The organism is Peribacillus sp. NPDC097895 (assembly GCF_050277555.1).
Lineage (GTDB): Bacteria > Bacillota > Bacilli > Bacillales > DSM-1321 > Peribacillus.
The window spans coordinates 1-57,671 of the sequence record NZ_JBNNSH010000010.1 but is presented as its reverse complement, the minus strand read 5'-3'; the positions used below and the strand labels follow the sequence as shown (position 1 = coordinate 57,671).

48 protein-coding genes and 2 pseudogenes (1 of these 50 running past the window's edge) are annotated in these 57,671 nt (G+C 40.9%); 33 read left to right on the top strand and 17 right to left on the bottom strand.

What is annotated here, in order from left to right; translation table 11 throughout:
• The 10 genes from ACQKMH_RS26295 to ACQKMH_RS26250 all read left to right on the top strand — a co-directional run.
• Window positions 1–129, top strand: the 3' portion of a protein-coding gene (locus tag ACQKMH_RS26295; protein WP_034304915.1) for a cold-shock protein. It extends 72 nt beyond the left edge of the window; only the last 129 of its 201 coding nucleotides appear in the window; its start codon lies off the left edge, out of view; it ends in the stop codon at window positions 127–129.
• A gap of 530 nt (window positions 130–659) precedes the next feature.
• The gene (locus tag ACQKMH_RS26290; RefSeq protein ID WP_427590290.1) at window positions 660–1,028 is read left to right on the top strand and encodes an ArsR/SmtB family transcription factor; all 369 of its coding nucleotides are present in this window, start codon (window positions 660–662) and stop codon (window positions 1,026–1,028) included.
• Window positions 1,021–3,144 carry a heavy metal translocating P-type ATPase gene (locus ACQKMH_RS26285; protein ID WP_427590269.1) on the top strand — a complete coding sequence of 708 codons (2,124 nt, stop codon included), beginning with the start codon at window positions 1,021–1,023 and terminating at the stop codon, window positions 3,142–3,144. The genes ACQKMH_RS26290 and ACQKMH_RS26285 overlap by 8 nt, the downstream gene beginning before the upstream one ends.
• Before the next feature lie 561 nt (window positions 3,145–3,705).
• Entirely contained in the window at window positions 3,706–4,968 is a 1,263-nt protein-coding gene (gene hflX, locus ACQKMH_RS26280) for a GTPase HflX (protein ID WP_427590267.1), read from the top strand.
• Window positions 4,969–5,670: 702 nt separating this feature from the next.
• Window positions 5,671–7,029 (top strand): NAD(P)-dependent oxidoreductase, encoded by a 1,359-nt coding sequence (locus tag ACQKMH_RS26275; RefSeq protein WP_427590289.1) that lies wholly within the window; start codon window positions 5,671–5,673, stop codon window positions 7,027–7,029.
• Window positions 7,030–7,055: 26 nt separating this feature from the next.
• The gene (gene preA, locus ACQKMH_RS26270) at window positions 7,056–8,342 is read left to right on the top strand and encodes an NAD-dependent dihydropyrimidine dehydrogenase subunit PreA (protein WP_427590266.1); all 1,287 of its coding nucleotides are present in this window, start codon (window positions 7,056–7,058) and stop codon (window positions 8,340–8,342) included.
• Between the two features lie 14 nt (window positions 8,343–8,356).
• Window positions 8,357–9,775: a dihydropyrimidinase gene (gene hydA / locus ACQKMH_RS26265; RefSeq protein ID WP_427590265.1), complete on the top strand. Its 1,419-nt coding sequence runs from the start codon at window positions 8,357–8,359 to the stop codon at window positions 9,773–9,775.
• A 44-nt stretch (window positions 9,776–9,819) separates the two neighbouring features.
• On the top strand, window positions 9,820–11,304 hold the full coding sequence (locus ACQKMH_RS26260; RefSeq protein ID WP_427590264.1) for an NCS1 family transporter: 1,485 nt from the start codon (window positions 9,820–9,822) through the stop codon (window positions 11,302–11,304).
• 18 nt (window positions 11,305–11,322) lie between these two features.
• Window positions 11,323–11,538 (top strand): hypothetical protein, encoded by a 216-nt coding sequence (locus ACQKMH_RS26255; RefSeq protein ID WP_427590263.1) that lies wholly within the window; start codon window positions 11,323–11,325, stop codon window positions 11,536–11,538.
• Window positions 11,539–11,801: 263 nt separating this feature from the next.
• Window positions 11,802–13,436 (top strand): PucR family transcriptional regulator, encoded by a 1,635-nt coding sequence (locus tag ACQKMH_RS26250; protein ID WP_427590262.1) that lies wholly within the window; start codon window positions 11,802–11,804, stop codon window positions 13,434–13,436.
• A 150-nt stretch (window positions 13,437–13,586) separates the two neighbouring features.
• Here the strand turns inward: ACQKMH_RS26250 and yhfH (ACQKMH_RS26245) are convergent, their stop codons facing one another.
• From yhfH (ACQKMH_RS26245) to yhfH (ACQKMH_RS26225), 5 genes are read right to left on the bottom strand one after another with little or no spacing between them, the layout of a single operon-like run.
• Window positions 13,587–13,727, bottom strand: coding sequence for a protein YhfH (gene yhfH, locus ACQKMH_RS26245; protein WP_241582016.1), 141 nt, complete (start codon window positions 13,725–13,727; stop codon window positions 13,587–13,589).
• Window positions 13,728–13,757: 30 nt separating this feature from the next.
• Complete coding sequence (gene yhfH / locus ACQKMH_RS26240; protein WP_427590261.1) at window positions 13,758–13,895, bottom strand: protein YhfH; 138 nt, start codon at window positions 13,893–13,895, stop codon at window positions 13,758–13,760.
• A 28-nt stretch (window positions 13,896–13,923) separates the two neighbouring features.
• Complete coding sequence (gene yhfH / locus ACQKMH_RS26235; RefSeq protein ID WP_427590260.1) at window positions 13,924–14,061, bottom strand: protein YhfH; 138 nt, start codon at window positions 14,059–14,061, stop codon at window positions 13,924–13,926.
• Window positions 14,062–14,089: 28 nt separating this feature from the next.
• Entirely contained in the window at window positions 14,090–14,227 is a 138-nt protein-coding gene (yhfH, locus tag ACQKMH_RS26230; protein WP_098372156.1) for a protein YhfH, read from the bottom strand.
• Window positions 14,228–14,272: 45 nt separating this feature from the next.
• Window positions 14,273–14,407: a protein YhfH gene (yhfH, locus tag ACQKMH_RS26225; protein ID WP_427590259.1), complete on the bottom strand. Its 135-nt coding sequence runs from the start codon at window positions 14,405–14,407 to the stop codon at window positions 14,273–14,275.
• A 478-nt stretch (window positions 14,408–14,885) separates the two neighbouring features.
• Here yhfH (ACQKMH_RS26225) and ACQKMH_RS26220 point away from each other — a divergent pair, with 478 nt between their 5' ends.
• From ACQKMH_RS26220 to ACQKMH_RS26180, 9 genes are all read left to right on the top strand, one after another.
• Entirely contained in the window at window positions 14,886–15,776 is an 891-nt protein-coding gene (locus ACQKMH_RS26220; protein WP_427590258.1) for a diacylglycerol/lipid kinase family protein, read from the top strand.
• 367 nt (window positions 15,777–16,143) lie between these two features.
• Window positions 16,144–18,177 (top strand): Na+/H+ antiporter, encoded by a 2,034-nt coding sequence (locus ACQKMH_RS26215; protein ID WP_427590256.1) that lies wholly within the window; start codon window positions 16,144–16,146, stop codon window positions 18,175–18,177.
• Window positions 18,178–18,502: 325 nt separating this feature from the next.
• Entirely contained in the window at window positions 18,503–19,888 is a 1,386-nt protein-coding gene (locus ACQKMH_RS26210) for a protoporphyrinogen oxidase (protein WP_427590255.1), read from the top strand.
• A 176-nt stretch (window positions 19,889–20,064) separates the two neighbouring features.
• On the top strand, window positions 20,065–20,607 hold the full coding sequence (locus ACQKMH_RS26205) for a helix-turn-helix domain-containing protein (RefSeq protein WP_427590254.1): 543 nt from the start codon (window positions 20,065–20,067) through the stop codon (window positions 20,605–20,607).
• A 71-nt stretch (window positions 20,608–20,678) separates the two neighbouring features.
• Complete coding sequence (locus tag ACQKMH_RS26200; RefSeq protein WP_427590253.1) at window positions 20,679–21,788, top strand: ABC transporter ATP-binding protein; 1,110 nt, start codon at window positions 20,679–20,681, stop codon at window positions 21,786–21,788.
• Window positions 21,778–22,581 (top strand): ABC transporter permease, encoded by an 804-nt coding sequence (locus tag ACQKMH_RS26195; RefSeq protein ID WP_427590252.1) that lies wholly within the window; start codon window positions 21,778–21,780, stop codon window positions 22,579–22,581. The genes ACQKMH_RS26200 and ACQKMH_RS26195 overlap by 11 nt, the downstream gene beginning before the upstream one ends.
• A 1-nt stretch (window position 22,582) precedes the next feature.
• Window positions 22,583–23,386 (top strand): ABC transporter permease, encoded by an 804-nt coding sequence (locus tag ACQKMH_RS26190; protein WP_230161203.1) that lies wholly within the window; start codon window positions 22,583–22,585, stop codon window positions 23,384–23,386.
• Window positions 23,383–24,456 carry an ABC transporter substrate-binding protein gene (locus tag ACQKMH_RS26185; RefSeq protein ID WP_427590251.1) on the top strand — a complete coding sequence of 358 codons (1,074 nt, stop codon included), beginning with the start codon at window positions 23,383–23,385 and terminating at the stop codon, window positions 24,454–24,456. The genes ACQKMH_RS26190 and ACQKMH_RS26185 overlap by 4 nt, the downstream gene beginning before the upstream one ends.
• Before the next feature lie 297 nt (window positions 24,457–24,753).
• On the top strand, window positions 24,754–25,644 hold the full coding sequence (locus ACQKMH_RS26180; RefSeq protein WP_427590250.1) for a foldase protein PrsA: 891 nt from the start codon (window positions 24,754–24,756) through the stop codon (window positions 25,642–25,644).
• Between the two features lie 367 nt (window positions 25,645–26,011).
• On the opposite strand, the gene ACQKMH_RS26175 is transcribed toward ACQKMH_RS26180, so the two are convergent.
• The gene (locus ACQKMH_RS26175; protein WP_427590249.1) at window positions 26,012–26,536 is read right to left on the bottom strand and encodes a YtxH domain-containing protein; all 525 of its coding nucleotides are present in this window, start codon (window positions 26,534–26,536) and stop codon (window positions 26,012–26,014) included.
• Between the two features lie 167 nt (window positions 26,537–26,703).
• Between ACQKMH_RS26175 and ACQKMH_RS26170 the strand changes: the two genes are divergently transcribed.
• Together ACQKMH_RS26170 and ACQKMH_RS26165 are read left to right on the top strand one after the other, a co-directional pair.
• The gene (locus ACQKMH_RS26170) at window positions 26,704–27,168 is read left to right on the top strand and encodes a MarR family winged helix-turn-helix transcriptional regulator (protein WP_427590247.1); all 465 of its coding nucleotides are present in this window, start codon (window positions 26,704–26,706) and stop codon (window positions 27,166–27,168) included.
• On the top strand, window positions 27,169–30,285 hold the full coding sequence (locus tag ACQKMH_RS26165; protein ID WP_427590246.1) for an MMPL family transporter: 3,117 nt from the start codon (window positions 27,169–27,171) through the stop codon (window positions 30,283–30,285).
• 117 nt (window positions 30,286–30,402) lie between these two features.
• On the opposite strand, the gene ACQKMH_RS26160 is transcribed toward ACQKMH_RS26165, so the two are convergent.
• The 4 genes from ACQKMH_RS26160 to nagA all read right to left on the bottom strand — a co-directional run bounded on the left by ACQKMH_RS26160 (window position 30,403) and on the right by nagA (window position 33,838).
• Window positions 30,403–31,125, bottom strand: coding sequence for an SIS domain-containing protein (locus ACQKMH_RS26160; protein WP_427590245.1), 723 nt, complete (start codon window positions 31,123–31,125; stop codon window positions 30,403–30,405).
• A gap of 62 nt (window positions 31,126–31,187) precedes the next feature.
• Entirely contained in the window at window positions 31,188–31,910 is a 723-nt protein-coding gene (locus ACQKMH_RS26155) for a GntR family transcriptional regulator (RefSeq protein ID WP_427590244.1), read from the bottom strand.
• 15 nt (window positions 31,911–31,925) lie between these two features.
• On the bottom strand, window positions 31,926–32,660 hold the full coding sequence (nagB, locus tag ACQKMH_RS26150; RefSeq protein WP_427590243.1) for a glucosamine-6-phosphate deaminase: 735 nt from the start codon (window positions 32,658–32,660) through the stop codon (window positions 31,926–31,928).
• Window positions 32,660–33,838, bottom strand: coding sequence for an N-acetylglucosamine-6-phosphate deacetylase (gene nagA, locus ACQKMH_RS26145; RefSeq protein WP_427590242.1), 1,179 nt, complete (start codon window positions 33,836–33,838; stop codon window positions 32,660–32,662). The genes nagB and nagA overlap by 1 nt, the downstream gene beginning before the upstream one ends.
• Window positions 33,839–34,153: 315 nt before the next feature.
• Here nagA and nagE point away from each other — a divergent pair, with 315 nt between their 5' ends.
• Complete coding sequence (gene nagE / locus ACQKMH_RS26140; protein WP_427590241.1) at window positions 34,154–36,064, top strand: N-acetylglucosamine-specific PTS transporter subunit IIBC; 1,911 nt, start codon at window positions 34,154–34,156, stop codon at window positions 36,062–36,064.
• Between the two features lie 216 nt (window positions 36,065–36,280).
• Here nagE and ACQKMH_RS26135 read toward each other — a convergent pair.
• A pseudogene (locus tag ACQKMH_RS26135) lies at window positions 36,281–36,704 on the bottom strand (ABC transporter ATP-binding protein); the annotation flags it as partial.
• Here ACQKMH_RS26135 and ACQKMH_RS26130 point away from each other — a divergent pair.
• Window positions 36,698–37,483 (top strand): annotated as a pseudogene (locus ACQKMH_RS26130) (alpha/beta hydrolase); the annotation flags it as partial. The pseudogenes ACQKMH_RS26135 and ACQKMH_RS26130 sit on opposite strands and share 7 nt — an antisense overlap.
• 249 nt (window positions 37,484–37,732) lie before the next feature.
• Here ACQKMH_RS26130 and ACQKMH_RS26125 read toward each other — a convergent pair.
• A complete protein-coding gene (locus tag ACQKMH_RS26125; protein WP_427590240.1) occupies window positions 37,733–39,466 on the bottom strand; it encodes an AAA family ATPase in 1,734 nt (577 codons plus the stop codon).
• Window positions 39,467–39,723: 257 nt separating this feature from the next.
• On the opposite strand from ACQKMH_RS26125, the gene def reads away from it, so the two are divergent.
• Window positions 39,724–40,302, top strand: a complete 579-nt coding sequence (def, locus tag ACQKMH_RS26120; protein WP_427590239.1) for a peptide deformylase — start codon at window positions 39,724–39,726, stop codon at window positions 40,300–40,302.
• A 35-nt stretch (window positions 40,303–40,337) separates the two neighbouring features.
• On the opposite strand, the gene ACQKMH_RS26115 is transcribed toward def, so the two are convergent.
• Together ACQKMH_RS26115 and ACQKMH_RS26110 are read right to left on the bottom strand one after the other, a co-directional pair.
• Entirely contained in the window at window positions 40,338–41,033 is a 696-nt protein-coding gene (locus tag ACQKMH_RS26115) for an SGNH/GDSL hydrolase family protein (protein ID WP_427590238.1), read from the bottom strand.
• A gap of 136 nt (window positions 41,034–41,169) precedes the next feature.
• Entirely contained in the window at window positions 41,170–42,684 is a 1,515-nt protein-coding gene (locus ACQKMH_RS26110) for an MDR family MFS transporter (RefSeq protein ID WP_427590237.1), read from the bottom strand.
• Window positions 42,685–42,813: 129 nt separating this feature from the next.
• On the opposite strand from ACQKMH_RS26110, the gene ACQKMH_RS26105 reads away from it, so the two are divergent.
• The 4 genes from ACQKMH_RS26105 (at window position 42,814) to ACQKMH_RS26090 (ending at window position 47,439) form a co-directional block, all read left to right on the top strand.
• Window positions 42,814–43,299 carry a MarR family winged helix-turn-helix transcriptional regulator gene (locus ACQKMH_RS26105; protein WP_427590236.1) on the top strand — a complete coding sequence of 162 codons (486 nt, stop codon included), beginning with the start codon at window positions 42,814–42,816 and terminating at the stop codon, window positions 43,297–43,299.
• A 170-nt stretch (window positions 43,300–43,469) separates the two neighbouring features.
• A complete protein-coding gene (efeO, locus tag ACQKMH_RS26100; protein ID WP_427590235.1) occupies window positions 43,470–44,315 on the top strand; it encodes an iron uptake system protein EfeO in 846 nt (281 codons plus the stop codon).
• Window positions 44,316–45,602 carry an iron uptake transporter deferrochelatase/peroxidase subunit gene (gene efeB, locus ACQKMH_RS26095; RefSeq protein WP_427590234.1) on the top strand — a complete coding sequence of 429 codons (1,287 nt, stop codon included), beginning with the start codon at window positions 44,316–44,318 and terminating at the stop codon, window positions 45,600–45,602. It begins immediately after the preceding gene.
• 85 nt (window positions 45,603–45,687) lie between these two features.
• Window positions 45,688–47,439 (top strand): FTR1 family protein, encoded by a 1,752-nt coding sequence (locus ACQKMH_RS26090; protein WP_427590233.1) that lies wholly within the window; start codon window positions 45,688–45,690, stop codon window positions 47,437–47,439.
• Between the two features lie 40 nt (window positions 47,440–47,479).
• Here the strand turns inward: ACQKMH_RS26090 and ACQKMH_RS26085 are convergent, their stop codons facing one another.
• Entirely contained in the window at window positions 47,480–47,905 is a 426-nt protein-coding gene (locus ACQKMH_RS26085) for a DUF4395 domain-containing protein (protein WP_427590232.1), read from the bottom strand.
• A 575-nt stretch (window positions 47,906–48,480) separates the two neighbouring features.
• Between ACQKMH_RS26085 and ACQKMH_RS26080 the strand changes: the two genes are divergently transcribed.
• From ACQKMH_RS26080 to ACQKMH_RS26060, 5 genes are all read left to right on the top strand, one after another.
• Complete coding sequence (locus tag ACQKMH_RS26080) at window positions 48,481–48,852, top strand: MerR family transcriptional regulator (RefSeq protein WP_427590231.1); 372 nt, start codon at window positions 48,481–48,483, stop codon at window positions 48,850–48,852.
• Between the two features lie 189 nt (window positions 48,853–49,041).
• On the top strand, window positions 49,042–50,340 hold the full coding sequence (locus ACQKMH_RS26075; RefSeq protein ID WP_427590288.1) for a hemolysin family protein: 1,299 nt from the start codon (window positions 49,042–49,044) through the stop codon (window positions 50,338–50,340).
• Window positions 50,341–50,663: 323 nt separating this feature from the next.
• Entirely contained in the window at window positions 50,664–53,465 is a 2,802-nt protein-coding gene (locus ACQKMH_RS26070; protein WP_427590230.1) for a response regulator, read from the top strand.
• A gap of 32 nt (window positions 53,466–53,497) precedes the next feature.
• Window positions 53,498–54,331: a CheR family methyltransferase gene (locus tag ACQKMH_RS26065; RefSeq protein ID WP_427590229.1), complete on the top strand. Its 834-nt coding sequence runs from the start codon at window positions 53,498–53,500 to the stop codon at window positions 54,329–54,331.
• A 275-nt stretch (window positions 54,332–54,606) separates the two neighbouring features.
• A complete protein-coding gene (locus tag ACQKMH_RS26060) occupies window positions 54,607–55,749 on the top strand; it encodes a PP2C family protein-serine/threonine phosphatase (RefSeq protein ID WP_230161153.1) in 1,143 nt (380 codons plus the stop codon).
• A 65-nt stretch (window positions 55,750–55,814) separates the two neighbouring features.
• Here the strand turns inward: ACQKMH_RS26060 and ACQKMH_RS26055 are convergent, their stop codons facing one another.
• Both ACQKMH_RS26055 and ACQKMH_RS26050 read right to left on the bottom strand, forming a co-directional pair.
• The gene (locus ACQKMH_RS26055) at window positions 55,815–55,985 is read right to left on the bottom strand and encodes a CsbD family protein (protein ID WP_230161152.1); all 171 of its coding nucleotides are present in this window, start codon (window positions 55,983–55,985) and stop codon (window positions 55,815–55,817) included.
• Window positions 55,986–56,064: 79 nt separating this feature from the next.
• Window positions 56,065–56,823 (bottom strand): alpha/beta hydrolase, encoded by a 759-nt coding sequence (locus tag ACQKMH_RS26050; protein ID WP_427590228.1) that lies wholly within the window; start codon window positions 56,821–56,823, stop codon window positions 56,065–56,067.
• Between the last annotated feature and the right edge of the window lie 848 nt (window positions 56,824–57,671).

The window sequence follows — 57,671 nt, the reverse complement described above, 5'->3', positions numbered from 1 at the left end:
GACGTATTCGTACATTTCTCAGCTATCCAAAGCGAAGGTTTCAAATCTTTAGACGAAGGCCAAGAAGTTACTTTTGAAGTAGAACAAGGTCAACGTGGACCTCAAGCTTCTAATGTTCAAAAAGCATAATTTCAAAAACAAATAAAGACAGATCCTTTTAGGGTCTGTCTTTTTTGTTTTGTCAAAATACATAACAAAAAACCCTGCTCAACGATGAGCAGGGTAAACGGTACAAGTAAAGTAAAACGCTTAAAAGGTTTGACTAAGTATATCATAGTTTTTCAAAAAAATACTAAATTAAATATATTATACTTATCAAGGTGAGTATAGGAAATTACTGAAATCACTGGAGTGGAGGGACATGAAGCAATTTATGTCCCTTCAACTTTTTTTACGATAGGCAAGAAGAATGGATGGTTTCCTTGAAAGAGGACAGGCAGAAAAGTTGCCTGCCCTTTTTTGGTTCAGGAAAATGAGACGCAAGATAGAGGTGAAACAAAAAAACGATGGCTCACATATAAAGACATATAGGGCGCTTTCACTAAGGCGATTTGGAGGAAGGAGAAAGATTCTTTACATTCAAATACAGGTTTGAATATTTTGGGAATTGTGTTATATTATAATCAAACGAACATTTGAATGAGGGGCGTGAAAAGATGATGGAACTGAAAGATATGTGTGATGTCCATCTGCATGATGAGGTAAAGGTTAATCGCATTCAAACGGAAATGAGCCAGGTGAATATATCCAGCATATCGAAGCTGTTCAAGGTGATAGGCGATGAAAATCGGGCGAAAATAGCTTATGCGCTTTGTACGGACGAGGAATTGTGTGTATGCGATTTGGCCAATATCATTGGTGCTTCCATGGCGACAACGTCACATCATCTTCGTACCCTCTATAAACATGCAATCGTAAAATTTCGAAAAGAAGGTAAGTTAGCTTTTTATTCATTGGATGATCACCATATTAAGCAATTAATTCTCATTGCATTAGAACATCAGCAGGAGGTAAGGGTCGATGGCTGAGTCCCCATTAAAAACGTATCGTATTCAGGGTCTTTCCTGCACGAACTGTGCAGCTAAGTTTGAGAACAATGTCCGTGATCTAGACGGTGTGAAGGAAGCCAAAATCAACTTTGGGGCTTCGAAGATTTCGGTACAGGGAAGTGCGACAATTGAAGAGATTGAAAAGGCAGGGGCATTTGATAACCTGAGAATCCGGGATGAACAGGAACAGGTGACACAAAAGGAACCATTTTGGAAGCAAAAAGAAAATATTAAAGTGGTTTGCTCGACTATACTTCTGTTAGTCAGTTGGTTATTGGATAAACAATATGGTGATGAAAGCATCATGTCGATATTCGGTTATGCGGCTGCCATCATAGTTGGAGGATATTCATTATTCCTCAATGGGTTGAAAAATCTTGTCACTCTTCGCTTTGATATGCACACACTGATGACGGTTGCCATCATCGGAGCAGCCGTGCTCGGTGAATGGGGCGAGGGGGCAACTGTCGTCATTTTATTCGCAATCAGTGAAGCGCTGGAAAAATACTCGATGGATAAAGCGCGGAATTCTATAGAATCATTAATGAATATCGCGCCTAAAGAAGCCTTGATCCGCAGAGGGCATCACGAAATCATGATTGGTGTCGATGAGATTGAAGTGGGCGACATCATGATTGTTAAACCCGGTCAGAAGCTTGCTATGGATGGAAAAATCCTAAAAGGGGCTTCGACACTTAATCAAGCAGCCATTACCGGCGAATCCGAGCCGATTTTTAAAACGGTTGATGGTGAAGTATTTGCCGGAACATTAAATGGTGAAGGGTTGCTGGAGGTAGAGGTCACGAAGCGAGTCGAGGATACGACGATAGCAAAAATCATTCACCTTGTTGAAGAAGCACAGGCTGAAAAAGCGCCTTCCCAAGCCTTCGTGGATAAATTTGCAAAATTCTATACGCCCGCGATCATGCTTATTGCCTTGGCCATTGCTATAATACCTCCGCTTGTAATGAACGGGGATTGGAGTGAATGGATTTATCGTGGATTGGCTGTACTCGTTGTCGGCTGCCCTTGTGCTTTGGTCATTTCTACGCCAATTGCTATTGTGACAGCCATCGGGAATGCCGCGAAAAATGGGGTTTTGATTAAAGGTGGGGTCCATCTGGAGGAAGCAGGAGCAATAAATGCGATTGCGTTTGATAAGACGGGTACCTTAACAAAGGGCGTACCTGAAGTGACTGATTTCACAGTGTTGGATGATGGGTTGAATGAACAGGACGTGATGGGAATCGCTGCAGCTTTAGAAAGCAGATCACAACATCCCCTTGCCACAGCCATTCTCAAAAAAGCGGAAAAACATGACGTGGACTATCCTTCCATAGTGGTAGATGATTTTACTGCCATCACTGGGAAAGGCATAAAAGGGAAAATCAATCACGAAATCTATTACATTGGTAAACCAAATTTCTTTGAAGAAGTGGCGGGTTTAGATTTTTCTGATGACATCCTCAAACAAATCAGCGGCTTTCAAAAAGAAGGAAAAACGGTGATGGTGCTTGGCGATCAAATAAAGCCCCTGGCACTTATCGCGGTGGCTGATGAAATAAGGGAGAGCAGTAAGGAAGCAATTCGGAAACTGCATGCATTGGGCATTGAAAAAACGATCATGTTGACCGGGGATAATATCGGCACGGCAAATGCGATTGGATCAGCCGCTGGTGTTCATGAGATTGAGGCGGAGCTATTGCCCCAAGATAAACTGACCATCATCAAACAATTGAAGCAAAAATACAATCGAGTGGCCATGGTAGGTGATGGTGTCAATGATGCCCCGGCCTTGGCAGCTTCCACGGTAGGAATTGCGATGGGTGGGGCGGGTACTGATACGGCCCTTGAAACAGCCGATATTGCCCTAATGGGTGATGACTTATCTAGGCTGCCTTATACAATTCGCTTAAGTCGCAAAACATTAACGATCATTAAGCAAAACATCACGTTTTCCTTGGTGATTAAGATCTTGGCCTTATTATTGATCGCACCAGGCTGGTTAACACTGTGGATGGCGATTTTTGCAGACATGGGTGCGACTTTATTAGTTACATTGAACAGTCTTCGATTACTGAGAATCAAAGAATAGAAGAATAGTAGCTCCTCCGTGCTTTTATGTGCTGGGGAGCTTTTTTACGCAACTTTCCAATTGTTTCATGTGAAACTTTGAAAAAATGCATCCATTTTTCTTTTGAGAGAAGGGAAAGCCATACAGGGCTGGAACATTCGTACTGAACAGCGATGGTTTGGGAGCCGTGTCTTATCCACTGGATGAAACGGAGGAGCATAAGTGGGATACTGTTGCAATTACGCTTGAGTCCACGGAAAAAAAGCAAAGCTCCAATAGGGGATATAATATTAAGCAGTGAATTATAGCGAAAAGGCAGGGAGAAAACTCTCTGCCTTTTTATTTTTTAAGAAAACTGATAAGAAAGGTCCAAGGCAATTTATGAGAATCCGAACCTTCAGTTTAATGAGTCCTGCCATTTTTTGTTGAATTATCTTTTTAATAAAAGGAATTCTAATAAGAACATTTCGCTCGGAAAAGCAATCGTTATGCATGCAGTGGGTAGTATGCTACAATGTGGCTGACTTTTAGTGCAGCATGCGGTTATAAGGAGTAAGGCATGTAAAGAAGGGATTTGAAAGGATGGAATTACAACAAAGGGCAATCTTGGTTGGAGTTAATCTCAATGGCCAAAAGGATTTTGAGTATTCGATGGAGGAATTGGCAAATTTAACGGAGGCATGTGAGGTAGAGGTTGTAGGGACCATCACACAAAATTTGCAACGGGTGATCTCATCACATTTTATCGGGACCGGAAAGATTGAGGAAGTAAAAAATCTCGTTGACTATAAAGAAGCAAACGTTGTCATTTTTAATGATCAGCTTTCCCCTTCGCAACTACGGAATCTGGAGAGGGACATGGATTGCAAGGTGATCGATCGGACAATCTTGATTCTGGATATCTTTGCGCATCGGGCGAAAACGAAGGAAGCGCAGCTTCAGGTGGAAGTGGCAAAGCTTCAGTATATGCTCCCGCGTCTCGTCGGTTTAAGGGAATCACTAGGCCGTCAGAGTGGCGGAGTCGGTACAAACAAAGGAGCCGGTGAAAAGCAGCTAGAGCTTGACCGCAGGCGAATCGAAGAAAATATAAGAGTATTGAATAAAGAACTGGAAGACCTTGTTGCACACAGGCAAACGCAGAGGAAACAGCGTAAGAAGAATGCCATCCCTGTCGTATCTTTAGTCGGTTATACGAATGCAGGGAAATCTTCAATTATGAATGCTTTAATTGAGATGTTTCATCCAACAGCCGAGAAGCAGGTTTTGGAAAAGGATATGCTGTTTGCTACTCTTGAGACATCCGTACGAAACATTCCGCTCCCGGATAAGAAGGAATTCTTATTGACGGATACGGTGGGCTTTGTCTCTAAATTGCCGCATCATCTTGTGAAAGCATTTCGATCTACACTAGAAGAAGTGGTAGAAGCTGACCTATTGATCCATGTTGTCGATTTTTCCAACCCCAACCATGAGCATCAAATAGAGATAACTGAACAGACCTTAGCTGATATAGGGATTAAAGGGATTCCAACGATTTTCGCTTATAATAAAGCGGATCTTACCAGTTTGGAACTTCCGCGGGTGAATCGTGGCTCTGTATATATGTCAGCAAAAAACAAAGTCGGCATCGAGGAATTGATCGATCAAATTCGCGGACATATTTTTGTGGACTATATTCGCTGTGAAATGCTGATTCCATTTGATCAAGGACAGTTGGTTTCTTACTTCAATGAAAATGGCCATATAACGGAAACGGAATATGAAGAAAATGGATACCGAATAAGGCTTGAGTGCAAGAAAACAGATTATGAGAAATATCATTCATACGTTATTCACCCAGAATGAAACGCCTGTTGATAAGTTGGTGGTGGATTGTTGATAAGTGGAAAAACAAGTTTGTTAATGTGGATAACTTTTAAGTGAGTGCTTCTGTTCTGCACAATCACAGAGATTTAATCCATATTTTTTGTGTATAAACTGTGGATAAAAATAAAAAGCCCAGAAAAACTCGAATAAAGTTTCTGGGCTTTTACTTATGTGGACAAAGTGTTGATAAGTTGGTTTTCAGGACAAATCAGGAATGAGCATCCTTTAAGTTTGAAGAATAGTAAGAGTGGTTGTAGAAAAATGACGACGCTTATCATTTATTGTTAGGAAATATAACATGAATATTACATATTGCATATGTAACAACTGGTAATACTTTACACTTTGTATAATGTATCTTACTTTTTATCAGTATAAAATAAAGAATACTCATTTATCAGGTTAAATGCCGGAATTTGAGTTTTTAAGAGTAATAGGGGGGCATTAATGACTGGAGGAAGCAAGGACCGAGGCATGGCCAGTGAGAGAATGATAGAAAACAAAAAAGGAATGAGAGGATTTTTAAATCTATCGCCAAGATTGTCTGATGAATAAATGTTGAAAAACCATGTAGGCACTGTTTGAATCCTTTGTATATAAGGATGGGAAATGTATTTATGCACAATTCCTCCTTTTTTATTTTTTACAAATGAATGTTTGGAAGGAGAATAGTAGATGAGTATGTCGAGCCCGATAAAAGGTAGCCTTGAAATGAACTTTCATGAAGCGGAGAGGGGTTTGTCCCCAAGGGAAGCTTTGGAAGAGTCGAATCGATGTTTATACTGCTATGATGCCCCATGTATCCAAGCCTGTCCAACTGGGATAGATATTCCAAGTTTTATTAAGAAAATAGCGTCAGGCAATATTAAAGGATCTGCCAAGACGATCATGACGGCCAATCCTGTCGGTGCCAGCTGTGCGCGGGTATGTCCGACTGAAGAGTTATGTGAGGGGGCATGTGTCCTAAACCATTCTACAAAGCCAATCATGATTGGCAATCTCCAGCGTTATTCCACAGATTGGGCCATCCAAAATAAACAAGCTCTATTCAAGGCCGGGAAAAAGAATGGCAAAAAGGTTGCCATTGTAGGAAGCGGTCCAGCGGGCTTATCTGCAGCAAGGGAATTAGCCTTGCTTGGCTACAGCGTAACCATTTTCGAAGCTGAAAAAAATCCAGGCGGTTTAAATACTTACGGAATTGTATCCTTCCGTTTGCCTCAGAGCATTTCTTATTGGGAAGTGGAACAAGTAAAGAGTCTTGATGTTGAAATTAAAACGAATACACGTGTCGGGGTTGATGTTTCTGCAAATCAGCTAACTGCCGACTATGATGCTGTCATTTTAGCAATCGGCATGTCCGATGTTCCGAAGCTTGGAATTGAAGGAGAAGACCTGGCTGAGGTTTATGATGCAATCGAATTCGTCAAGGCAACGAAAACAAAGGCCCTTACTGATAAATTCATCGGGAAGAAGATGGCGGTAATTGGGGCTGGGAATACAGCGATTGATGCCGCGACTTGTTCTGTACGCCTTGGTGCCGAACAAGTGGGGATTATCTATCGTCGTACCCAAAAGGAAATGACAGCTTATGATTTTGAATATGAGTTCGCCAAACAAGAAGGTGTCGGTTTTCATTGGCTGACTAATCCCTCGAGGATCTTATCGAATGATAGTGGTCAGGTAACGGGCATCGAGTGTGTGAAAATGGTACTTAGCGAGGCTGGGGAAGATGGGCGGCGCCGTCCAGTCCCGATTTCTGGATCGGAGTTCGTCATACCAGTAGATGGAGTCATCCGTGCCATAGGTCAATCCAGATATGTAGGATTAATTGAACAGTTTGGCATACAACATGATGATGGCGTCGTTATATTGGAAGGGGATTCCTATAAAACATCGAATGAAAAGGTTTTTGCCTGCGGGGATGTGATTTTTGGAAAAGGCCAAGGTGAGGCAATGGTTGTTTCAGCTGCCCAGCAAGGAAAGAAGACAGCCTATGAAATCGACCTGACTTTAATGGGCGAAGCGGTGGATATTGCTTAATAATAATGAAAATTAGGAGGCTAATCATGGCTGATTTATCAATTGATCTTGCAGGTATTAAATCTCCCAATCCTTTTTGGCTTGCTTCAGCACCACCTACGAATTCGGGGTATCAAGTACAACGGGCGTTTGAAGCTGGCTGGGGAGGCGCTGTTTGGAAGACATTGGGCGATCCCATCCTGAATGTCTCATCACGTTTTGCGGCTGTTAGTTTTAATGGGCAGAGAGTTGCCGGGTTCAACAATATAGAATTAATTACGGATCGGCCGCTTGAAGTGAATTTGAAAGAAATATATGAAACGAAAAAGAGGTTCCCCGATCATGCAATCATTGCATCCGTAATGGTAGAGCCACGACAGGAAAAGTGGCATGAGATCATCAAGCGGATAGAGGACGTGGGGGTTGATGGTTACGAGTTGAACTTTGGCTGCCCGCACGGAATGGCTGAGCGTGGGATGGGGGCCGCTTCGGGACAGGTTCCAGAACTAGTGGAAAAGCAAACATATTGGGCAAAGGAAGCTGCATCCAAACCTGTCATTGTCAAACTTACCCCCAATATAACAGACATTACGGTTACGGCGGAAGCGGCGGTACGCGGTGGCGCGGATGCTATTAGTATGATCAATACGATTAACAGCTTGGCCGGAGTGGATATCCATTCATGGAACACGATTCCCCATGTAGGCGGCAAGGGGGCTCATGGAGGGTACTGTGGTCCTGCGGTGAAGCCCATCGCTTTAAACATGGTGGCAGAGTGTGCAAGGAATCCAGCTATTAATGTTCCCATTTCCGGAATAGGAGGAATATCAAATTGGCAGGATACAGTTGAATTTTTGTTGATGGGTGCAACGGGAGTGCAAATTTGTACGGCTGCCATGCATCACGGCTTTAGGATAGTGGAAGATTTGGTTGATGGCCTGTCCAATTACCTGGATGAAAAAGGGATATCATCTGTGATGGATATTGTCGGTAAGTCTGTACCGCGCTATTCCGATTGGGGGAATTTAGATCTTAATTATAAGGTCGTGGCTCGCATTAATAATGAGGTGTGCATCAATTGCAACAAATGTCATATTGCATGTGAAGATACTTCGCATCAATGTATAGATATGTTAAAGGACACATCAGGCAGCTCCTTCTTGAGAGTACGTGAAGAAGATTGCGTAGGCTGTAATCTTTGCTCGATTGTATGCCCGGTCGATGGGGCGATCGATATGATTGAATTGACGAATGAATTACCACCTATGACGTGGAATGAACGCCAAGAATTCCTTGGAAGCATAGGTAATGAAAGTGTTGATTTCGTAAAATGATGGAGGGGTCTAATATGAAGAAAATCATTAAAAACGGAACGATCGCAACTGCTGCAGATACGTATCAAGCCGATATATTAATAGAAAATGAGAAGATTGCAATGATTGGCAAGGACCTGCAGGCAGAGGGGGCTGAAGTCATCGATGCAAAAGGTGCTTATATTTTTCCGGGTGGCATTGACCCACATACACATCTCGATATGCCGTTTGGCGGGACAACGACAAAGGATGATTATGAAACGGGTACGATTGCTGCTGCATATGGAGGTACGACAACGGTCATCGACTTTTGTTTGACCGAAAAAGGGGTGCCGTTAAAGAAAGCGATTGAAACATGGCATGAAAAGGCCAATGAAAAAGCCGCCATAGATTATGGTTTTCATTTAATGATCAGTGAGATTAATGATGATGTATTGGCTGAATTGCCAAGTATCATCGATAATGAAGGGATTTCTTCCTTTAAGGTGTTCATGGCTTACAAGAATGTTTTTCAAGCCGATGATGCCACGCTATACCGCACTTTGTTGCAAGCGAAGGAACTTGGCGCACTTGTCATGGTTCACGCTGAAAATGGTGATGTCATCGATTATCTTACAAAGCAGGCGCTTGCTGAAGGTAACACCGATCCAATTTACCATGCTTTAACAAGGCCACCAGAGCTTGAAGGAGAAGCAACTGGACGGGCAGCTAAACTGACGGAAATGGCAAAAGGTCAGCTGTATGTCGTACATGTCACATGTGAAGAGGCAGTTGAAAAGATAATTGAGGCAAGGAATAAAGGCGTTGATATTTGGGGGGAGACTTGTCCGCAATATTTGGTCCTTGATCAGTCCTACCTTGAAAAGCCTCACTTCGAGGGATCTAAATATGTATGGTCCCCGCCATTAAGGGAGAAGAAGAATCAGGAAGTACTATGGAATGCTTTAAAAATGGGACAGCTGCAAACGATAGGATCCGATCAATGTTCTTTTGATTTTAAAGGGCAAAAGGACCTGGGACGTGAAGATTTCACGAAAATACCGAACGGCGGTCCCACGATTGAAGACCGCATGAGTATCCTTTTTTCTGAAGGTGTTTTGAAAGAGCGTATTACCTTGAATCAGTTCGTCGATCTAACTTCTACACGTGCAGCCAAACTTTTTGGATTATTCCCTAAGAAAGGAACGATTGCAGTTGGGTCGGATGCTGATATTGTCATTTTTGACCCGAAGGTGGAAAGGATCATTTCTGCAGATACTCATCATATGGCAGTGGATTATAATGCCTTTGAAGGGATGGAGATTACAGGAGAACCGGTTTCTGTCTTATCTAGAGGGCAATTCGTCATTAAAGATAAACAATTTGTAGGTGAAGCTGGAAAAGGGCAATTCTTGAAAAGGGCAAAATACAATACAGCTCAAAAGCTAGCTGCTGGGAAAAAGCTACCAGTCTGAAACTTTGGTAAGGAATCATGCAAATGAATATAGGGGGATTTGATATGAGTGGGAAGAATGATTATTTAAAGTCTCCCGATTTGCTGCCTATACCTCATAATGAGAAAAACATAAGTGCAGCCGGATTTGGTTTTATTTGGGTGGGCATGGCCGTAGTGTTGGCCGCCTTCGCAATTGGTGGGAACGGTGTTCAAAGTTTATCCTTAGGCTGGGTTGTTCTCGCAACGGTCATTGCCTGTGTGGCTCTTGGCTTTTTGATGACAATGACAGGCGATATTGGAGTTGAGCATGGCATATCTTTCCCTGTCTATATGAGGGCGCCGTTCGGTACGATTGGCACCCATATCCCTTCCGTTGTACGGGGGTTTGTAGCTTCATGCTGGTTTGGTCTTAACACCTACTTTGGAGCAACGGCAATGAATGCAATCTTTGCAACCCTCTTTGATTTTGATAATTGGTTTATCTGCTTCCTCATTTTTGCCGTTTTACAATTAGTGAACACGGCAATGGGAATCAAGTCGATAGAACGTTTTGCCGACTTGGCAGCACCCGTTATCATTTTGATTTCTGGCTGGATGTATTTTACCCTTTCCGATCAAGCTGTGGCCCAAGGAAGAGATGTATGGTCCTGGATTGAAAGTCCGGTCACTGGCGGGGCTGCTGCTACGGCTTTCATGGTCGTCATTATGGCAAACATGGGATTCTGGGGCACATTGACGGCAGATATGCCGACACTCTCCCGCTATATAAAGGCACCAAAAAATGAAAAAAATTGGTTTAAGCGCAATAAGGGCCAGATAATTGGGAATATTATCACCTATCCCATCACTCAGACGTTCATGGTCATTATCGGAGCGGTTTCTTATATGGCCGTTTCCAATTACGACCCAGTAGTTGCTATACAGGGTTCTGCAAGTGGAATTGCTCTCGGCGTCCTATTAATCATGATTGTATTTGCTCAATGGTCGACGAATACTACGGCCAATGTCATTCCCGCAGCTACCATTTTCTCCAATATCATGGGTCCTAAAATGCCGTTTTGGGCGGGGGTCGTTGTAGCGGGGGTCATAGGGATAGTCGTTCAGCCATGGAGTTTGTTCGGTATTATAATACAGGTTTTATTAATAATAGGTGGAATCCTGGCATCCATTGTCGGCATCCTGGTAGCAGATTATTACTTCCTCCGCAAACGACGAGTCAATGTACTAGCACTCTATGAAAGTGAAGGTCAGTATAAATATTTGAATGGAGTGAATTGGGCAGGAATCATTTCTTGGGCGATTGGAGGAATCGGTGCAACGATTTTTTCAAATTATTCGTTTCTTGTTGGTTTTGTTCTTGGCAGTGCAAGTTATTATATATTGGCTAAGTTTTGGTGGTTCAGGAAATATGAGCAAGCTGAAATCATGGATCCCAGTGATGAGAAATATTTGGGTATTTCAGTCGGAAGGGATTGGAAAATCCAAAAAGATTTAGAACGCGAAGAAGAGATGGTCATCACGGCTGCAACAGGCCGGGAGAACGTGTGAAAAAAGGGGGGAATGGATATGTCCGAATATCAAGATTATCGCTTAGAAAGGGAACAAATCGATTTTTTACTTGAAAGAGGATATCGAATCACCCGGGTTTCAGAAAATTTAAGTGGAGCTTTTCTCGATTTTGAACTGATTGAAGGGACGAAGCAGGAGTGGAAACAGTTGAACATCAAAACCCCGGAAGGAAGAAAATACTTCTCTACGCTGCTTTTCAGGAAGTTGAATTAAAATGAAAAAGGTATGAAGTGGGCCTATTCCTCAATGAATGGGTCCTTTTTTTGTACGTGTTTAGAAGTTCACTTTAATGGGGAAATGATAGGGACAAAACTTGAATGAACAGAGGGATTTGGTTTGCCTGGCAGCGATGTGAATGGAAAAACGCCGAATTTTATGTAGAATTTTGACGTTAGATTTTCTAACAAGTGTCTGGAGGTTTAAGGATTGTCCGTTTATAATAGATTTTAAAGCAGTTTATAAAAGGATGTGGATGGATGAATACGTCGATTACAATCGAGGAAATTCTAACGCGCAAGCATTTCAATCTGACGGATATAATCGCAGGTAGCAGTGGGATAAAGCGGCGAGTGAAGTGGGTCCACTGCATGGAAGTCACCCAAATCAGCCATTTGTTAAATGGAAATGAACTTATTCTGTCCACCGGTTTAGGTTGGAAAGATTGTGATGAAACGCTTCTCTCCTATTTAAAACAGTTAATTGAATGCAATGCGGCTGGACTCTGTATTGAGATGGGCGCCAACACGATGGCAGTGCCGCAGTGTGCCATTGATCTTGCAAATGAACAACAATTCCCTATCATCCTTTTTCATGAAGAAGTCCCTTTCGTGGAAATCACTCAGGATATTCATTCCCTAATCATTAATAAACAATATCAAATGATCTCCAACTTAGAAAACTACTCCCAGCAGTTAAATAAATATCTCCTCGAAATTGACCATTATGAACCAATTCTAAAATTTCTCCATAGCTATTTAAATGTACAGGTTATTCTTATTTTTAATGAAAATGATATAGCCAGCATTCCAAAAATAAATAAAAAGGTAACCTATCAAATGGTAGCGGACGTATATGAAGAAAAGCGTAATGTGGATAAAACCGTTCTTAGACAGCCGATTCAAGTGCTTGGTGAGAATTATGCGGAACTGCTCATTTGCAGCAACGACAGAGCGTTGACGGACTTTGATTCACTTATTTTGGATCGGACGGCTACCGCTTTGGCACAACATCTATTAAGGGATTTATATATAGAAGAAAAGAAAATGTCGGAAGAGAGTAAATGGCTGACAAATTGGATTGAAGGTGAGTATAGTGATGAAGCAATCCGAGAGAGGCTTTCTTATGTTGATCCGAAAATGCAGTTAGATGGCGGAATCGTCTGCATTTGCAAGCAGCATTCAAGGTTTAATAAAAGTTCTGCAAAATTGGATGGAACTTATTTCAAGATAATGTTTAGGACAGTCTTTGAACAATACGGCTTTCAGATATTTTCTATGGAAGTACACCAGCATCTTGTTTTTATTTTAGGTGATAATCGTTCATCTGAGGATTGGAAATCGAGGGTGACAAGCGCAGTTGATCGTATTATGAAAATGGATGTAAGCGGGCGTAATCGCATGAGTCAGCTTTCCATTGGTTTTGGAAAGCATGTTCAAAGGTTAAGTGAGATTTATAAAAGTTATGAAACGGCAAGAGAGACTTTATTGCTTCAGGATACCTTACCAGAGGAGAGCAGAAGCTTTTTTTATCAGGACTTACATATGCATCGCATGATTTCCCTCATAAATAAACATGGTAATCTGGAAGAAACGGTGCACGAATATTTAGGTCCTGTCATTGAATATGACAGGCAAAACAATGGGGAATTAATGCCTACCTTAAAGACCTATCTAGCTTGTAACGGATCTAAACAGGAAACTTCAAAACAACTATTCATTGTCCGGCAAACACTTTATCATAGGCTCGAAAAGTTAGAGAAACTGTTAGGTTCGGATTTTATGCGTTCGGATAAGCGTTTGGGCCTCGAATTCATGATTTTTGCATTGGACTTCTTACAGTATAGCAGCAGGAAGGTCAGTGGAAAGTATGTGGATAAATATATTGGTAAGTAAAAAATAAGTGTCAACCAAGGGTGTCCCAGGACATCCTTTTTTGAATGGAAGAAAAGGGAATGAGAGAGGGAATTTAATACACTGGTGAATGCAGGGATAATGCTGACATCAAAATGGCTTTTATAGCTTTTTTGATGTCAGCACCTTTTTTTAATATTCATCTTTTTTCGAAAGGCAGTGATCACATTCCAAAAGGTAGGATTCAGCTTGTTCAGTGATAGGAGTGCCGCACTCCGTACATTGTTTAGGTGGCAGGTTCCTGAAGAATTCCAATGGGTTTTTCGTTTGCATAGTGTTTCCTCCTTAAGATTAGGTTTAATTTTAGTCTTGGCGTTTGGAAAGGCAGTGATCACATTCCAAAAGGTAGGATTCAGCTTGTTCAGAGATATGAGTACCGCACTCCGTACACTGTTTAGGTGGCAGGTTCCTGAAGAATTCCAACGGATTTTTCGTTTGCATAGTGTTTCCTCCTTAAGATTAGGTTTAATTAGTCTTGGCGTTTGGAAAGGCAGTGATCACATTCCAAAAGGTAGGATTCAGCTTGTTCAGTGATATGTGTGCCGCACTCCGTACATTGTTTAGGTGGCAGGTTCCTGAAGAATTCCAATGGGTTTTTCGTTTGCATGGTAGGTTCCTCCTTAAGATTTAATTAATTAGTCTTCGCGTTTGGAAAGGCAGCGGTCACATTCCATTAAGTAAGATTCAGCGTGTTCAATAATATGGTCACCGCACTCGGGGCAATGTTTAGCAGGGATATTGTTGAAAAATTCAATGGATTTTTTCATTTGCATGGTCATTTCCTCCTTTTAAATGGTTTATTAATTTTTGCTTTCTATTTATTCTTCACGTTTGGAAAGGCAGCGATCGCATTCCAGCAGATAGGAATCTGAAGGGTCCACATGTGTTTCACCACATTCTGGGCAATGTTTAAATAAATCGATTATTAATGAATCTGATTGATTTGTTTGCATGTCTCGCTCCTCCTCTTTATAGTACAGTTAGTGTCGTTTGGTTGTTGTTATAATACAGTATATACCCGAATTTGGAAATTGTATAGGTATTTTACAGAAAATTTAAAATTTATTTCATGACAAGTCTGAAAACCCTATAGGTATGGGGATCGTCAACCTTTTTTTCTTCTCAATTATTAGATGATTAAAGAAAAATACATGTTGTAAAGGAAAAAACAAAGAGTGAATGAGATGGATCGGCAATTTTTAATCGATTTAAAAAGAAATTAATGTAACAGATGTGGAACAGGTGATTTTGAAGTTCATGATTACCTGTTCACATTCCGTGTTGCTCAGAAATCTGGGGAAATCGACAATTGGCAGCTATTATATGAGAGCTCTTGGCCGATACGAACAACCAAAAAAAGTGTCCGTATGGTTTTAGTACTTCAGGAAAGAGGTAACTTGCTAGTAGAAGTACATTAATGGGAGGTAGAGTATGACCAAAGTGATGATTATCATTAATCCATCTTCAGGTAAGGAAAAGGCAGCGAAGATTTTGCCGAATGCAAAAAAAGCGCTTGGTGGTATGTATGATCAAGTGATCGTTCGTGAAACTGAAGGAGAGGGAGATGCTACGGAATTTGCTAAAGAAGCTTGTACAGAAAGGTTCGATGCTGTCATTTCCATGGGTGGGGATGGAACGGTGAATGAGGTGGTGAATGGGTTGGGAGAACAGGAACATCGGCCAATTTTCGGAATCATTCCACTAGGGACCGTTAATGATTTTGCTAGATCTTTGGGTATACCCCTGAAACCTATTGAAGCTATAGAGATAATAAAGGATAGGCAGACTAAGGAATCCGACATAGGGAAGATCAATGATCATTACTTCATGAATGTGTTGGCAGTCGGTTCAATTGCCGAGGCTACCTATAATGTTTCCGTTGATCAAAAGACCCGTCTTGGCTCTATGGCATATATCATCGAAGGGGCAAAAGCAATCATTAAAAAGAATCCGTTTCCTTTAACGGTTGAACATGATCAGGGAAGGTGGTTGGGCGAGGCTCATTTACTGATTGCCACAATGACGAACTCTGTCGGCGGTTTCGAACAACTTGCACCAGAGGCAAAAGTGAATGATGGAAAGCTGCATACATTCATTATTAAAGATTTATCCCTTCCACTTATCGTCAAGATCATTCCGAGTTTAATGAGGGGGGAGATTAAGGGACATGATGAAGTTGAATATATTCAAACTTCCAAGCTCCATTTATCCACATCAGAGGAACTTGCAGTCAATATCGATGGTGATGAAGGGTTCCTTCTTCCTCTTCAGGCAAATGTACTGCACAAACACCTTCGTCTATTTGTCCCGGGGTCAAAATGAGTGTTGCAGAAAGGAAACAAGTAATGCGTGCGCAATGAACATAAGCAAACTTGTTATGTGGTTAGTCTAAAAGATCATCCTCATTGAAACAGGTAGGAAAAGCTGATTATGGCAATGTCGCCTCATCAGTTTTTTTTGTGGAGGTTAATACCATGGAAGATAGCGGGAATCCGCTCATGACTGGCGTGATCAAATCCTCCATCTTTATGACATTCCTTCACACACAGGCATAAAGTCATAAGCGTTTATAAAAGATAACATTATCGGGAGGATTCCAGGCAAGAATAGTTAATGCATGAATGAATGGGTATAAATATGTTACGCTTATAGTTATGTAAATAGATGAGAAAGGATGTTAGATGTTAGTATGGAGTTTTTTCTTGTTATATTAGCCCTTCTAATATTAATTGGAATGTCTAATGTAATTAACCATTTTATACCCTTTATACCTGTACCATTAATACAAATAGCACTGGGTGTTACGTTGGCGCTTTTACCTTTTGGTATCCATGTAGAGATGGAAACAGAATTGTTTTTGCTGTTGTTCATCGCACCCCTTTTATTCAATGATGGGAAAAATGTACCCCGCACAGCACTATGGAAGTTGAGGGCACCTATTCTCATGCTTGCATTAGGCCTGGTATTCATTACGGTTTGGGCAGGTGGGTATTTAATCAATTGGATGATTCCTTCGATTCCATTGCCGGCTGCATTCGCTTTAGCGGCCATTTTGTCACCTACGGATGTGGTGGCAGTTAGCGCTTTGGCGAGTCGAGTTAAGTTACCTAAGAGCATCATGCACCTTCTTGAAGGCGAAGGGCTGATGAATGATGCCTCAGGTCTAGTTGCCTTTAAGTTTGCGGTTGCAGCTACAGTCACTGGTGTTTTCTCCTTAGTGGATGCTACGTTCAGTTTCATATGGATTGCAATTGGCGGGTTTGTAGGTGGAGCAATACTAGCTTTCATCATTATCAGACTTCGTGTATTTCTTCGCCGCTTAGGGATGGAAGACGTCACGATGCATATGCTGATCCAAATCCTAACCCCTTTTATTATTTTCCTCGCTGTGGAACATTTCCACCTTTCTGGGATTTTAGCGGTTGTGGCTGGGGGAATTGTCCATGCCATTGAACGAGATCGGGAAATATCACCAACAATAGAACTTCAGGTCGTCTCAAAGAGTACATGGTCCGTCATTTTATATGTTTTGAATGGACTAGTCTTCGTTTTGCTTGGCTTGCAAATCCCAAGCGTTGCGAAAACGATCTTTCAAGATCCGGCCTTCAATAATGGACAAGTGATCCTTTATATCGTGATCATTACACTTTTCCTCTTCGCTTTACGATTCATTTGGCTTACGGCCGCCTGGTCGATTGGATGGATCACGAAAAAAGCAGGCGCCCAAAAGCCAGACTTCAAAGCAGCCGGAATCATTACCATTTCAGGGGTTCGCGGAGCTGTAACGTTAGCGGGTTCTTTCTCGATTCCATATGTGTTGGCAGATGGAAGTCCTTTTCCCGAGCGTTCGTTAATCATCTTCATTGCCGCAGGAGTCATATTGCTGACCTTGATTGTTGCGAGTGTATTTCTGCCAATCATAGCACGGTCAGAAGAAGAGGAAGTGGTCGATAAGCAGGCTGACAAGACAAAAGCTGCGACCATTCACACACATCAAGCGGCTATTCGGGTTGTTGAGTCCCAAATGACAGATGAAAACCGGGAAGCGGCCTTATCGATCATTTCGAGGTACTGTACCAAGATCAATGAATTGTCCTATGTAGAACAGGAGAAAGAGTCAGCTGCATTAAGGGAAGAAGAGAAGGTCCTTCGCTTTAAGGCCCTTGAAGCAGAGCAAAGATTCCTGGATAAACTTATAAAGGATGAAAGAGTGGACCGGGAGACGGCATATATATGCAAGGAATACATCCAGCGTATGGAAGGTGCCGTAACAAATCGATTGAAGTTCCGTTTTTTCAGGTCTGTCACGCTTTTCAGAAGAAGCATGCTGAGGGTTTTTAAATTATTTTTCCCTAATAAAAGTGAAATAAGAAAAATCAATCTTGAGAGATTGGAAAAAGTCAGAGAACTTAAAATCCGGATGTATAAAGCTGCTATCCAAGAGATACAAGCAGGCATTATATCTGAAAATCATGCAACTTCTTCGATGATCATTGAAGAGTATAAAGTGCTGATTTTAAAATGCAAACGAGAAAATAGAGGCCGTATCCCTAGTAAAATGGCCGAATATGAAAGAGAGCTGTTCTATAAGGCGATACAGGCAGAACGGGACGAAGTACAGGAAATGTTTGAAAAACGACAAATCCCCCGTGAGGTTGCCAACATACTTCGCCAGCAAATCAATTTGCGGGAAGCACTAACGATCAATGAAAACACCTATTGAACATAATGAAGGAGCGCTGTCGATATATTCGGCGGCGCTTATAATGGTTAGTGGAGGCATCGAATGAATAAGGAGTGTGCTCATGTGGAACAGGACCAGGAGATAGAGACCATCACCTTTAAAGCTTAACCTTGGAATAATGAAGAACGGAGTATCATATATGAGGGCATTTAGACTTTTTGATATGGGGAAGGTCTTTTTCTTTGTCCAATTTGTTACATGCCGCTTTAGGAAACTGGATGATTTAGAGGGAAGCTTTTAATAATACTGCTGCCTTATGGTACACTTTACTTATGAAAATTACGTTAATCGAGGTGTAGTCCTAATGAAAACGGTCGTAGTCGTTGGCGGAGGCATTACCGGCTTATCAACCATGTATTATTTACAAAAAGCGGCTAAAGCGCGGAATCTTTCCGTGCGATTAATATTAATAGAAGGTAATGAGAAATTAGGCGGTAAAATCAGGACAGTTCATGACGGTCCATTTAAAATAGAAGCGGGTGCCGATTCGATCGTCGCCAGAAAACAAAATATAAAACCATTTCTTGAAGAATTGAATCTAGAGGATCAAGTGGTCTATAATGCAACGGGAAAATCATTTATCCATACGGATGGCATGCTGAAGAAAATCCCTGAAGATGCCTTGTTCGGAATTCCAATGAGCATTGAGTCTTTGGCGAACAGTGATCTGGTATCTGCGCAAGGAAAGGTAGACGCCTTAAAGGATTTCTATACGAAAAACGAGACGTTTACGAAGAATGACTCAATCGGCTTATTTCTTGAAAGTTTCTTAGGGAAGGAATTGGTGCAAAAACAGATTTCACCTGTCCTTTCGGGTGTTTATTCAGGGAAATTAAATGAATTGACCATTGCTAAAACACTGCCGGAAATGCTGGATTATAAAAATGAATATGGCAGCATCATACGCGGTCTATCGGAAAATAAGCAGAAATACCAAAGCAAGGGAAATAAGAAGTTCCTTTCGTTTAAAAATGGCTTATCGGCATTGATTGATCGTATTGCGGAAAGCCTTGATATGGTGGAAGTTTTAAAGGGTGTACAGGCGGAAAAAATTACAAAGAATGATAGGGGGTATATCCTTTCATTGGCAAACGGTGAAAAGCTGGAAACGGACTACATCGTACTAAGTACGCCGCATACCAGCGCCCAGAAACTATTGGGTGATCGGGAGTTGGATGAGGACTTTGACGGCTTGATCGATAGTTCCATGATTAGCGTTTACATTGGATTCGATATACCGGACAGCATGCTTCCTGATGACGGGACAGGTTTCATTGCAGGTGATAATAGTGATTTGATCTGCAATGCCTGTACCTGGACGAGCCGGAAATGGGAGCATACTTCTGAAAACAGTCAGCTTTTAGTAAGGCTTTTTTATAAAAGCTCAAGCCCGGAATATGAACGGTTACGGTCCCTTACAAAACAGGAATTAATCAATGTCGCTTTAGGCGACATTAAAAATAGTTTGCACATTACTGGAACTCCGATGACGAGTGAAGTGACGAGGTGGCATGAAAATATGCCGAACTACCATATAAAGCATCCCAAAATCGTTCAATCTCTGGAGGCGAAAATCTCCGAGAACTATCCGAATGTTCTACTTGCGGGCTGTTCATACAATGGCGTCGGAATACCGGACTGTATTGCAGATGGAGAAAAGAAAGCGCAAGAGATTTGTGCGAAGTTGTAAAAGGGGGACTGCCAGTTGGCAGCCCTTTTTCTTTGTGGTGGATATCCTGGGGATTCGTTTGAAGTTTCCTGTATTTCCTGTATAATAATATTCGATAAATTAAACTAAAAGTTTACTTATACAAAACTTTTTTCACTGAGTGTTTACTATAAGTAAACTACATTGAGGGTAATACGATGCAAATAGGAAAGAAAATAAAGAATCTTCGCTTGAAAAAAGGACTGACTCAGGAAGAGTTGGGAGAAAGAACGGATTTAAGCAAAGGATATATTTCACAAATGGAAAGAGACTTAAGCTCCCCTTCAATTGAAACGCTTTTCAATATTTTAGAAGTACTCGGCTGCAAGCCGAAGCAGTTTTTCGATGAAGAGGATCAGGTCCAAAAAGTGGTCTATGAAGAAGAAGAACAAACCTTTTTCATCGATGAGGAACGAGGCTATCAAATTCAATGGCTTGTACCTGAATCGAATGAGAAGGAAATGGAACCAATTCGCCTGACTCTTCAGGAAAAAGGGGAATTTAAACAATTCGAACCATCCTTGTCGGAAACATTCGGTTATGTATTAAAAGGTAGGGTCATTGTAAAACTTGGTATACATACTTATTTTGTCAATGTAGGGGAATCCATTTATTTTCATGCTTCCGATGAACATCAAATCATCAATGATTTTGAAGGTCCATCCGAGTTATTGCTCGTTGTGACCGAATCATACCTATAGAATTCAAAACAACGGCAACCGTTTGTTTAAGGTAAAGATAGATGAAGTAAGGAAAGAGGGAAGTAGCTATTATGGCAAACGAGAATATAATTCGCTTCGAACAAGTTACGAAGCACTTTGATGATGATACGGTCGTTCTCGATAACGTTAGTTTTGAAATCGAGAGAGGGAAGTTCTATACGCTCTTGGGTCCTTCCGGCTGCGGGAAGACAACGATCCTTCGTTTGATTGCCGGATTTACGGAAGCATCCAAAGGTGATATTTACTTCGAAGGAAAAAAGATCAATGATGTACCAGCCAATAAAAGGCAAGTTAATACGGTTTTTCAAGATTATGCACTTTTTCCGCATTTAAATGTGTTTGAAAATGTAGCATTCGGTCTTCGGATCAAGAAAATGAAAAATCCGGAAGTGGAAAAAAAGGTGAAGGAAGCTCTAAGCTTTGTTAATTTGGATGGCTATGAAAAACGGGAGATCAGGGAAATGTCCGGCGGGCAACGGCAAAGGGTAGCAATTGCCAGGGCAATCGTTAATGAACCGGAGGTCATCCTTCTAGATGAACCGCTATCTGCCCTTGATTTGAAATTGCGTACGGAAATGCAATATGAATTACGGGAACTGCAACAAAGGCTGGGTATTACCTTTATCTTCGTCACTCATGACCAAGAGGAAGCATTAGCGATGTCTGATGAGATTTTTGTTCTTAACAAAGGGAAAATTCAGCAGAGCGGAACTCCAACGGATATATATGATGAACCGCTGAATCGGTTCGTTGCCGATTTCATTGGTGAGTCGAATATTGTTAAAGGAAAAATGATTGAGGATTACCTAGTGGAATTCGTCGGAAGGCAGTTCGAATGTGTCGACCAAGGTTTGAACAGTAATGAAGCTGTTGATATCGTCATCCGTCCGGAAGATTTACAGATTACTTCCACGAATCGCGGTAAACTGCAAGTTCGGGTGGACTCTCAGCTATTTCGCGGTGTTCATTATGAAATAAGCTGCTATGACCATGATGGAAATGAATGGCTTGTCCAATCAACTAGGAGGGTGACAGTTGGCGATGAAATAGGACTTTATTTCGATCCTGAATCGATTCATGTCATGCGATTGGGTGAAACGGAAGAAGAATTCGATAAGCGTCTTGAAGCGTATCATGATGGGGAAAGTCATGAAGAATAAATTATCCCGGAATATTTACTTCATCCCCTATGTCTTATGGATTGCTTTATTCGTGATTGCACCCATTTTGCTAATCCTTTACTATTCGTTCTTCGATATTGAAGGAAATCCATCCTTGGTTAACTATCAAAAGTTCTTTACACCTGTATATTTAAAAATGACGATAAGCTCATTTTGGTATGCCTTCCTGATTACGGGTATATCCCTTTTAGTGGCTTACCCTACTGCTTTTTTGTTAACGAAAACAAAGCATAAGCAGTTGTGGCTTTTACTGATCATCGTACCTTCCTGGATTAATTTACTCTTAAAAGCTTATGCCTTCATTGGCATTTTTGGCACATATGGTGTGGCGAATGGTTTTCTGGAAGCGCTGGGAATCGGCAAGCAGCAAATTCTTTTCACGGATTTCAGCTTCATATTCGTTTCGGTTTATATATTCATCCCGTTTATGATCTTACCGATATTCAATGCGCTGGATGAAATGAATCCAACCCTTTTGGATGCGGCCAATGACTTGGGAGCGTCCCGTTGGATGACATTCCGCCGCGTCATTTTTCCATTGACGATAGATGGTGTAAAAACGGGATGCCAGGTCGTCTTCATCCCGGCACTTTCATTGTTCATGCTCACTAGGTTGATTGCCGGTAACCGTGTCATTACCCTTGGTACGGCCATCGAGCAACATTTTCTCGTGACACAGGATTGGGGAATGGGTTCCACTATTGCTGTATTTTTGATCATTATAATGTTCCTGATTATGTTTGTAACGGGTAACCGAAAGCAGGGTGTGTAAATTGAGCAATAAATTATCACCACTATCAAAAGCGTTTCTCGTTTTGATATTTCTCATCCTCTATGCACCGATTTTCTTTTTAGTCTTTTACTCGTTTAACAGCGGCGGAACGATGTATGACTTTAAAGGGTTTACCATGGAGTGGTACAAGGAGTTGTTCCAAGATACAAGATTGTTGATTATTGTATTGAATACGCTTGTGATTGCTTTATTATCTGCATTGATCGCCACGATCATCGGGGTGATTGGAGCCATTGGAATTAGGTCCTTTACGAGCAGTAAAGCCAAGAATACAGTATTGTCATTGAATAACGTATTGATTGTCAGCCCAGATGTGATCATAGGTGCTTCTTTCCTGATTCTATTCACAATGGCTGGAATCAAGCTTGGTTTCTACTCGGTATTGTTGTCTCATATTGCCTTCAGCATTCCGATTGTTGTGCTGCTGGTCCTTCCAAAGCTTCAGGAAATGAGCCCTACCTTAATTGATGCGGCTCGAGATTTAGGGGCAAGCCGATGGGATGTATTGACGAAGGTCATCCTTCCTTATATCTTACCAGGTATCTTTGCAGGTTTTTTCATGGCATTGACTTATTCTCTTGATGATTTTGCGGTGACGTTTTTTGTGACCGGTAATGGATTTTCCACTCTTTCCGTGGAAATCTATTCATTGGCCCGGCGTGGGATTTCCTTGAATATTAATGCCTTATCGACACTGCTGTTCGTTGTGACATTACTGTTGGTTGTCGTTTATTACTTTATCACTCAACGTGTTAGGCAGACGGGAATGGGGGGGAAACGATGAAGAAGCTTGTCCAAATGTTTTTAGTCATTTCCCTTGTATCCGCGTTGCTTTTATATGCGATTTCAAGATTGAATTCATCACAGGGCTTTACGAGCAGCAATACGCTTACCATCTATAATTGGGGCGATTACATCGATTCGGAATTAATCGACCGCTTTGAGGAAGAAACGGGCATAAAGGTCATATATGAGACGTTCGATTCCAATGAGGCCATGATGACTAAAATCGAACAGGGAGGTACGACTTATGATATTGCCATCCCATCTGAATATATGATCGATAAAATGCGACAAGAAGACTTGCTGGTCCCCTTGGATCATTCCAAGCTTCCCAACCTGAAAAATATCGACGAGCGATTCATCGATCTGCCATTCGATCCGGAGAATAAATATTCCGTGCCATATTTCTGGGGGACGGTCGGGATTGTTTACAATTCCAAGATGCTCGGAGGCAAAGTGATAACAGCCTGGGCGGATTTATGGGATGAAGATTTAAAAAATGAAATCCTTTTGACGGATGGGGCCCGAGAAGTGATGGGGATGGGGCTGAACTCTTTGAATTATTCCTTGAATGATACGGATGATGAACATCTCCAAGAGGCGAAGTCAAAGCTTGATGCACTCACTCCGAACATTAAAGCGATCGTTGGAGATGAAAGCCGTATGCTATTGGAAGCCCAGGAGGCGGCGATTGGTCTTGTGTGGTCGGGAGTCGCTTCAGAAATCATGGCTGAAAATGAGGATCTTGAATACGTGGTTCCAAAAGAGGGATCCAATTTATGGTTTGATAATATGGTCATCCCGAAAACGACCAAAAATGTCGAGGCGGCTCATCAGTTCATCAACTTCATGCTGGACCCGGAAGTGGCGGCACAGAATGCTGAATATGTAAGCTACTCGACACCCAATAAGGAAGCACTGAAATATATGCCGGAAGAAGTGGTGAAGGACGAACGTTTCTATCCATCACCAGAGCTGACCGAGAAGCTGGAAGTGTACGAAAACCTAGGGAAGAAAAACTTGGCACGTTACAACGAACTCTTCCTTGAATTTAAGATGCATCGTAAATAACACAAAAAAAAGCATGGTGTAGGAATTACCTCCTTACACCATGCTTTTTCGTTGTTAGTTCATCACACCCTGTTGTCTCCGCTTCAGATGTATCATTTAGATCCTTGAAGTAATAATCTGTATGGCAATATTATTGGTAGAAGGGCAGTAATTGTTAGAAATAATCTAAATATCAGCGGAGGGTAAAGTATGTTAGTATAATGACTGAATTGGTGCATACGGCAGGTGGATCTATAATCTTAAGGATTAATTAATATTTGCAAGCTATCATAATAGAAAAATTAAGGGAGAGCATTCATGAAACTATTAAGAAGCACGAAGGCATATATTTGGGCAGGGAGCATTTTAATCATTGCCGGTATCATGGTATTTGCTATGGTTTCGTCCAAGGATAAGACAATGGCGAGTATCGATGGCGAGAAAATCAATAAGGATGAACTATACGACGCGCTTGTTGCGGGGTATGGAACTGATACTTTAGAACTTTTAATTACGAATAAATTGGTTGAATTGGAAGCGGAAAAAGAAGGAATTAAAATAAAGGATGAAGAAATCCAGAAAGAAATCGATACGATGGTTGAATCCTATGGTGATGAAAAAACGTTCAAAGAGCAATTGGAGGCAAGCGGTTCTTCCATGGATGCCTTGAAAAAAGACATCGTTGTTTATCTGCAAACGAAAAAGCTGATCGAGCCGAGAATTACCGTGACAGATGATGAAATCAGTACGTATTTTGAAGATAATAAGGATACATTTGATCAAGCGGAACAAGTGGAGGCTAGTCATATTTTAGTCAAAGACGAAAAGACAGCTGAAAAAGTTGCGAAAGAAATTGCAGGCGGCGGCGACTTCGCAAAATTGGCAGCGGAATATTCCACAGATACAGAAACGGCCGATAACGGTGGAAGCTTAGGGTACTTTGGAAAAGGTGAAATGGTGGACGAGTTTGAAGATGTTGCCTTTGATCTTGGTATAGATAAAGTGAGTGATCCAGTCAAATCCGATTACGGGTACCATATCATAAAAGTAACAGGTAAGAAGGAAGCAAAAAAAGCTAATTTAGAAGACAGTAAAGAAGTCATTAAAGAAACGCTTCTTTCTGAAAGATTACAAGAGGAATATCCCGTTTGGTTAGCGGAAGTAAAAAAAGACCATGAGATAACGAATAAATTAGAGGGTTCTAACTAGGATCATCAAGTGAAATGATAGATGGAAAAACAAAAGCTGGGGCATAATCCCTCAGCTTTTGTTTTTTATGGCTTATACAATGGAATTTGATTTCCGCTCCAGGCACTCGCTTTCCGCGGGCGGTCGGGGAGCCTCCTCGGCATGCGCCTGCGGGGTCTCTCCTAGACGCGCTTTTCCCGCAGGAGTCTCGCACCATCCGCTCCAATCAACTTTGTTATAACATTTAGACAGAAACCATACCTATGGAGTTGAAGGTGTTACTTTGGGTCAATTGGTTCGGGAACTTCATTTGATGAAGGGTGCATTTTCAGGCCCCCTTTTGTTTACAAACTAAAGCTGGGGCATAATGCCTCAGCTTTTTTATATATTAGAAGTTGGATGAAATGGATTTTTCATTGGATAATCCTGATTTTGTAACGATTTCATCGCTCTCTTTTTCACTTTTTTGATGATCGGAATTCATTGATTGTGCTGGCGTTTCTTTCAGTTGTTTACCGGCAACGACCACTTTTGAACTGATGTCCTTTAATTCATTTGTTGCTTCCTTAGCTGTACCAAGAGCGTTAGTGGAGATATCTTTTACTTCGGATACTTTTCCCACCACGTCTTCATTGACGGTTTCATATAAGGTTTCCGCGTCATTGATTGCCTCTTTAATCGTCTCTGTTGCCCCTTTGACTCCAGACACCATCTGTTCCTTCATTTCTCCGGGGTTTTCCTTAACTTGTTCAATCATATTCATGGAGTTGTCTTTTAATAGGACGGCTGACCGCTTTACTTTATTCCTTGTGTTGGAGTCAAGTAATGTCAAAGCCCCGCCAACGAGTCCTCCGATTAGAATTCCTTTTAATAGTTTGCTATTCGTTTGAGTTTCGATAGTCGATTGTGTCATTAATATTTCCTCCTTAAGAATAGTAGATTGTTTGCTTAATATGTTTTTCCCTTATTTACCATAATTTAAACTGGAAATAATAAACTGTAATGGGATTGACACAATAAATAAAACAGTAGTAAGCTACATATAGTTAAATGACTGAACTAATTTTAAGAGGTGTAACAATGACTAATGAAAAAGTTTCTGGATTGATTGATCGATATATGAAAGTTTCCTTCTATGTTAATAAAATGGGGGAACTTTTAATAAAAGATCAAATTTGTGATGTGCTGACGAACGAACAATACTACACTTTACGGTTCATCGAACAACAACGTTTATGCACTTCGACGGAAATCAGTGATGCCTTTTATATAAATAAGAGTGCCGTCACTTCCAACATCAATAGGCTTGAAGGCAAAGGATTGATCGAACGGGAACAGGACCTGGATGACCGGAGGGTCTTTCACTTGAAGCTTTCCAAAGAGGGTGAAGGATTGTTACAGGAAACGGAAAATAAGATTCATTGTTTGGTGGAAAGAATCATGACGAAATTTGAATATGAAGAGATTGTTAAATTCCTTGATACATATGAGAAGCTTTCACAAATTTTCATTCAAATGAAGAATGGGGAACAGGAGGAAATATAAATGAGGGGGATTATAAAGGGAAGATGGTTAGTCATTATCCTTTGGGTGGCCATTACAACGGGTTTATTGTTTGTGGCCCCGAATATGGCGGAGCTAGTCCGGGATAAGGGGCAGTTGGATGTACCGGCAGAATATTCCTCTGGAATGGCCAATGAGCTTATGAAAGAGATACAGGATGAGGACGAGTCACAGGTAGCTCTCGTATTTCATGGTAGTAAGAAATTATCTTCCTCGGAATTGAAGGAAATAGACCTTGCCATCCAAAAGCTTGAGAAGAATAAAACAGAGCTTGGCATAACTGAGGTCATGACCCATTTTAAAGATCCCTCACTTAAGGATCAGTTGGTCTCGGAAGATGAATCCACGGTCTTGGCATCCATCAGGATGGCAAAGGGTGACCGAGAAGTTAAGGAAGTGATCGATGCCCTTTATAAAGAATTGGAACAAGTGGATGTCGAGCATTATTACACAAGCAGCTGGATGATCGATGAAGATCTTAATACCAATTCCCAAGAAGGTTTGAAAAAAACGGAAGGCATTACGGTTGTCTTCATTTTGGCAGTATTGCTGATAGTTTTCCGTTCAGTGGTGACACCGATCATTCCGTTAATCACGGTCGGTTTCACTTATTTATGTTCACAATCCATCGTCTCATTCCTGGTGGATAGATGGGACTTTCCGATTTCGTCTTATACCCAAATATTCCTGGTTGGTATTTTATTTGGAATCGGTACCGATTATTGCATTCTACTGCTTAGTCGATTCAAAGAGGAACTATCGTCACAGGAATCTTTACTTGAAGCGATCGTGGAGACATACCGAACTGCTGGTAAAACGGTCTTTTTTAGTGGGCTCACGGTAATGATTGGTTTTGCGGCAATTGGTTTTTCTACTTTTAAACTCTATCAATCTGCTGCAGCCGTTGCCATAGGGGTTTTCATTTTAATGATTGCCCTATATACGATCGTACCATTTTTCATGATGGTTCTTGGCAAAAGACTATTTTGGCCGGCAAAAGGGAAGCTTGCGCATAGTGAAAGTAAATTATGGGGGAATCTTGGTAATTTCTCCTTGAAGCGTCCATTGTTGGCACTAATAATCGTTGCCATCATCTGTGTTCCTTTTTTGTTTATGTATGATGGGGAAATTTCTTATAACTCCCTTGAGGAAGCGGGGGATGATGTTCCTTCCATCATGGCATTCAATATCATTTCCGATGAATTCGGCCCGGGACAATCGATGCCAACACAGATTGTCATAAAAAATGACGAACGTATGGATTCGGAAGAATATGTCGCACTTGCAGAAAAAATCAGCCAGGAAGTCATCAAGGTGGATGAAGTCGATGTAGTCAGGTCCATGACCCGCCCGACAGGTGAGCCCATCAAGGACTTATTTGTCTCCAAACAAGCCGAAAAGTTGGAAAAGGGAATCGGGGAAGGAAATGAAGGAATTAAACAAATCAGTGACGGTTTAAAAACCGCAGGCAGTGAGCTTTCCGACTCTGGACCTCGCTTGAAGCAGGCGACGGACGGGATAGGGGGACTCATTTCCGGTACCGATGAATTAAAGAGCGGAGTAGGTCAGGTGGAGAAGGCGTTAACGAGCATAGAAGCAGGAATTCGTGACGGCTCTTCAGGGACAGGTGATATAAAATCGGGGCTGAATGAAGTTAAGGCCAACCTGGAGAAGCTTGCAGATGGAAGCGGACAGCTCCTCGAAGGCTATCGACAATCGGCTAATGGGCTAAATGAGCTTACGGGTGGATACAAAGAGATACAAACTAACCTGACGGCCGTATCGCAAAGCCTTGCTGGTTTAAATCCATCCTTTGAGCAAATGGAAAGCAATTATCCAGAATTGCAGGCAGACGCGTCCTATCAAACGATCAAGCAAACGGTACAAGGGGCACAGAGTGGTTTGGTGCCCATGTCAGCAGGCCTTTCCGAGCTCAACAGAAATCTTGGGTTAGTATCCGGAGGTTTGAATACAGCGAACAAAAATATGGCTGACATCGTAAATGGTCAAATCTCTTTAGCGGGAGGGCTGAACCAGTTGATTTCAGGTGTAGATAATTTACAAAAAGGTTTAAGCACGATGGCGAATGGTCAGAGTGAAGTCATTAATAATCTATCAGAATTCAAAGGAGGACTTACGAGCTTAAATAATGGGCAGCAAGAACTCCTAAATGGCTTTTCAAGCCTTGGCGGGCAACTGACTGATTTGACGGATGGCTTGAATCAAAGTGCGGATGGACTGAATGAAGTCCATGATGGCCTCTCGGATGCACAGGGCTATTTATCAGGACTTGCAAAAACGGATAAGACAGTAACTGGTATGTACATTCCCAAAGAAGTAGTGGAAAGTAAAGAATTTGGGGAAGCGCTGAACGCGTATTTATCCGAAGACGGTAAAGTCATGACAATGGATGTTGTCTTTAAAGCTAATCCATATTCTAATGAAGCAATCGAGCAAATCGATTCGATTGAGGAAACGGTAGAAAGAGTAACGAAAGATACAAAGCTTGAAAATGCGCAGGTGGCGATAGGTGGAATCACAAGTACACATCATGATTTGAGCATGATGTCTGAGGAGGATTTCTCACGTACTGTCGTATTGATGTTGTCGGGTATCGCAATCATTCTCTTTTTCATGCTGCGATCCCTGGTCATGCCGATTTACCTGATTGTGTCGCTTGTTTTGACATATTATACAGCGGCAGCCATTACAGAGTTGATTTTTGTAAATATTCTCGGTTATGCAGGCATCGGCTGGGCCGTTCCTTTCTTTGCTTTCGTTATCTTGATTGCGCTGGGCATCGACTATAGCATTTTCTTGATGGATCGCTTTAACGAGATGAAAGATAAACCTGTCAAGGAAGCGATGTTACTATCCATGAGAAAAATGGGAACGGTGATCATCTCGGCTGCAGTCATTCTGGGCGGTACCTTTGCTGCCATGATGCCAGCAGGAGTTCTTTCGCTCTTGGAGATTGCCACTTTAATATTGGTTGGGCTTGCTTTATATGCGTTTGTCATATTGCCATTGTTCATTCCAGTGATGGTTACAACGTTTGGAAACGCGAATTGGTGGCCTTTTTTGAAAAACAAGGAATAAAAGGGAGTACCTCTAAAAGTAAAGAAGGCATCCGGGTGGATGCCTTCTTTACTTTTGCATAATGATTTCCTTATGCGGAATAAAAAACTTTATGTATTCCTTAATGGCAAAAATGATTCACAATTGGGGAATTCTTGTTTTATATTTCGCGATAAGCTGTTGATTATGCTCATCTGCCCCTTCGATATTACTGCTTAGGAATACGGGAGGGGTCACCCCTGTTTCAATAATCGCTTCAATGACTTGTGTGAAAATCATATTCAGGAGGACGGCTCCAGTTACAGTCGATCCAGATCCAAATGATATATTGTTTGATTTCAGCAATGTATCACCTTTTGAAATATGATTGTCTATGACCAAATCAACGACATCGTGGAGATAAAGCTTCTTTTTATGCCGTGAAGGACAACTGTTTGCATACTCCGGTGATGTTAGTCCTATGACAAAGGCGCCCTTTTCTTTTGCGATTATAGCGACATCGATGGGAACGGGATTCACACCAGACGATGAAATGACAATACAGACATCGCCAGGACGGATATCCTCATCAAGCATGAATTTCTCAGATAGGTCATTTTGCCTTTCAAGTTGAGATGACCTTGATGCTCCCTTAAAAAGCATCAAGTCTTCTACGAAAATAGGATGAATGGCCGCTAACCCACCTGACCGGTAGAATACCTCTTCCGTCAAAATATGAGAGTGCCCGCTCCCAAATAAATGGATGACTCCATCCGACAATATTGCTTTTGAGATGTGTTTCACAGCTTCCTTAATAGAATGCTTTTCCTGTTCAACCACAGTTGAAAGTAAAGCCTGCACTTCTTCAAAATATGAGTTCATATATGACACCCTCCGATTACCTTTAGCAAGAAAAGATTATAGTGATGGCAAAAAAATTCAAGTTATCTGGTTATGGTGATAGTAAATTTATACCTGTCCGCACGATAAGCTGATTTAACATATTCAAGGGGGGTTCCATCTATTAGGAACGTATTCCGTTGAATGAATAATATGGGCGAGTGCTTTGGAATCGCTAAATGGGTGACTTCCAATTCAGAAGCAATCGATGATTCCAAAGTTTGTGTGGCATAGTCCATTTTAAGTTTAACGTAATTCTCTATATATTGATAAAGGGAAAGGTTAATGATTTCTTCCGTTAATCCTTTAATTAAATTCGCAGACATATACACAGTCTCGAGCGCCATTGGAACATCATCGGCCAACCGAATACGTTTTATTTCATAAACGGGAGCATAAAGGGAAATGTGCAATTCACTGGCAATTTTCTTATTAGCCGGAATGATTTCAAAGCTCAGTAGCTTACTGCTCGGATTTAGGCCCCTGGCTTTCATATCCTCTGTAAAGCTTGTCAGACCATTGAGCTGCTGCTCCAGCTTTTTATCGGCAACAAAGGTTCCCCTCCCTTTTTGACGGTATAAGTATCCGTCATTAACCAAATTATTTATGGCTTGCCGGACGGTCATTCGGCTAATTTCGAATTGCTCTGCATATTCACGTTCAGATGGAAGGGCATTGTGCGCCTGGAACTCACCATTTTCTATTTGTCTTTTTATTTGTTCTTCGATTTGAGCATAAATCGGAAGAGGTGAGCTTTTATCAATCATCGACTTTCGCTCCTTTTAGGGTATTATCACTCCGGATAACGCTTTTTGGTCTGCGATAATTGTAACATTATTATGTTTTTTTAGGATAGATGCAGGGAAATCCTCTGTAATATCACCGTCCATCAATTTCTTCAAGGTTTCGGCTTTTTCCTCTCCGGATATTAATAGAAGTATCTCTTTGCTTTTCATAATGGTGGAAATGCCCATTGTAACAGCATGTGTCGGAACTTCGTCTATGGAGTCGAAATAACGTGCATTGGCTTGGCGTGTTGAATCTTCAAGTGTCACGACATGTGTACCCGAGGTGAAAGAAGTTCCAGGTTCATTAAAACCAATATGACCATTCTGCCCAATACCAAGTATCTGAAGATCGATCCCTCCCGTGGAATCAATCATTTCGTCATACCGTTTACATTCTCCATTAGTGTCATCAGCTGTGCCATTTGGTAGGTGAGTGCGCTCTTTATTTATATTGATGTGAGTGAATAAGGAGTCATCCATATAATAATGGTAACTGTTTGGATCATTGGGTTTTAAACCGATATACTCATCAAGATTAAAAGATGTTACATGTTCATAAGAAGTATGATTACGCACGTGGTCTTCAATCAACGTATCGTACATACCTTTAGGCGTGCCGCCAGTTGCCAAGCCCAGCTTGATATCCGGATTTCCTTTTACTTTTCCGATCACTATTTCTGCGGCTGTCCGACTCATTTCCGCGTAGTCTTGTACTTTAATGATATTCATTATGCATTCTCCTTTTTAAAAGCTAAATTTCCTCTGCAGAACGTCATTTCAACGTCCAATCGTTCATTTAAGATAACAAGGTCGGCGTCTTTACCAACTTGGATGCTGCCTTTTCTATCAAAAATCCGAAGTTGTTTGGCTGGATTTTCAGCCGTCATTTTTATTATGTCAATCATGGAACAATCGGTATATTGCATGGTGTTCTTAATGGCATCGTTCATTTTCAAAATACTGCCGGCTAGTGTTCCATTTGAAAGCGTAGCTGTCGTTTCGTTAACATACACAGGTTGACCGCCTAAATCATAGGTTCCCTTTTCAAGCCATTTGGCTCGAAGCGAGTCCGTAATCAAAATCATGCGGTCACTTGTAATTTGGTTATAAGCTAATTTCACCATTTCAGGTCGGCAGTGAATGCCATCAGCAATAAGTTCAACAAACAATTCGTCTCGGAGATAAGCTGCGCCCAATACACCAGGCTCGCGGTGATGGAGTCCCCGCATCCCATTATAAAGATGTGTGACGTGTGTAGTCCCAGCCTGGATTGCTTCATCTATTTGGTCATATGTTGCATCCGAATGTCCAATGGAGGCGACTACGCCAGTTCCCCTTAAGTGAGCGGCAAGGTCTAATCCGTTTGGTTGTTCAGGAGCAAGCGTTACAAGCTTGATTTGATTTTGGGCCATTTCCTGCCACCTTTTAAATAGAGTGACATCCGGATCAACGATATGATCTTCAGGCTGTGCTCCTTTACGGACTGGTGAAATGAAAGGACCTTCTAAATGAATCCCAACTATTTCAGCATGTTCTTGAGTTTGATTTTCGATATATTTACCTGCATTAAGAAGAGCTGAATCAATGGCTTCGGTAGATTGAGTCATTGTAGTGGCCAGAAAACTGGTTGTTCCTTCTTTGGGAAGAGTTATTGCCATAGTAGATAATGCTTCGTATGTGGCATCCATTGCATCAGCATTCGATACCCCGTGAATATGAACATCGATGGCACCAGGAATGACCTGATGATCAGGCGAAAGATTGATTACTTCAACACCATCTTCATGCTTATATTGGTTAACGGGGCCTACTTCGGCAATTTTTCCATCCACAACTTTAATGTACCCATTTTTGTATGTTTCCGTTTCGCTATAAACTATTAGATCGTTAATAATGAATGTTTTCATACATAATCTCCTTTATGAAGTAAACCTTAATGAATGAGTCATGAATTGGTCTCATATATTTTTGTCCTCATTTTAACGTTTTTATTAGTGGTTGTCTAGACCAGTTGCTGTTAATAAGGTTCGTAAATGTCTTATTTCCGCTATATTTAAGGAATATAGTAAATTTTTCTACTAAATTGGTATAGACATCTATATGTTTTCTATGCTAGTATAATCCAAAGAAAAGTTATTATATTAATAAAATGAAAACGCTTTATACTTCTTGTCATTCAACAAAATCAATAGAAGAAGTTAGGAACAAGGGAGATGAGTTCGATGTTGAATTTTTTACAAAAGATTGGTAAAGCTCTTATGCTGCCAATTGCTGTTTTGCCAGCAGCGGCTATATTGCTTCGCTTAGGTCAGCCGGATTTACTTGATATAGCATTTATGGCGGCCGCGGGAAAAGCGATTTTTGATAATCTTGCCTTACTATTCGCTTTAGGTATTGCAATAGGATTATCTAAAGACGGTAGCGGTGCAGCGGCATTAGCTGGACTTGTTGGTTACTTTGTTTTAACGAATGGTACGCAAGCAATTAATAAAGATATCGACATGGCTGTTTTAGGCGGTATTATATCAGGTATAGTCGCAGCTCTTCTATATAATAGATACTCCGATATAAGGCTCCCTGAATGGCTTGGATTCTTTTCAGGGAAAAGATTCGTCCCGATCATCACTTCGCTTGCGATGATAATACTTGCGGGAATATTCGGCTTTGTCTGGCCGCCGATCCAGGATGTTATCAATAGTGTCGGAGATTGGATTACAGGTGCAGGGGCATTGGGTGCCGGCGTATTCGGCGTATTGAATCGCTTATTGCTTCCAGTAGGATTGCATCATGTCCTGAATAGTATGGTTTGGTTCGTTTTTGGTGAATTTAATGGTGCGACAGGTGATATAAATCGTTTCTTCGCAGGAGACCCGACAGCTGGTCCCTTCATGACTGGCTTTTTCCCAATCATGATGTTTGGCCTTCCAGCTGCAGCATTAGCGATGATTGCAGCTGCTAAGAAGGAGAAACGTAAATTGGTAACGGGGATGCTTGTTGGGCTAGCTTTCACTTCTTTCTTAACAGGAATCACAGAACCGATTGAATTTCTGTTCATGTTCATTGCCCCAGTGTTATATGTAATACATGCTCTTTTAACCGGGGTCTCTATGGCACTCGCTGTTCTATTGGATATCCATCATGGTTTTGGATTCTCCGCAGGGGCCATTGATTATTTCTTGAACTTCGGCATTGCGCAAAAACCGCTTTGGTTAATACCGATTGGATTGGTATACGCGGTCGTTTACTTCGTGATTTTCTATTTTGTCATCAAAATCATGGATTTAAAAACACCAGGCCGTGAAGACGATGAGGAAGTTGTGGAAGAAGAAACGATTGTGAAAACAGGGGATAAATATACTGATATGGGATCGCTTTTCATTCAAGATCTTGGCGGTAAAGAGAATATAAAGATAATTGATAACTGTGCAACACGCTTACGTTTAGAAGTGGCCGATTCAGGAAATGTGAATGAGGCAGCCTTAAAAAGGCATGGTGCGCGGGGTGTCATGAAATTAAATAAATCGAGTGTGCAAGTCATTGTTGGAACGAATGTTGAATTCGTTGCAAATGCAATGAAACAACTTGTTAAAAATGGGGTCGATCCAATCCAAGTGAAAGTGGATCCAAATGCACAAGTAGTTGAAGATGGAGTGGAAGAAAACCAAGCTATCGACGCCAATGATTTTGTCCTTCCAATTGAAGGAGCCGTTTTACCGATCGAACAAGTTCCTGATCAAGTGTTTGCGATGAAAATGATGGGCGACGGCTTTGCTATCGAGCCGGTCAATGGGAAACTAGTTTCACCGATCGATGGAGAGGTACTTAGTATCTTCCCGACAAACCATGCATTGGGTTTGAAAATGAATAATGGTCTGGAAATTCTGATCCATGTTGGCTTAGATACAGTTAAATTAAATGGAGAAGGCTTTACATCACTTGTGCATGAAGGCCAAAAGATAACAAAAGGAACGCCACTTTTGGATATTGATTTAGATTTCATAAAACGGAATGCTCCGTCAACGGTCACTCCTATTATATTCACTAACTTACCTGAAGGAACGGCAGTGAAATTGCAGAAGACAGGGTTACAGAAACAAAATACAGCAGGTATCATCCAGTTGGAAAAACTATAAAACGTGTAAAAAAGGGATGTCGATTTATCGACATCCCTTTAGACTGTAGACAAACTCAAAGAAAAGCGAGTTTGCCTGCAGTTTTTTTTATTTCCGCTCCAGGCACTCGCTTTCCGCGGGCGGTCGTGGAGTCTCCTCGGCTAGCGCCTGCGGGGTCTCACGCGTTTTTCCCGCAGGTGTCTCGCACACCAGCTCCAATCAACTATGTTATAAAATTTAGATGGAAACCATAAAACAAACGGGAGCCCCATTGGCAGGATCTATCATGACCCTTGCATGAATACGAAAAGACTTCTTCTAAAACGGCAGGTGTAATGATTTCGCCAGGTGTACCGATTTTAACGATTTCTCCTTCTTTCATCGTTATGATTTCATGTGAAAACCGAGAGGCATGGTTGATATCATGCAGTACCATCGCGATGGTTTTTTTTTGTTCCCTGTTAAGTCTTTCAACAATTTGCAAGACCTCTAGTTGATGAGCCATATCAAGGTCGGTGGTCGGTTCATCTAGTAATAAAATCCCCGTTTGCTGTGCTAAAGCCATTGCTAGCCAAACCTTCTGTCGTTGGCCACCGGATAAATTTGCGATCTGCCGGTTTCGAAATGAAAGGGTTTTTGTGATATCCATGGCCCATTCAATCTTCGTGTACAGGGAAACATGAATACCAAACCTTTGTATCAAAGCCATTGGAAGAGCCGCCACCCTCGGGGTATCCAGTCATTTATTTGCTAGATGTCAATTCTGTTTTTGGAACGGTGGTTGAGGCGGTACGATTGCAATCACGACGGCCGGAAAAGTCAGGGGTGGTTCCCGCCATCATTGTGGGTATTGGATATGCCACCCATGCACCATTTTCTTCTGAACGTTATTATGATTTCACTCTGCCCGTTGCGGTTAACGAGTTACCTGTAAGACCAGATGGAAGTCCATGGCCTTCACATGGAGGAGCGGAAAACTTTCTGAGATTCATAGAAGAGGATTTAAAACCGGAGATCGATAAAAGATTTAAGGTCGATCATAATAGCCAAACGCTCTTCGGGCATTCCCTTGTCGGCCTTTTCGCTTTATATGTTCTTTTTGAAAATCCGTATGCTTTCCAAACTTAAATTGCTGGAAGCCCATCTCTCCATTGGAATAAAAAGTGGTTCCATGAGGAGGAGGATAGGTTTCTTTCTCGATTAGATCAAGAAAAAGGTGACATTTCCTTATTGCTAGGCGTGGGGAAGCTGGAGGGTACCCATAAAAGCGGCATGAACGAAAATGCTTTAGAATTATCAAAACGATTATCCTTGAAGGATAGGGGAATGAATGTTCAATTCAAGGAGTTTGAAGGGGAAGGGCATCTTTCAGTTTTGCCACCTTTGATTAACAGGGCCTTACATTTTGCTTTGAAGAGAAATGTGCCTGGTAAGAAATAGGTCTTTCTCAGTAAATCCATGGAAGCACTTGACCAAATATTGTTCTTTGGATTGCAGTAACAGGGAAAGGAAAAACCTTAAAGGAACAAACCGTATAGACTGAGGACGAGGAATTTCCATCTGGTTAATTTCCCTGCATTCATTCTGCTTTGCGGCTTGCTTCCATATATGATCAAAAAAAAGAGCCTGTTCGATTGGAAACAGGCTCTACATATTACATTAGGACTTAAGGCCTAATGTAAAAGAGTATTACGCATTCGAGCATACACTGGTTATTTCTGAAGCATCAACGATACGCTGAACTTCTGATCCTTCGAGTGTCTCTTTTTTCAATAGCTCCTCAACGAGCTCTTCATACTGTGGACGATTCGAATCAATCAACATTTCTGTTTCAGAAATCGCCTTCGTGAATAATTCCTGCATCTTTTGCTCCTTCTCACCTTTATTAAAGGTGAGGGTAAATCCATCTTGAAGCATTCCGGTATCGACCATTTGTTCAAGCAGGTGCTTAGCCTGTTGTACATCTCCGCCTACACCGATGCTATGTTCTCCTAAATACATTCTTTCCGCCACGCCACCTGCTAAAATCATTTTGACTTGATCAAGTAATTCACTGGCTGTTGCCAGATGGAGTTCTTTTGGTATCGGTGCTACATATCCAAGGGCTTCCCCACGCGGTATGATGGTAGCCTTTCGAACGGAACCGGGCTTTGTCAAAGCTGCAATCAAGGCATGTCCACTTTCATGAATGGCCACGCGCCGCTTCGTATCCACATCATTCAGGGTACGTGATGTCGCTCCAAGTATCGTACGGTCAATGGCGTAATCAAGATCCTGTTTACGAATCGTATCCTGTTCATTCCTAAGGGCATGACGTGAGGCAGTATCGAACAGGGAGCTTAAGTCAGCACCAGAGAAACCTGATGTACTTTCCGCCAACTCATCCAGGGAAGCAAGGACATCTGTCGCTAGACGCTTTCCTTTCGTATGGATATCGATGATTTCCTTTCTTCCTTGTGTATCTGGAAGTGGAACTTGGAAAGAGAAATCGATCCTGCCCGGACGTAGAAATGCCTCATCGAGCATATCTTTCCGGTTGGTCGCTGCAATGAATAAAATGCCTTCATTTGGATGGCCTCCATCCAATTGCACAAGCAGTTCAGTTAACGTTTTTTCGCCTTCTTCCCCGCCATGAGCTTTCCTTTTACCAGCCAACGCGTCCACTTCATCGATGAAAATGACAGCTGGCGATTGCTTACGTGCATTTTGGAAAAGGCTGCGGACTCGGGCTGCACCGACTCCAACAAACATTTCGTTGAAGGCTGAACCGCTCGTTGAGAAGAAGTTTGCACCAAGCTCTTTTGCGATTGCTTGTGCAAGCAGGGTTTTCCCCGTTCCAGGGGGGCCGTATAATAAAATGCCTTGAGGCGGTTTAATTCCAATCTTTTCTGAACGCTCAGGTTCCTTTAATGTAGTAAGGGTCTGTAGGAGTTCTTGTTTGATTTCGGTTTGCAAACCGCCTACATCATCCAAAGTTATCTCTGGCAGGGGCTTTGGGGTGGAAAGGCTTTGTTTTTTACTGCCGACCCGCAATCCGCCCTTTGATTTTTTCTGTATAATGACAGCGGTTGTAACCAGAGCCGCCAATAATCCGCCGAAAATCCATAACGCAGATTTATTAGTTGATGAAAAAGAATATTGAACGTTATAAGTTTCGACAAGCTTATTGATCATTTGACTGTTGGGAGGAATATTAGAAACATATTCTCCATCTGGTGTGGTGATGTGAAGAGTGCCATTTCTTTTTTCTTCAATAGAGACAAGGGCTCCATTTTGGGCTTTAATCGTCTTTTCTACCGAAGAAAATGGGATGACCGTATCCTTTGACTGAGTTACAACATACCAACTGATTCCGCCAATTATCACAATGAAAGCCGTTATGAACGGCAGCAACTTCGAAACTAATTTAGAGTTCGAGTTCAATTTTTCATCTCCTTTAAGGAATATATATTCAGTATAAAATTTTTAAACATGTAATCTATAGGTCTTTATGCTCTAAAATGAAGGTAAATAATGTTAAAGTCAAGAAAATATCCTTTCTATTATGAAAAAGTTAAGAATGGAGTCAGAAATTTTTAAATATTTAATCCACCCTGCGTATTAGACTTTTTAAATACGAAATGCTAAAGTGAAAAGGTCTAAGTCATGAAAAATAAAATGGTAGAAGAGTGTGAATTTTTATGAGTAAATTTATAAAAGACTATATAATTACGATGAAGGATATTGTTAGAGAAGGAGATCCAATTCTGCGTCAGGTAACGGATGAAGTCAGCCTGCCGATTTCGGATGAAGATCGTGAAACGTTGGAATGCATGATGCAATATCTGAAAAACAGCCAGGACCCAAAACTCCAAAAGAAATACAACTTACGTGAAGGTGTCGGGTTGTCTGCAAATCAGATAGGCTTGAATAAACGCATGTTCGTCTTATACTTTCCAGATGAAAAAGGGAAGCTATATGAATATGCTCTTGTGAATCCGAAAATTATCAGTCATTCCGCTACGATGATTTATTTACCGCAAAGTGAAGGCTGCCTCTCAGTCGACCGTGATATTAAAGGCTATGTACCGCGTTATGAACGGGTTAAAATTAAAGCGTTGGATAGTAATGGTAAGGAAATAGAGATGCGCCTGAAGGGCTTTGCTTCAATCGTGTTCCAACATGAGTTAGATCATTTAAATGGGATGATGTTTTATGACCGGATCAATACCGAGAACCCTTTCAAGCTTCCGGAAAACGTGGAAGCGAAAAGTCTGTAAAACGAAAAAAGGCAAAGCGCCATGCTTTGTCTTTTTTATTTGCTTTTTCTCTCAGCCATATACTTCTGCAAATCACTGTATATGGCCATGCTCATTTGCTGGTATCCTTCGGAAGTGAGGTGGATGCCATCATCGCTAATCAAGCGATTCAAGTCGCCAGAGGATTTAATGTAGGACCGGACATCGATCAAAGGCACCTTTAGTTCTTCAGCGAGGCTTTTTAATTGACGGTTATACATCCCATGCCAATGTTCGATACCCCCGACATGGGAAACGAAATGTCCGATCGAATGCCCGAACTTATCAGCGATGGATCTGTAATACCTGGCAGGATCCAGTGGTGGAAGTGTTAAAAGGAAAGGTGTAACATGCTTGTCCTGAACCTGTCTGACAAGTTGGGTGATATTTTCCAGATAGCGTTCGATGGGAACGATTGGCAGATGATCACCTTCTGGATTTTTGGCTACTTCGGCCCATTGGAAGTTACAGTCGTTTCCCCCGACCTCTATTAATACGATATCGGGATTTTCAGACATGACATCTTTCTCGACCCTGCTAACCAATAAGTCGGAGTTGTCATTGAAAACCCCTTTATTCAAAACTTCGACAAATGGCAATGATTCCGTAAGCTTAGCTAAAGAGTTCGGATAATTTTCTTTAATAATGCGTAGCCGGCCTTTAACATAAGAAATGCCTCTGGTTAAACTGTCTCCAAAACATACGATCTTCAAATTTCTCACCTCAGTATGTGAATGTGTTACTTATCATTTTAGTGGGAGAATGATTTTTCGGCAATCTTTACACCTATTTAAATAGAAGAGATGAAAACTAACAAAAAAAGCGCTGGAGGTCCAGCGCTTTTTTTGTTTATTGTAATGATTCCTCTTTTGGAGATGTTTCTACTCTTGTTTTTCCCATAAAGAACACTGTGATCGCTGCAAGTCCGATCGGAATGAGGGCCAGAGTGAATATTAATGAAATCGAATCAGACATTGCATGAACAATTTTATCTAAGACAAAGTCTGGAATCTCGGCACGTGCATTCGACTCGAAGAGCTGACGTGGGTCCTCCATCAATCCGTTTGTATCCGGGCCTCCTTGCATGCCTTTAAATGCATCCGTCATTTTACTTGTGAATACATTGTTCTGAATCGCTCCATAAATTGTGACACCAAGTGTCATCCCAAAGGACCGGAGGAATGAGTTTGTTGAGTTGGCCGATCCACGGAATCTAGGTTCCAAATTATGAATGGAGGCAATAGGTAAAAGGGAGAAGGAAAAGCCCATGCCAAAACCAGTCAGAATCATGTACAAGGTTAATAAAGTCCTGCTTGTATCAGGGGTAATGGTCCCTAATAGGAGCATCCCGGCAAAATAACAGATGACGGAAATTGTCATTAAGTTGCGAAAGCTTGTCTTTGTATTGAAGATCCCGCCAATTGCACTTCCGAATACAGAACCAAGCATCATGGGGGTGAGGATCAATCCGGCATTTGTGGCGGAACCCCCGTAAACTGCCTGTACGAAAATTGGGATATATACGGTTAAAATAATGAATGTACCGCCATAAAGAATGGCCAAAATTTGAGAAGTGGCAAACAATCGCCTTTTAAATAGCCATAATGAAATGATTGGATCCTTTGCTCTTTTTTCAAAAAAGAAGAAAGAAACGAAGAATACCACAAAGCTAGCAAACAGACCGATGATAGGATAAGAATTCCAACCATATTCTCCGCCCAGTTCGAGCGCAAACATTAAGCTAATAACGGCAATGACGAGAGTTGCTGCGCCACCCCAATCAATTTTCTGCTCTCGTGTGTTGGTTGATTCCATGTAATATCTCCAAATGAAAAATAAAGAAATGATTCCAATCGGAACATTGACGTAGAAAATCCAATTCCAGCTCGAATATTCGGTAATATAAGCACCTAATAGCGGGCCCAATACGCTTGAGGCCCCAAAAACAGCGCCGAAAAGACCTGTTAATTTTCCGCGTTTCTCAGGCGGGAAAATATCAAAAATGATAGTAAAGGCAATTGGCATCAAAGCGCCTCCGCCTATCCCTTGGATTGCACGGAAGATACTTAACTGCACTATGCTTTGCGCCATGCCACATAAAGCGGACCCGATTAAAAAGACTATGAGACCAAAAATAAAAAACCTTTTTCGTCCATACATGTCGGAAAGCTTACCGAATATCGGCATACTTGCCATCGTGGCGACCATATAGGCAGATGTCACCCACACAAACTTATCAAACCCGCCTAATTCAGAAACAATCGTTCCCATTGCAGTCGCAACAATCGTATTATCCATTGCTGACATTAAGATACCCAATAATAAACCGGCAACAATGAATTTTTGGTTTTTTTGTTCGTTCATTTATTTTCCTCCTTCGTATCAACCAATTCATGATTTTCCTTTACATGGTTGAAAGGCAAACGTTAAGATAAATCAAAACATTTATCTTGAAAATCAAGATAAATTTAAGTGTAAAAGGGGTGGCATTTTATGTCAAGCGATAATGGGATCAATCCAGCTCTGTTAGAGAGTTTAACACATAGCTTGCAACGGTATGGGATGAGATCCGTTTTATTTCAACAAAACATGGCGCAGAAAATAGGGGTGACCCATACAGACTTAAAGACTGCTGAAATATTGAATGAAACAGGACCGATAACCGCAGGTGAACTATCCAAAATTACAGGATTGAGTACGGGTTCTGTTACCGCACTAATCAATCGCCTTGAGAAATCCGGGTATGTGAAAAGAGAACGAGATCAAAATGATGGAAGACGGGTTATGATTGCACCGATTTCCGAAAGACAGGAACAGATTAAATCACACTATAAATCGCTCTCCATGGCCACCAAAGATTTATGTTCCGCTTATAGCGAGCAAGAGTTACTATTTATCATTCAATTTGTTGAGGATATCACAAAAATCATGGACAAAGAAAATGACATGTTAATGAGTGAGCGTGAAGGTAGTTGCTAGGAAGGCTACCTTGAAAGTATGGGCGCTTTTGTAGGGAAGTAAAAGGTCACATGGGTGAAGATTTTTGAAGGGAATGAAAAATGTTACATTTCCAATAAAATATATATTGATAATGATTTTCATTATCTGCTAATATGAATCTACAAAACAATTCAAAGGGAGAATACAAAATGAAGAAAGCAAAAGTGTCATTAGCAGTCTTATTATCAACCAGCCTATTATTTGGCTGTTCGCAGGAAAAGGAAGATACTAAGCCGGCAGATGATAAGGCCAAAGAAACGAGTGCAAGCAAGCTCGATGATGTATCTAGTGAGTACCGTGAATATGCGATTAGTGAAATAGAAGAGTTTGTAAAAGCAACGGAAGAATTTACGACGGCTGTATCAACCGGTGATATTGAAAAGGCGAAGGAAGTATACGCTCCAGCGCGTATGCATTATGAGAGAGCGGAACCGATTGCCGAAGTATTTGGTGACCTTGATCCCAAAATTGATGCTCGCAAAGGGGACGTCAAAGATGAAGAGTGGGGCGGTTACCACCGGATCGAAATGGGATTATGGGAAGAAAACACAACCAAAGGGTACGAGAAATATGCCAAGCAATTAATGAGTGATGTCAATCTGCTTCGTGCCAAAGTTGAAACGGTTGAGGTAACACCGGATTTGTTAATCACAGGTGCGGTTGATTTATTGAATGAAGTTTCTACCAGCAAAGTTACAGGAGAGGAAGACCGATACTCTCACACGGATTTATATGATTTCGTGGCAAATGTTGAAGGTGCAGAAAAAATTTACGAACTGTTGACACCTGCACTTAAAGAAAAGGATGAGAAGCTTGCTTCGGAAATCCAACAACGTTTTGACGATGTATACGGCCTGCTTGAAAAGCATAAAGATGGTGATGGCTATATCTCTTATACGGATTTAAAAGAGTCCGAAGTTAAAGAGTTAAGTCAAGCCATTGATGCATTAGCCGAACCACTTTCGCAAATAGGGATTGTAACGGAGGAATCATAATTGAAGGAAAAAACGCCGAATGACGAAATCGAGCTTTTTACTAAAAAAGTAAGTCGTCGAAATATGTTAAAGACAGCAGGAGTCGGTGGAATCGGAGTCGTGGTAGGAGCATCTGGATTAGGAGGACTGTTAAATCTTTCAGATTCAAAGGCAAAGGGGCAAACTAAAGATGTCGTCCCTTTTTATGGTGCTCATCAAGCTGGCATCACCACTGAAGCGCAAGATAACCTTTATTTCGCATCATTGGAAGTAACGACAGATAAAAGGTCGGACCTAATCCAATTATTCAAGGACTGGACAGAGGCTGCTGCTCAGATGACAGCGGGAAATTTGATTGGTGAAGCATCCCTTAATGCAAATATGCCTCCAAAAGATACGGGGGAAGCAAAAGAATTATCACCTTCCAATTTAACGATAACTTTTGGAGTGGGTCCGACACTGTTTTCGAAGGATGGCAAAGACCGATTTGGTTTGAAATCTAAAACCCCTGCTGAATTAAAGGACTTGCCCAAATTCCCTTTAGATGCCTTGGAAGATTCATGGAACGGTGGGGATATTTGCATTCAAGCCTGTGCAGATGACCTTCAAGTCGCTTTCCATGCCGTCCGAAACTTAGTGAGAATCGGAAGAGGGAAAGTGATCATTCATTGGGCACAGACAGGTTTTCAACGAACTAAGCAAGCCGATTCACAAAAAACGACACCGCGTAACTTATTCGGGTTTAAGGATGGGACGGTCAATCCGGATACGAATAATAGCAGTGAAATGAATGAGCATGTATGGGTAAAGGCAGGGGACGGACCTGACTGGCTTGTTGGCGGTAGTTATATGGTGGTGCGCAGAATTCAGATGTACATTGAGGTTTGGGATCGTACCGTATTGAGGGAACAAGAAAATACGTTTGGACGACATCGCGACAGCGGAGCTCCATTAGGGATGAAAAAAGAGTTTGATAGCGTGGATTTAGAAGCCAAAGATCCAAATGGAAATCGGATCATTCCAGAAGATTCGCATATGAGTCTATCCAGGGGTGACGGAAAAGCAAAGATACTGCGGCGTCCTTATTCATATGCAGACGGAATGGATCCTAAAACGGGAAGTTTCAATGCGGGCCTGCTATTCATTTGTTTTCAGCGCAGACCTAGTAAACAATTCATTCCTATACAGGAGCGACTAGCGAAAAATGATAAGCTTAATGAATATATCGTTCACCGGGGTAGCGCCATGTTCGCTTGTTTACCAGGTGCGAAAAAGGGCGGGTATATTGGAGATTCCCTTTTTGGATAAATGGAATATAAAATGAGGACGTGAAATCGCCAGCATGGATGCTTATCCGGGTTGGCGATTTTAGTTCATGATAGGAGGGACCAGTATGACTGTTTCTAGATTGAAGAGTGGGATATTGATTTTAATAGTCGGTCTTTTATTTATTTCATCTTCTGTAAGGATTGTTTCAGCGGGTGAAAACCATGATCAGCTTTTTGTTTATATTGGCGATAGTCTAATGAAGGTAAAAGCCGGGGATCTTGAAGAAGTATCGAAAAATATCGATCGATTCGAGAAGGATTGGAAAGCGATTAAAACGGACAGCGAAGATGCGAAGAAAGTCGATACGCAACTATCAGCGGTAAAAAGTGCTGTGAGAGACCAAGCCACCAAGGATGAAATCAAAAAGCGGCTATCGGCATTATCTAGTGCTCTTGTTACATATGATACGAATGAAAACCCAGTTGACAAGACGGACTATAAAGATCGGTTACAAGCGATAATCCCTTTAATAGATGAGTTGGACGCTTTGATAACGGAAGGAGACTTTGATCAAGCTAAAGTTCAATATACGAACTTGCTGAATCAATGGACCGACGCAGAGGTCGTTATAAGGGAGAAAAGTGTTGCTACATATGGTGAGATTGAGACAAATATGGCCTTTGTACGAATAGCCATTACACAAGATCCGCCTGATCCAGATAAAGCAAAAAAGAGCCTAGCTGATCTGAAAGGTATATTGGAGGATTTCCTTGCTGGTAAGGTTGCAGAAGGAAACCAGAAGACCTATTCACTTGGAGATGTAACGCAGCTCTTACAAGGAAGTATAACGAATATTGATAAGGATGACATCGGTTCGGCGGTTGATCAGTTAAACAAAATTTTAACGATTTGGCCTAATGTTGAAGGAGAAGTCTCAACAAGGGACAGCAAGCTTTACAGCGATATGGAAACGAAAGTCCCTACCGCAATCAGCTTATTGCAATCGAAAAAGGTAAAGGCTGAGGAAGCGAAGGGAATCGTTTCCGATTTAAACACAAGGTTACTCCCCTTGATTGATGATACGAGTTATACAACATGGGATGCCGCACTGATTCTTTTACGTGAAGGGTTAGAAGCGCTTTTGATAGTAGCTACATTACTGTCGTTCCTAAAAAAAATTGGACAAGCGGACAAACAAAAATGGATTTGGACAGGGGTTGGTGCAGGCTTAGTTGCCAGCTCCGTATTGGCGGTCATTATCAATATCGTTTTCTCCCAGATTACGGCTGCGTCAAGCCGGGAATATATTGAGGGAATCACTGGGGTAGTAGCGGTATTGATGATGTTGACAATTGGTCTTTGGCTTCATAGTAAATCGAATGTCCATGCATGGAACAGGTATATCAGCAAGCAAATGAACCACGCCATTGCGACGGGAAGCATCATTTCTTTCGCGCTTATTAGCTTTTTATCCATATTCCGAGAAGGTGCGGAGACCATTATCTTTTATGCTGGAATGGCGCCTTATATGGAATTAAAGCAGCTACTGAGCGGAATACTCTTGGCCTTCCTCATTTTATTGGTCATTGGCTTCATCATGCTGCGCTATAGTGTGAAATTACCGATGACCCTATTCTTTAAAGTGGCAACGATACTCATATATGTCTTGGCTTTCAAGATTCTTGGAGTCTCCATCCATTCGCTTCAGGTTTCGCAAATGATACAGACAAATACAATCAGCTCCTTCCCATTCGTAGAATGGATAGGTCTTTATCCAACAGTGGAAACGCTGGTGCCGCAAGCTGTTTTAATTCTTTTGATCGCGTTGGTAACTTATTGGGTTAAAAGGAGCAATTCTTTACATGCAACCGAATAAAAAGGTGGGACTGTCGTATGTCAGTCCCATCTTTTTAGTTTTAGCGAAGAGATCGTTGATGGGAATGTCGTTTCCACTGGAAAAGGATAAAGCAGCCGATGCAGAATCCAAGAATGGCTATGAAGGAAGCTAATCCGACCATCAAAGTGAAGATATAACCGACCACGTTCCAACCAAGCAAGAAAGAAATTAAACCGAGACCTAAGCAAACGACGGCAATAACCTGGTTGAACTGTTGCTGTGAATGATCTTCAGGAATATAATCGGAGGGCTTTTTTTTCAGAAAGGGCTTTGCAAGACGCATAACTGGATTGAAATTAAAGAGAAGACCTGAAAGTCCCGCCGCTAAGGGAATCAGTAATATCCATATTTGCCCCGTCAATAAGGCAGTGGTTACGCTTAACAAAATGACCCATTGATTCGTTCGTACCAAGGGACGGGGGATTGAGCGGATTTCATCCGTCATACTAACACCAACCTTCCTGATGAGTTTTGTTACATTTACTCCTTTTTATAATCACTTGGGAAGTGAGATGCTTATAAAAAGGAGTAAAATGAAAGTCTTGTCTATTATTTGTAATAATTTTAATGTAGTATTGATTATCATTTGGTAAGTGGTATAATAATATTTAACAAGCATTAATAAAGTGAGGAGGACAGTATAAATGGTAGCAAAAGTCTGTGAAACATGCGGGACACCAATAAAGAAACTAAAGCATTCTTCCCTATGCCAGTGCGGTCCTAAAATATTGAGCAATCATTTTACAGTAAAAAAATAAAATCCACAGGTCAAATCATAGATTAAACCGATTATTCAACTAATCGGTTTTTTGTTTTCCCATGAAGGGTATAGATAAAGCAATAATATCTGTTTATCCAATAATAAAAATTTTTCATTTCAGTTAAAATAATGTACGATTAGAGGATAGAATAAAACGTCACAATGGAAATGACATAATTTCAATTTGTCTAAACCATCACGCGACGGTTTGGAGGGGTTATATTGGGAACGAGACATTAAAAATTGGCGAGTTGGCGGAAATGGCGAATGTTACGAAACGAACCGTTGATTATTATACGAACTTAGGTTTGCTTAAAGCAGAACGTTCCGCCTCCAATTACCGTTATTATTCAGTCGGTGAACTTGAAAGGCTACGCTTGATCGAGGGATATAAAAGAAAAAACCTCTCATTAGAAGACATAAAAAAAATAATGAAACAAGACAAGGAAGCTGCATTAGCAATTGAAGAAACAGGGCTTCAACTGAAACGCAAAATGGATGGCCTGAACGAGGAAATTCAAGAGGTCATCAGCTTGATTAAAAAGGACGAAAAAAATGAGCTTCTTCTAAAAAAACAGATTTCCCATGAAAGCATGGCCTTGATCCAATCATTATTAGTTTTGCTAGTATGATTAAAATTTATTCCCTATAGTTTAATGCATAAAGGTGCATATTAACGATATAGGCTAAATGGTTTTGTTATAAGGCAATCGCTTTTTGCAACAAAAATAACCATTTATACAGGAGGTGCTTGGGATTAAACCGTGTATGTCCAGTCCGAATGTTATAAGGGCAGATATTCCATGGTCAACCCGCACATATTGGAGATTTTTATAAAATTATTAGCAGTAGCTGTATTAATAGCATTAACCGCATTTTTCGTTGCCTCGGAATTTGCAATCGTAAAAGTCAGAAGTTCCCGCATCAATCAATTGATTGAAGAAGGGCATAGAAATGCACTTGCAGCCAAGAAAGTGACGTCTCATATCGATGAGTACTTATCTGCCTGTCAATTGGGTATTACTGTAACGGCCTTAGGCTTAGGGGTGTTAGGTGAACCGACCGTTGAGGCAATTTTAAAACCATTGTTCACTAAATGGGGATTAGAGGAATCCGTAGGTCACATCATCTCATTCATAATCGCATTTGGTTCTGTAACATTCCTGCACGTTGTAGTCGGGGAACTGGCGCCAAAAACTGTTGCGATTCAAAAAGCGGAAGAAGTAACCTTACTTTTTTCCAAGCCATTAATCCTCTTTTACCGCATTTTGTATCCCTTTATATGGTTACTGAATGGTTCTGCCCGCATCCTAACAGGCATATTCGGTTTAAAGCCTGCTTCTGAGTCCGAAATGGCCCACTCGGAAGAGGAACTGCGCATCATTTTATCAGAAAGCTATAAAAGCGGTGAGATCAATCAATCGGAATATAAATATGTAAATCAGATATTTGAATTTGATGAGCGTATAGCCAATGAAATTATGGTTCCGCGTACGGAAATGACTGTTATCGAAAAGGGCATGCCTTTATTGGAAGTTGTTGAACTGATTCAAGAAGAGCAATACACAAGATACCCGGTCATAGACGGTGATAAAGATAATGTCGTGGGCATGGTCAACATCAAGCGTCTTTATACCGCGACGATTACAGAAGAAAATGTATCGGCATTGACGGTTGATTCATTTGTAACTCCTGTCATTCGAGTTCTTGAAACAATCGCCATTCATGATCTGCTGCTGAAAATGCAGAAGGAACGGATTCATATGGCAGTTTTGACAGATGAATATGGTGGAACTGCAGGTTTGGTAACTGTGGAAGACATTCTTGAAGAAATTGTCGGGGAAATACGTGATGAATTTGACCAAGATGAACGTCCGCTTATTCAAAAAATTGATGAGGGACATTATATATTCAACGCAAAAACATTAGTTGAGGATGTCAATGATACCCTTGCAATAGATTTGCCAGAGGATGATATCGATACATTGGGCGGATGGTTCCTGACAGGAAGATTTGAGATTGCGATCGGGGATAAAATTGAATACGCCGGATATGAATTTACCGTAAAGGAAATGGACGGCCACCATGTTTTATATGTTGAAGTAAAGAAAACTAAATAAACAGTACCGCAATAAAAAACCGAAAGTGAAATTTTCGGTTTTTTATTATGGAGTTCATAATGAATGACCTTTGGGTTTTTAAGACCGTGGCAAAAGTGGAGTTCCACTTAATTGGAAAATGAATTCATTTTAAATAACCCTGTAGAGAACCATTTTATGTTGGAAAATGTTAAAATGGAGTTTGAGCAATGAATCTATCTATATATCATGTTAAATGAAAGCCTATAAGGAAAATAAGTATTACGAATTGATAGGATAAAGATTATCTTGCACTGCCGTTTATTACTGGCTGTTCATAAATAAGTATTGAAGGTGGCGAAAAAATGGGTTTTAAGAAGAAGCAAATGTTAGGGTTCGGTTTAATCTTGCTTTTCTTGGCTATATTACTTTCTTTCATGATGATTACGCTTAACAATTTAAAAAGCAGCATGACTGAAATTGTTGAAAATCGCTATGAAAAAGTTCAAGCTTCGATGGAAATCCGTCAGCTGTTTTCAAGGTCGGACCGTGAAATTTTGTTTGCTGCAAATGATGCAAACAAAGAAGAAAGAGCAAAAAGCCTTGAAATCATCAATGAGAATCATAGTTTGATTGAATCGAAAATTGCTGGGTTATCAGGAACCTTAAATAAGGTAAAAGCAAAGCAATTATTGAAAGAGTTCGAAACTCAATATGCTTCTTACTCCATAACCGAGGCTGAAATCATTCAAAAGATACAAGCGGGAAACGCTTCGGATAGTCTTTCCAATTTGATGGATGATCAAAGGGAAAAACGGACGAAAGTCATCAGTACAATGGATGACTTTAAAGATTACCAAGAAGGTGTCATGAAAGATACCTTAAATAATTCGAAACAAACCTATGAAGATATGATTGGTTTTGTAGTTTTTGCTGTTATTCTAAGCATTTTAGTTATTTCTGTTACGGTTGTTTGGATGATTCGCAGTACTTCGAAGGATCTGCTATCCATTACGAAGGTCATCAATAATATCGATTTTAAAAATTTATCGGTAGTACCAAGAGTACCGGTTCGAACTAATGATGAGATTGGTGATATCGCCCGATCCTTTAATGATATGGCGGAATCGCTCGAAGCCTATAATCAAAAAGAGAAAGATTTCACTGAAAAGATCAGTGAGCAGAACTGGATCCAGACCCGTGTTGCGGATATGGCCACCATGTATCAGCGCATTGTTGATGTGGAAGTTCTGGCTGACCGGTTCATTACAAGACTTGCACCGATGATGGGAGCTTCAATCGGAGCTTTTTACGTCAAGCGCGGTCAGGGTGACGATATGCGTTTTGTGAAGCTTGCCAGCTTTGCAGGAGATGGCAAGGACTCAGGCAGACGTGAATTCAGATTGGGAGAGGGCTTGATTGGACAATGTGCCCTTGAAAAGAAATCGAAAGTCATTAACGATATCCCTGAAGACTTTCAGTTGGTTACAACAGGGCTTGGTGAAGTCAACCCGAAAAGCATTGTCATAGCGCCAGTCGTTTTTGAGGATGAAGTTGTAGCGATGGTCGAATTGGCAAGTTTGGAAGACTTTACGCAGATACAAAAACATTTCCTATATCAGGTTCTCGATACTCTAGGTATCACGATTAATAATGTAGAAGGCCGGATGGAAATTGAGCGTTTATTGAAAGAATCACAGGCACAGACTGAAGAGTTACAGGCTCAATCGGAAGAATTGCAATCACAGTCAGAGGAAATGCAAGCCCAATCAGAGGAACTGCAAACACAGGCTGAAGAGTTGCGAATGATCAATGAGCAATTGGAAGAGAGAAACCGTGAAACTGAAGATAAATCGAAAGAGCTTCAAGTCGCAAAACTAAATCTTGAAAAACAAGCGGAAGAATTAAAGTTAAGTTCAAAATATAAATCGGAGTTCATGGCAAATATGTCACATGAATTGCGGACACCGCTCAATAGCATTTTGATCTTATCAGAAATGCTTTCTGATCCAAATGAAAGTAAATTAAATGAAGAGCAACAGGAATTCGCCCGTGTCATTAACTCATCGGGCCAAGATTTATTAACGTTAATCAATGATATTTTGGATTTATCCAAAGTTGAAGTTGGAAAGCTCGAAGTGGTCTTTGACGAAATGAATATGAGTGAACTCCCTGAGTTATTGCATCGTAACTTCGACCATGTAGCGAAGAAAAAGAACATTGACTTTAAAATAGAAAAAGATAAAAATGTTCCGGATATTTTCTTTACGGATGAACAACGCTTCCAGCAAATTTTGAAAAACTTGTTATCCAATGCATTTAAATTCACAGAAAAAGGTTCAGTTACTGTCCAAATCAAAAAAGCTGAGGAAGAAAATGTTGCTCAATGGATACAGACAAAAGGAGCAAGCAATTGGGTTGAAATCAAGGTGACGGATACCGGCATCGGAATTTCAAAAGAGAAGCAAAAAATTATCTTTGAGGCGTTCCAACAGGGTGACGGAGCTACAATGAGAAAATATGGAGGAACAGGGCTTGGGCTATCCATTTGCCGAGAGTTTGCTAAACTCTTGGGAGGCTGGGTCATTGTAGATAGTGAAGAGGGGCATGGCAGTACCTTTACCTTCTTTATTCCAAGCATGCCAGAGGGCTTCAAAAATGTTGGTGAAGCAATAGCTGCTTCTCCAGAAGTGGCAGCAGCTAACCACGATGAATCTGCTGCACCTTTTGACAATCAGAAGGAATCTGATGCAGGAATAAACAATGAAGAAAGTCCGAATGAGGCCAAACCTTTCTGCAATAAAACAGTACTTGTCGTCGATGATGACCACCGAAATATATTTGCGCTGAAAAATGCCCTGAAGCACGAGGGAATGAAAATCCTTACAGCTGAAAATGGCTATGAATGTTTGGAACTCCTTGAAAAAGGAAATAATATAGATGCAATATTAATGGACATCATGATGCCAGGCATGGACGGTTACGAAACGATGACTAGAATTCGCGAGCAGAATAAGTTCGAGAATCTTCCGATCATCGCGCTAACGGCCAAAGCGATGAAGGGCGATAGGGAAAAATGCCTGAAGGCCGGCGCGTCCGATTATGTCAGCAAGCCATTAAAATTAGAGCAGTTACTATCCGTTCTGAGGGTATGGCTGACTGATTAATTGATTGATAGAATGAGTAAGGAAGGTTTTGCATGAAGGATACTTTAACTGTTGAAGAACGTGAAGATATAGAAATCGAATTATTGTTACAGGCGATTTATTCTGTTTCCGGCTTTGACTTTCGCAAATATATGCGGACTTCAATAAAAAGAAGAATCGAAAATCGAATGAGGCTGGATCATATTCGCAGGATTAGCGGAATGATTGAATTGGTTTTATATGAAAAAGGGTATGTTGAGAAGCTTTTGAAGGATTTTTCGATAAACGTCACTGAGATGTTTCGCGACCCGGAATTTTTTAAAGCTTTTCGTTTGAATATTGTTCCGCTCTTGAAAAACCTTCCCGAAATCAGAATTTGGCATGCAGGTTGTTCGACTGGTGAAGAAGCCTTCTCCATGGCCATCATCCTTAAGGAAGAAGGGCTTTATGATAAGGCAAGGATTTATGCGACCGATATGAATGAAGATGTCCTCCGTCACGCGGAAAAAGGAATACTGCCTTTAAACAGAATGCAGTCTTATACGAAAAACTATATGCACGCTGGCGGTAACCAGGAATTTTCGGAGTATTACACAACCGATTATCAAAATGCTTATCTTGATTCGAGTCTTCTTAAAAACATTGTTTTTTTTCAGCATAACTTAGTTACTGATGGTTCGTTCAATGAGTTTCATATCATCATGTGCAGGAATGTAATGATTTACTTTACCGGTGAATTGCAGACCTATGTTAAACAATTGTTTTATGACAGTCTATGTAAAGATGGATTCCTTGCAGTTGGTAGCAAGGAAACACTTCATACCTCAACCTTTTTGGAAGAATATGAGGAGTTTGACTCAAAAGAACGAATTTATCGGAAACTATAAAAGGGAAGAGTTCGCTTATATGCGGACTCTTTCTTTTTTATTTAGAGAATTTTTCAGGATTTTATATTTTTATGTTTATGGTGTGAAAGGAAAGGGAATATACAAGAAGTTAGTCTGCAAGCATAACTGCCATCGTGGTTTATTATTATTATTAGAGCCTATATTTCGTTATAATAAAATAGAAATAAATCACGCTATGGGAGCTTTATTAATGTGCTGATCCATATATAAAGATAATGTTGCCGCTCGATATAAGCCAAAAGGGGAATGAAAGAATGACGATTTTAATCGTAGATGATAACCAGGTAAACCTTTTCGTTATAGAGAAAATTTTAAAGCGGGCTGGCTATACGGATTTTCTATCATTAACTTCAGCTGTTGAGATGTTTGAATATTTACAGGTGGATAGTCCGCAACCAAAAGAGACTTCCGTTGACATCATTCTTCTTGATATCATGATGCCGGAAATCGATGGAATAGAGGCATGCAGAAGACTTCAAAGCATTCCTCACCTTAAAGATATACCCGTTATTTTTGTGACCGCTCTCGAAGATTCAAACAAGGTGGCCGAAGCACTTGATGTGGGCGGAATAGATTATATTATGAAGCCTATAAATAAAATAGATTTACTCGCGAGAATACGCGTAGGGTTAAGGCTTAAATATGAAAAAGATTGGCATAAAACGCAGGATGAAAAAATTCGCAACGAATTGGATCTGTCCATGCAGGTTCAAAGCAGCTTGTTAAGTGAGCCTATTGTAGGTGATCACTTAACCATAAGAGCATCTTACTTGCCTGCAAATAAATTAGCAGGGGATATGTACTATTGGCATCGTATTGATGAAAATCGTTATGGGATCATCCTGTTGGACATGATGGGGCATGGCATTTCCGCCTCACTTGTGTGTATGTTCATTTCATCCGTTTTGAGGGATGCCATTAGAACGCATACGGATCCAGTGGCAGTCATAAATGAAATGAATCATTGGATGAGTATCCTTAACAAGGAAGATAACCAAGTGCATTATTATTTTACCGCGATATATATGATCATAGATACAGAGCAAAAAACGGTGGAATATGTTAATGCTGGACATCCACCAGGCTTTGCTTTAATGGATGATGGAAAAGTGGCCTCGCTTTCAAAAGGGACATGCCCCGTGGGTTTCTTCACTGAGATGAAAATAGAGAAATCCACCATTCATTATGAAGAACGGATTCAGCTTCTGTTATTCACGGATGGAGTCATGGAGGCTATAGATCGAGAAGGGACGGAAGGGCTGGACCAAATACAAGAGGCGGTCACGACGAGATGGTTTGATTGTAAAGAAACCGCCCCTATTGATTTTGTGATGCCTTCGGATATGCAGCAAGATCAACCCGATGATATGTGTGTTGTGGTTATTCAAGCTAATTGAAAAGGAAGAGGCGGCAGGTTTTCTGCCGCCTCTTCTCTATAGTGTGGATCCTATTAGAATGTTCGTTAATGTTTATTCTTTAATTTACTAATGTCATCTTGAAGATTGCCTTTTAATTTATCGACTTTTCCTTCTGCTTGTAAGTGAGGATCATTTTTCGCGTTTCCGACTTGGTCTTTCGTTTCACCTTTTACCTTATTTACAGTACTTTTAACTTTGTCTGATAATCCGCTCATTATGTTACCTCCCTTTTCTTTATATACTATATATACCCGTGAAGTGTATACGTAAACCCATTAGTATAGAGAAAAGAGGTTACGAAGCAATTGTTGCCCTTTTACTGTGCCTTTGAATGAACTGATAAGACTTTTCAATAATATGATCTTTATCATGATCCATTGATGCCACATGATATGAATTTTCAAGGGACACCATTTCCTTATCATCGGATGTGACAGTTTCATATATTTGATAGGAACATAAGTCTGGTACAACGTGATCTTCTGGAGAATGAAAGATAAGTATTGGACATGTAATGTTTTCGAGTCGTTGACTTGTATGTTCCATTATATCAAGCAATTGATTAATCGCTTTAGAGGGAACTTGGTCATAGGTGATTTCTTTAGTGGTAGCGTCCTTTATGTCAGCTTTGCCTTCAGGAATGAAGCGTGGATCCGATTGGTTACGATATACTTCATATTCCGGAACTTGGAGAGCGGCGTTAATTGTGAGAATCCCATCACAAGCTACTTTTGTCGCTAAATCAAGGATAAGAGCGCCACCCATCGATTGTCCTATAGCGAAAACATGTGTGCAGGTTCGCTTTAATTTAGCATAGGCCATTTCAACATCTTGTATCCATTCCTTATAAAGGATCGTTTCCATTTCAAGTTCATCCGTTCCGTGACCAGCCAAACGAGGAGCGAAGACAGTAAAGCCTTTGGCAGCAAAGTTTTCACCTAAATACCTTACGCTTTGTGGTGTTCCATTAAAACCGTGGCAAATGAGGATACCGATAGAATTGCCGGGTAAGAAAAAAGATTCCGCACCTGGTATTACCTTTGCTGCTGTCATATATCCATCTCCTTTAATTTTTAAAAGTCAGTGTGTAAATGCACAATATTAACTATTCCGATTATATTACTTGGTTATATAATAGCATAACGGGAATGGGGTAGTCAACTTGGTTATATCTCTATCATCATTAGATTAAGAAGCAGCTTATGTTCCATAAAACCACTGATATCCTATTTATGGTGCGGGATAGGATGGAAAAGCTGCAGTGGAATCTTCATTTTCCTTGATGAACGCTTTTCCCGAGGAGAAGGAACCGATAGACGCGATAGTAATAAGGGAAAAAGATGATTTGATCGAGGGGAGGGACAAGGCAAATCTTTTTATATTTCTTCTTTAACCTTCTTTATACCACGGAGATTGATACTACTTAATCAACAACAAGACAACCTTGTGTATTTACAACTCTTTCTATTATATAGGTACTATCTGACTTTGAATTGTTGATTAAGAATAAGCTAATAAACTGGTCAGGAAATAAAATATATCAATACAGAGAAAAAGCATTGACTTTAAAGTGAAATAGGATTAATATAAATAAGCACCAACTAAGACAAACGAAAAATTTCATCCGCTTTTGGTAGATTAACTGAAAGAAATAATAACTATTGACTTCTTACTATGAAAATGATAAGATGAAATGGTCGCTGAGAAACACAGCGATTTAAAATAAGTTAAAAACTTCGCAGAAGTTGACAACTAATCAATAGCGTGTTATGATGAATAAACAGAAGTTCGAAAGAACGATTTGTGAAATTGCTCTTTGAAAACTGAACAAAACAAAGCGCCAACGTTAAATTTTAAGTGAGCACACACTATTAAAAAAGCAAATGAGCAAGTCAAACATT

Excerpts from the sequence above, each read along its gene's own strand:
- efeO (WP_427590235.1), top strand. The coding sequence starts at position 43,470 with ATGAAGAAAGCAAAAGTGTCATTAGCAGTCTTATTATCAACCAGCCTA.
- ACQKMH_RS26085 (WP_427590232.1), bottom strand. The coding sequence starts at position 47,905 with ATGACGGATGAAATCCGCTCAATCCCCCGTCCCTTGGTACGAACGAAT.
- ACQKMH_RS26200 (WP_427590253.1), top strand. The coding sequence starts at position 20,679 with ATGGCAAACGAGAATATAATTCGCTTCGAACAAGTTACGAAGCACTTT.
- ACQKMH_RS26250 (WP_427590262.1), top strand. The coding sequence starts at position 11,802 with ATGAATACGTCGATTACAATCGAGGAAATTCTAACGCGCAAGCATTTC.
- ACQKMH_RS26210 (WP_427590255.1), top strand. The coding sequence starts at position 18,503 with ATGAAAACGGTCGTAGTCGTTGGCGGAGGCATTACCGGCTTATCAACC.
- ACQKMH_RS26090 (WP_427590233.1), top strand. The coding sequence starts at position 45,688 with ATGACTGTTTCTAGATTGAAGAGTGGGATATTGATTTTAATAGTCGGT.
- nagB (WP_427590243.1), bottom strand. The coding sequence starts at position 32,660 with ATGAATATCATTAAAGTACAAGACTACGCGGAAATGAGTCGGACAGCC.
- yhfH (WP_427590260.1), bottom strand. The coding sequence starts at position 14,061 with ATGCAAACGAAAAACCCATTGGAATTCTTCAGGAACCTGCCACCTAAA.
- ACQKMH_RS26110 (WP_427590237.1), bottom strand. The coding sequence starts at position 42,684 with ATGAACGAACAAAAAAACCAAAAATTCATTGTTGCCGGTTTATTATTG.
- ACQKMH_RS26290 (WP_427590290.1), top strand. The coding sequence starts at position 660 with ATGGAACTGAAAGATATGTGTGATGTCCATCTGCATGATGAGGTAAAG.
- ACQKMH_RS26255 (WP_427590263.1), top strand. The coding sequence starts at position 11,323 with ATGTCCGAATATCAAGATTATCGCTTAGAAAGGGAACAAATCGATTTT.
- ACQKMH_RS26160 (WP_427590245.1), bottom strand. The coding sequence starts at position 31,125 with ATGAACTCATATTTTGAAGAAGTGCAGGCTTTACTTTCAACTGTGGTT.
- ACQKMH_RS26170 (WP_427590247.1), top strand. The coding sequence starts at position 26,704 with ATGACTAATGAAAAAGTTTCTGGATTGATTGATCGATATATGAAAGTT.
- nagA (WP_427590242.1), bottom strand. The coding sequence starts at position 33,838 with ATGAAAACATTCATTATTAACGATCTAATAGTTTATAGCGAAACGGAA.
- ACQKMH_RS26285 (WP_427590269.1), top strand. The coding sequence starts at position 1,021 with ATGGCTGAGTCCCCATTAAAAACGTATCGTATTCAGGGTCTTTCCTGC.
- nagE (WP_427590241.1), top strand. The coding sequence starts at position 34,154 with ATGTTGAATTTTTTACAAAAGATTGGTAAAGCTCTTATGCTGCCAATT.
- ACQKMH_RS26055 (WP_230161152.1), bottom strand. The coding sequence starts at position 55,985 with ATGAGCGGATTATCAGACAAAGTTAAAAGTACTGTAAATAAGGTAAAA.
- yhfH (WP_427590261.1), bottom strand. The coding sequence starts at position 13,895 with ATGCAAACGAAAAATCCGTTGGAATTCTTCAGGAACCTGCCACCTAAA.
- ACQKMH_RS26205 (WP_427590254.1), top strand. The coding sequence starts at position 20,065 with ATGCAAATAGGAAAGAAAATAAAGAATCTTCGCTTGAAAAAAGGACTG.
- ACQKMH_RS26050 (WP_427590228.1), bottom strand. The coding sequence starts at position 56,823 with ATGACAGCAGCAAAGGTAATACCAGGTGCGGAATCTTTTTTCTTACCC.
- ACQKMH_RS26275 (WP_427590289.1), top strand. The coding sequence starts at position 5,671 with ATGTCGAGCCCGATAAAAGGTAGCCTTGAAATGAACTTTCATGAAGCG.
- ACQKMH_RS26165 (WP_427590246.1), top strand. The coding sequence starts at position 27,169 with ATGAGGGGGATTATAAAGGGAAGATGGTTAGTCATTATCCTTTGGGTG.
- yhfH (WP_098372156.1), bottom strand. The coding sequence starts at position 14,227 with ATGCAAATGAAAAAATCCATTGAATTTTTCAACAATATCCCTGCTAAA.
- preA (WP_427590266.1), top strand. The coding sequence starts at position 7,056 with ATGGCTGATTTATCAATTGATCTTGCAGGTATTAAATCTCCCAATCCT.
- def (WP_427590239.1), top strand. The coding sequence starts at position 39,724 with ATGAGTAAATTTATAAAAGACTATATAATTACGATGAAGGATATTGTT.
- ACQKMH_RS26215 (WP_427590256.1), top strand. The coding sequence starts at position 16,144 with ATGGAGTTTTTTCTTGTTATATTAGCCCTTCTAATATTAATTGGAATG.
- ACQKMH_RS26155 (WP_427590244.1), bottom strand. The coding sequence starts at position 31,910 with ATGATTGATAAAAGCTCACCTCTTCCGATTTATGCTCAAATCGAAGAA.
- yhfH (WP_427590259.1), bottom strand. The coding sequence starts at position 14,407 with ATGCAAACAAATCAATCAGATTCATTAATAATCGATTTATTTAAACAT.
- yhfH (WP_241582016.1), bottom strand. The coding sequence starts at position 13,727 with ATGCAAACGAAAAACCCATTGGAATTCTTCAGGAACCTGCCACCTAAA.
- ACQKMH_RS26195 (WP_427590252.1), top strand. The coding sequence starts at position 21,778 with ATGAAGAATAAATTATCCCGGAATATTTACTTCATCCCCTATGTCTTA.
- ACQKMH_RS26185 (WP_427590251.1), top strand. The coding sequence starts at position 23,383 with ATGAAGAAGCTTGTCCAAATGTTTTTAGTCATTTCCCTTGTATCCGCG.
- ACQKMH_RS26260 (WP_427590264.1), top strand. The coding sequence starts at position 9,820 with ATGAGTGGGAAGAATGATTATTTAAAGTCTCCCGATTTGCTGCCTATA.
- ACQKMH_RS26220 (WP_427590258.1), top strand. The coding sequence starts at position 14,886 with ATGACCAAAGTGATGATTATCATTAATCCATCTTCAGGTAAGGAAAAG.
- ACQKMH_RS26105 (WP_427590236.1), top strand. The coding sequence starts at position 42,814 with ATGTCAAGCGATAATGGGATCAATCCAGCTCTGTTAGAGAGTTTAACA.
- hflX (WP_427590267.1), top strand. The coding sequence starts at position 3,706 with ATGGAATTACAACAAAGGGCAATCTTGGTTGGAGTTAATCTCAATGGC.
- ACQKMH_RS26070 (WP_427590230.1), top strand. The coding sequence starts at position 50,664 with ATGGGTTTTAAGAAGAAGCAAATGTTAGGGTTCGGTTTAATCTTGCTT.
- hydA (WP_427590265.1), top strand. The coding sequence starts at position 8,357 with ATGAAGAAAATCATTAAAAACGGAACGATCGCAACTGCTGCAGATACG.
- ACQKMH_RS26060 (WP_230161153.1), top strand. The coding sequence starts at position 54,607 with ATGACGATTTTAATCGTAGATGATAACCAGGTAAACCTTTTCGTTATA.
- ACQKMH_RS26080 (WP_427590231.1), top strand. The coding sequence starts at position 48,481 with ATGGCGAATGTTACGAAACGAACCGTTGATTATTATACGAACTTAGGT.
- ACQKMH_RS26180 (WP_427590250.1), top strand. The coding sequence starts at position 24,754 with ATGAAACTATTAAGAAGCACGAAGGCATATATTTGGGCAGGGAGCATT.
- ACQKMH_RS26065 (WP_427590229.1), top strand. The coding sequence starts at position 53,498 with ATGAAGGATACTTTAACTGTTGAAGAACGTGAAGATATAGAAATCGAA.
- ACQKMH_RS26175 (WP_427590249.1), bottom strand. The coding sequence starts at position 26,536 with ATGACACAATCGACTATCGAAACTCAAACGAATAGCAAACTATTAAAA.